This is a genomic window from Rhizobium sp. PDO1-076 (assembly GCF_000247475.1).
In the GTDB taxonomy this organism is placed as follows: Bacteria; Pseudomonadota; Alphaproteobacteria; order Rhizobiales; family Rhizobiaceae; genus Allorhizobium.
In genome coordinates this window covers 1-40817 of record NZ_AHZC01000266.1, presented here as the reverse complement: position 1 = coordinate 40817, position 40817 = coordinate 1, and the positions used below count along the sequence as shown (strand labels likewise).

Here is a 40817-nt window from a genome sequence, read left to right as displayed (position 1 = left end):
CTGCGCCACGCCGGAGGCTGGTTTCATTGCGCTGCCAAAGAGGGCGGCATGATGGTGCCAGACATCAACATTGGCATCAACATTGGCATCAACATGGCCATCAATCTGGACACCGACCTCGAAGTGCTTGCAACGAAGCTTCGCTCCAGCAGCGGCATTGCGGCAAAACACGATATCGGCGCGGTTACGGCCACTCTCGGTGTAAAGGACAAGTCCGTGCCCGTTGGTGACGATTGTGCCGCCTTGCCGGATGGTGACGGATACCTGCTGTTTGCCATCGAAGGGTTCATCAATGCCTTCGTCACAGCCGATCCCTGGTTTGCCGGGTGGTGTGGCGTCATGGTCAATATCTCCGATGTCGTGGCAATGGGCGGCAGGCCGACCGCGGTCGTCGATGCTGTCTGGGCCAAGGGTGAGGACGGCGCAACGCCGATTCTGGAGGGCATGCGGGCGGCAGCGGAAGCCTATGGCGTGCCGATCGTCGGCGGCCACACCAATATCCGAAACGATCGCAGTCAACTGTCCGTCGCCATTCTCGGGCGCGCGAAACAACTGCTCACCAGTTTCGATGCGCGGCCCGGCGACGTTCTGGTGGCGGCCGTTGATCATCGCGGCCGCTATCGCGCGCCCTTCGACAACTGGGAGGCGGCGACAACTGCGCCCCCGGCGCGGCTGCGCGGCGATCTTGAAATCCTGCCGCAGATCGCTGAGGCGGGGCTCGCTGTTGCCGCCAAGGATATCAGCCAAGGCGGCATCGTCGGCACGGCGATCATGCTGGCCGAGTGTTCCGGCGTCGGCATCGATATCGATGTGACGGCCATTCCCGTTCCCGCCGGGGTCAGTCTCGACCGCTGGCTTTCGACCTTCCCGAGTTTCGGATATCTGCTGTCTGTCGCGCCCGAGAACCTCGATGCGCTGCTTGCCCGTTTTGCAGCCCGTGATATCTGCGCCGCTGCCATTGGCATCGTACGGGCGGGCAGCGCCGTCGCGATTACGCACGGCCGTGATCGGATCGTTATTCGCGATCATCGGGAAACACCCTTGATGGGTCTTGGACCGATGGAGCATTCCGCATGATCCAGCCGCTGCGCATCGCCATGCTGACGCACTCCACCAATCCGCGCGGCGGCGTCGTGCATTCGATGCAGCTTTCCGAAGCACTGACGACGCTCGGCCACGAGGTGACCTTGCACGCGCCCGATGCGAAAGGTTCCGGATTCTTCCGCGAGCCAGCCTGCCGAACGGCTTGCTTTCCCTTAAAGGCTGCTGCTCCTGACATGACGGCGATGGTAGGGCAGCGCATAGACGACTACGTCGGGTATTTCGAACAGACGGTTACCCGCGATTTCGATATTTTCCACGCCCATGATGGCATTTCCGGAAACGCGCTGGCGACGCTGAAAGAGCGTGGCCTGATCACCGGGTTCGTCCGCACCGTCCACCATATCGATCACTTTGCCGACCCGTGCCTGATGGCGTTGCAGGACCGCTCAATCGATCGGGCCGATGCCTGCCTCGCCGTCAGCGCCCTGTGGCAGGCAGCCTTGCGCGACACCAAAGGAATCGACGCCACAGTCGTCGGCAACGGGGTCGATACGCAGTGTTTTGCGCCTTCATGGAGTGGTGACCAGACAGAACTGCGCGATCGCATCGGGCTTCACGTCGGCCCCGTCTTTCTCAGCATCGGCGGGATCGAGGCGCGCAAGAACACACTCGGGATACTCGAGGCTTTCCGGCAATTGCGTGCGGTCAAACCCGATGCGCAATTGGTCATTGCCGGTGGCGTGTCTTTGCTCGATCACCGCGATTACCAGGAGGAGTTCCAATCGCATCTGCGCACGCTGCGCGCGGATGCATCCGCCGTGCATATCATTGGCGCCGTGTCGGACGACGACATGCCCAACCTCTACCGGCTCGCCGATGCTCTTGTCTTCCCCTCGCTGAAGGAGGGGTTCGGGCTGGTCGTTTTGGAGGCAATGGCAAGCGGCGTGCCCGCCATCGTGCCATCGATCGCGCCGTTTACGGAATATCTCTCCAGCGAAGACGCCATCTGGTGCGATCCGCTGCATCCCGCCTCCATCGCCGAGGCCATGGCGCTGTCGCTCATGGCCCCTATACGCGACCGCATCATCGCCCGCGGACTCGAGGTTGCCGGCCGCTTCAGCTGGCGCCGCGTCGCGGAGGCTCATCTGTCCACCTATGTCACTTTGAAGGAGGCTGCCCATGCCTGAAATGCGTTTTGTCATCACCTGGCCCGATGGCCAGGAGGAGACCTGCTATTCACCCTCGCTGATCATCCGCGATTTCTTCACCCAGGGCGAAAGCTATCCGGTGGCAGATTTCGTCGACCGAAGCCGCAAGGCGCTGACCATCGCCAGTGACCGCGTCGAGGCAAAATACGGATTTGCCTGCTCCTCCGCCAACGACCAGCTCGCCCGTATCGAAACCGCCGCAGCCCCTTTCCTGGAACACGCGGATGCCCGCGTGCGCTGCGACACCTTCATCCTGTGAAAGGACAACCTGTGACCAAGTCCCTGAAGCCCCATTATAGTGCTGTCGTCGTTGGTGGCGGACAGGCCGGCCTCTCCGCCAGCCACTACCTCAAGCAACACGGCATCGACCACGTCGTCTTCGAAAAGAAGGCCGTCGCCCACAAATGGCAGAACGAGCGCTGGGATGCCTTCTGCCTGGTAACGCCGAACTGGCAATGCCAACTTCCCGACCATCCCTATGACGGGGCTGATCCGCACGGCTTCATGGTCAAGGACGAGATCGTCGCCTATGTCGACCGCTTCATCAAAAAGGTCGATGCGCCTGTGTTCGAAGGCACCAGCGTCACCGCGCTTGAGAAAGCCGGAGATGTGTTCAGCATCGAAACCTCTATCGGCACCGTCACGGCCGATTCGGTCATTCTCGCCACCAGCCTCTATGCCCAACCCTTCGTTCCGCGCGCCGCAGAACGGCTCCCCGATCATATCACGCAAATCCATACCGCCGATTACCGCAACCCCGCACAACTACCGCCGGGCGGCGTCATCGTCGTGGGCTCCGGCCAGTCCGGCTGCCAGATCGCCGAAGACCTGCATCTGGCCGGCCGCAAGGTGCATATGGTCACCGGCAATGCGCCGCGTTGCGCCCGCTTCTACCGCGGTCGGGACGTCGTCGACTGGCTGGCCGATATCGGGCAATATGACATCACCATCGCCCATGACGGCATGGCGAAAAAGAAGCACGACACCAACCACTATCTGACCGGTCGCGATGGCGGCCGCGATATCGACCTCAGGAAATTCGCCCTGGAGGGCATGGCTCTCTATGGCCGCATGACCGGCGTGGTCGCGGGCAAGATGCAGTTCGAGCCCAATCTCAAGGGCAATCTCGATGGCGCCGACCGTGTCTATAACGGCATCAACGCACTCATCGATCGCTATATTGCGGAAAACGGCATTGATGCACCGGAAGGCGGACCTTATGTGCCGCTCTGGCAGCCGGAAGGCGAAACGATCGAACTGGAACTCGAAGCCCAGGGCATCACCGGCGTCGTCTGGGCGACGGGCTTTACCCCGGACTGGTCCTATGTTGGGCTGCCGATCTTCGATGGCACCGGCTATCCGATCCAGCGTCGCGGGGTAACCGGTGTCGATGGCGTCTATGTGCTTGGCCTCCCCTGGCTCTGGACCTGGGGGTCCGGCCGCTTCCTCGCCGTCGGAAAGGACGCCGAATATGTGGTCGATCATCTGGCAACGCGGCTGGAGCAGACACGGCGCCCGCTGAAACAAGCGGCGAACGGGTAAGCGATGAACCTCGCTTTCCGGACGCCCGTTTCGCACGAACCATCGAGCCGCAATCTTATGGAACGCGCGCTCGACCCGCATCTTCTGGTCGGCATGCCGCACCTGACACCGCACGGCCTGTCGGAAACCTGGCTGATGAAGGAGCTTGGCCACCGGCACTGGCTGATGCTGGCGCGCGATCTTGGCATGGACAATGCCGATTTCAGAACGGCCGGCGGAGACGAGGCCTATGCCGCCATCTGCGCGACGTCGCTGACCGCTGCTCGCCTCGATCTGGTCAGGGCCAACGCCATCCTGACCATCCGGTCCGGACATTCGACGATCACGCGCACCCAGACCGCGACGAACCATGATCTATTCGTCGGGGGCCGTCGCATCGGACGGGTGGAATTGATCTCGGCCTTCGTTAACCGCGAAATCGAAGGCCGCAATCATTCCCTTGCGCGGGTGACAATTGCCAAGCCGCAGGCGCGGTCATTCGCATCCAGCAGTCTCGCCACGCACGCCGCAGACATTCGCAACGGCCGGGTTGCCACATATTGGGGGCTGCCCATGGACGCCTCAGAGCCGCTCCGATCCTACAAATTTTCTCCCAGCGTATCGCAGGAGTTCAACGGAGCAGGCCTTTTCTATTTTGCAGAATTCCAGGCTCTCGCGGATCGCGCGCTCGATTCCTGGTTTCCCAACAGAAAACCAGTGGTTCGACGGGATGTCTTCTTTCTCGGCAATATCGAACCGAATGAAAGCGTTTCCTTCGACCTCATCGGATGTTCAAACGATGAAGACATAATTCATGGCCAGATCAGGCGGCGATCCGGAGATCTGATCGCCAAGGTCTTCATTTCCTCAGAAAGTCTGTCGTCGTATCTGCCCTGACGCCCGGCTCGATGTGGTCGAAGAGCATCGCCCGCACAAAGGCCTGAGCAACCGGGCGGCATATTGCCATCCACCGACCCGGCTGCGAGATGGACCATGAAGGGTTTCACGTCAGCCCGACATCTCCAGCGTTTCGTCTAGTCGTAAGAGATTACCTGATCTTCCGTATGAAGCTGAGTTGCAGATAGTCGCCGTCAAATGCGTTTCGACTGTAGACGTCGGTCAGGTATTTGATCGAAACCGTCGTGCGCTGGTCGGGAAAGTCGACGGCCAGGATTGGTCCGAGCCGGATCGACTTGTGCCTCTGGCCATCGCCCGCCGGCACTGCGAGTGAACCGGTGTCGTCCTCGATCTGCCATTCACCTTCGTACCGGCGACACGCCATGGACGCCGCCAAATCATGGCCTCAATAAATCAAAATCAATCCGTTTTGCATGCCGGATTATAATTTTGCGACCTATTGCGCCGTCAAATCTCGTCAGGCATAGACGACGAAACCCGCAAGACTGCAGGCAAATCAAGACGGCGATGGCAGAGGGAACGCAAGCAATGGCAAATGGCGCGACGCTGGTGCTTGAAGGGTCAGACGGGCTCCGAGCCGAATTTTCCCGCTGTGGCGCGCGCCTGCTGCGCCTGGATGTTCCCGTCCGCAGTGGCGGCAGCACGCAGGTGGTGATCGGCAGCGCTCTGGACGGGTTCCAGCTTGACGGTGACACGTGGGGCGGCACGATCTGCGGCCGTTTCGCCAACCGTATCGCCGACGCCTCCTTCGAACTCGACGGTGTTCGCTACAGCCTGCCAGCCAACCACGGAACGAGTTCGTTGCACGGCGGGCCCGAGGGATTTGGCCTGCGCGACTGGAACGTCGAAGCCGCTGGTGACACGCTGATCTTTTCGCTGAATTCCGCCGACGGTGACATGGGCTATCCGGGCACGATGGATGTCCAGGCGGTCTATGGCATTTCCGGTGCGACACTGTGGCTGGAGATCACGGCCACGACTGACAAGCCAACCGTTGTCAATCTCACCCAGCACGCCTATTGGAACCTCAAGGGCGAAGGCAATGTCTTGTCTCACGAACTGGAGATCCCTGCCTCGCATTATTCCGCCGTTGATGACCGACTGATCCCGCTCGGCGCGCCTGACGACGTGACGGGCACGGTTTTCGACTTCCGCTCGATGCGCCCTATCGGCCAGATCTACGACCACAGTTTCTGCCTGGACGCCGGACGTGGCGACTTGCACCTCGGTGCCAAACTACTCGAGCCGGAAACCGGCCGCATCATGGAAGTCTGGACGACAGAGCCGGCAATCCAGCTTTATACAGCCAACCATTTTTCCGAAGCCCTGGTCGCGCCGTTCTCTAAAGTGATACTCAACGGTGCCATCGCGCTCGAGCCGCAAACCTACCCCAACGCTCCCAATGAGCCCACCTATCCCAGCGCGGTTCTGCGGCCTGGCGAAACCTATCGCCACCGGATCGAGTGGCGGTTCTCGGGCTTCTGACCTTCAACTTCCGATCCAACGTCTACGCGACATCATCCGGTGAAATGCGGGCGCTGTTCCTTGCGGCGCCCTGCCGGCAACATCGTGCGGTCGCTCCGGGATCCGACGGTGGCCGTTCGGGGTTCGATGCGAGACCCTTCGATATCAGGCCCTCGACATCCGGCGCCGCTGACTGATCGCGGCAATGTCCATCACACACATTGAAAAGCTGAAACTGATCCCTGCAGGGGGCGTGGCTTGCCGTGTCCATTTTACGCTCCGATGCGCGAGGCAGGATGCAAGGCCATGCCCGACGGTGTTCAACGCAATCGCCCCAGATCCACCGCCGTTTTGCGCCCCAGATTCTTTTTTGAAAACCATTTGACTAAATCAATTCCCGCTGTCACTCTTTCGTCATACGGAGATCTGGATATGGCATTGCGCGGTACCAATCAGGAAACAGGAAGGCCGTACAATCGACGGATCGTGCTGGAAGCGATCCGTTTGCGCGGACCCACGACACGTGGGGATATCGCCCGCAGCGTCGGCCTCACCGTGCAGACCGTATCCACCATTGTCCGGGAACTCGAAGATGAAGGGCTGATCCTGTCTGTCCAGAAGGCTCCCGAAGGTCGGGGTATCCCGCCTTCGGCCCTAACCATCAATCCGGATGGCGGACATGCGCTCGGCATTCACGTCACGCCGCTGGGGATCGAGGCGGCCGTGGTCAATCTGCGCGGCGACGTGGTCGATAGCGTGCGTCGCGAGGTCCTGAACGTGGCGCCCGGCGAAGCCTTCTCGATCATCGCCGACATGGTCACACAGCTGAAAGCCAGCCCGCATTGCGGTCGCCTGCTCGGTGCGGGAGTTGCGCTTCCCGGACCCTTCGACGTAGAATCCATGAGCTTTGTCGGTTCGACGACGATGATCGGCTGGAAGAATGTCGACATCCGGCAGCATCTGGCCGATGCGACCGGCTTGCCGGCTTTCATCGAGAACGACATGGCGGCCGCCGCACTCGGCGAACAGCTCTACGGCCTCGGCCAGCAGCTGTCGAACTACTACTATCTCTTCTTCAGCGTCGGTCTCGGCGGTGCCGTTATGCATGACGGGTCCGTCATGCGGGGAGCCTGGGGCAATGCCGGCGAAATCGGCCATATTCCCGCCGTCCCCGATGGCGAGGCATGCCCTTGCGGCAATCGTGGCTGCCTGGAGCGTTACCTGTCGCTGGATGCTTTTGAGCGCCGCGGCTTGCCGGCGGACGAATGGGTGCAGGAGATTGCACCGTTTTTCCGCAATGCCATCCGCACGATCGAAAACCTCTTCGACCCGGAGACGATCGTACTCGGCGGCCTGGCGCCCCTGCCGTTGCTCCACCAACTCACAACCCTTGTCGATGGACTGGACAATTCGATCTCCGCCCGCGCCCACCGCGCCCATCCGCGCGTCGTCCTGGCCAGCGACTGCCAGCATTCAGCGCTCCGCGGCGCGGCAGCACTCGCCGTTTTCGGCGTGCTGTCGCCGCGCTACGGCCAGATGTTTGAAACATTAGAAAAGGGGAACAACGAATGAGCGAGAAACTACTCGTCCTGGATGATATCCGCATGAATTTTGGGGCAATCGAGGCCCTCAAAGGCATCAGCTTCTCGATCGGCAAGGGAGAGGTTGTGGCCCTGCTTGGCGACAATGGCGCCGGAAAATCAACGCTGGTGAAGATCATCTCCGGCGGTCTGCGGCCGACATCGGGGCACATGCTCTTCGAGGGGGCAGACTATCAAGCCAAGACACCCGCGGAAGCCAAGGCAGCCGGTATCGAAACTGTCTACCAGGACCTGTCGCTGTGCACCAATGTCGACGTGGTCGGCAATTTTTTCATGGGCCGCGAGATCACCCGCAAGGTTGCCGGCATTCCTTTCCTCGACGAGCGTGCGATGGAAGAGATCACGACCAAGGCGCTGACCAGCGCCGGTACCCGCATTCCCTCCATGCGCACCAAGGTCGAGCATCTGTCCGGCGGCCAGCGGCAGGCGATCGAGCTCAACCGTTTCGCCCATTGGGGCGGAAAACTGCTTCTGCTTGACGAGCCGTTTGCCGCCCTCGGCGTCGAACAGACAAGGCGCGGACTGGACATGATCCGCCATGTCGCCAACCAGGGCATCGGCGTCGTCATCATCACCCACATCATGCAGCAGGCCTTCCAGGTCGCTGATCGCATCGTCGTCATCCGTCACGGCGTGGTCGCCGGCGATGTCGAGAGAGCCAAAACAAGCCCGGATGCAGTGATCGAGATGATCACAGGGCAAAGCCTCACCGGAGCCGGACCGGTGGGCAAAGAATGAAAAGGGGTCCGGCTTAAACTGGAGAGAACTATCATGAAACGAATAGTGATAAGCTTGCTGAGCGTTCTAGTGCTTGGCCTTTCAATGCTCACAACGGCCGCGGCCCAATCCAAGGGCGTCGTCTATTACCTCGTGCCGACATTGCTCGATGAATTCCAGACGGGCTCGGTCAGTGCATTGGAAATGTTCCTGAAGCAGACCGGCTACGAGATGAAGACGCTCAATGCCGACAACAAGACCGACGCTCAGCAATCGCAGATGAACGATGTCATCGCGTTGAAACCTGCGGCGATCATTCTGGCGGCTGTCGATTTCAATGCGCTGAAGCCGTCCATCGACGCAGCGCGCGCCGCTGGCGTCCCGGTGGTCGAGTTCGATCGCCAGATCACCTCGACGCCATCCGACTTCACCTCCGTCGCCGGCACGATTGAGATCGGTCACGTGGCCGCCGACCAGGCTGAGGCCATGCTGAAAGCCAAGAAAGGCGACGTGGCAGGCAAGATCCTCCAGGTTCTCGGGGACCCGGGCGATCCCTACACGCTCGATATCCAGAAGGGTTTCGAGGAGAAGATGAAGGCCTTCCCGGGCGTTACCATCATCTCGGTGCCGGCCATGCAGTGGGAAGCCAGCAATGCAGGGACGATTGTCTCCGACCAGATGCTGGCCAATCCCGATATCGACCTGATCTTCCTGCATGCCGCACATCTGTCGGTCGCAGCCGTCGCCTCGCTTGAGGCCGCCGGCAAGAAGCCGGGCGACGTGATGATGATGAGCTCCAACGGCGCACCCGTCGGCCTCGATCTGATCCGCAAGGGCTGGCTCAATGCCGAAGTCGAGCAGCCGCTCTATGCCCAAGCAGCAGCCGTTGCCATGTTCATGGACAAGATTGCCGGAAAGCAGGAAATCAAGGCCGGCGACTATGACGTGCTCGGCCTGAAAGGCGTGGTGACGATCGAAGCCTGGGGTCCGAACATCAAGATCCCGGGCGCTGCGATCACCAAGGAAAACGTCGACGACCCGGCTTTCTGGGGCAACATGAAGCCACCGACCGGCACGATCGAATCCGTCAAGTAAGACGGCTTTTCCATCCGGGGTCCACATGGACCCCGGAACCCTCGCCCTCCAATCCGGAATTGCCGTATGACTCCTCGCACCCGCAAGACTCTTGAATTCATTCTCGACAATCTCGTCTGGTTCATGCTCATCGTCGTGCTTGCGCTGTTCTCAGCCTTGATCCCGAACTATTTCCAGATCGGCATCTTCACCAACATCATCGAAGCATCGAGCGTACTCGGAGTCATGTCGATCGGTCTGGCGCTGGTGATCATCACCGGACACATGGACCTGTCGGTCGAATCCGTCGCGGCCCTGTCGGCGATGGCTGTCGGCATCCTGTTCTGCTCGGCCGGCATCGGGCTCGGTATCAAGCTTTCCCCCGAATGGCTGATGATCCCCGCCTCGCTGCTGGTCGCCTGTGCCATCGGCGCGCTGATCGGCCTCTTCAATGGCTTCCTCGTCGTCAAATTGAAGATGAGCGCCTTCATCATCACGCTCGCCTCCTTCATCTGGGTGCGCGGTCTCGTATTGGCCATTTCCGGGGGACGCTCCGCCCAGGATCTCGATCCGGCCATCCGCTGGTTTGCCATAGAGCGCTTCGCCGGGATCCCGCTCTCTGCCTGGATCGCGATCGGCTGCTTTCTGATCTTCTCCATCATGATGGGCAAGACACCGTTCGGTCGGCACCTGATCATGATCGGCGGCAATGAGACCGCAGCCTACCGCGCTGGCATTCGCGTGACCCGCAACCTGATCATTGCCTTCGTGATGGCCGGCGCCATCGCCGGTCTTGCCGGTTGGCTGCTGGCGGTTCGCACGTCCGGCGCCACGGCAAATCTCGGGATCGGGCTGCTGTTCAACGCCTTCGCGGCCGTCGTGATCGGTGGCGTCAGCCTCAAGGGCGGCGTCGGAGCTCTTCCCGGCGTCTATGCCGGCGTGCTGCTGCTCTCGTCGATCAACACGGCCATCAACCTGATGGGACTGCCGGCGAACTATACCCAGGTCATCCATGGCTTCCTGGTGCTCGCAGCCGTTCTTCTCGATACATTCAAACAAAGGCTCCGCCAGAGGCTCGCATGACAGACAGATTGAAAGACAAGGTTGCACTGGTCATCGGTGCATCCCGCGGCATCGGCAAGGCGATTGCCGTCCGCTTCAAAGAGGAAGGCGCCAAGCTCGTGCTCGCCGATTTCGACGACGAGGCAGGGCGGGCAGCGGCCGACGAAATCGGCGCCGATTTCGTACGCACCGATATCTCGAAAATGGACGATGCCGTCGCGGCGGTCGAATTAACGCTCGAACGTCACGGCCGGCTCGATGTCATCGTGCAGAACGCCGGCATCTATCCCTGGCAACTGATCGAAAACACCTCGCCCGACGACTGGGACAATGTCATGGCGGTCAATCTGCGCGGCTGTTTCAATGCTGCCCGCGCCGCGCTGACGCCAATGAAAAAGCAGGGATCGGGACGCATCCTCTTCACCTCGTCGATCACCGGCCCGCATGTCACAAGCCCCGGCCACGGTCACTACGCCGCCAGCAAGGCCGGCATCAACGGCTTTATCCGCTCGGCCGCTTTGGAATTTTCGTCCTACGGAATCACCGTCAACGGCGTCGAGCCGGGAAACATCCTGACCGAGGCGATCCAGCTGCATCGCAGCGCCGCCTTCATCAAGAACATGGAGGATGCAATTCCGCTGGCGCGCCTCGGCTCACCACGGGATGTGGCCAATGCCTTCCTGTTCCTCGCTTCCGATGACGCGAGCTATGTGACCGGCACCACGATCATCGTCGACGGTGGCCAGCTTCTGCCAGAAGGAGCAGATTTCCGCCTGTTGCCGCCCTGACAGGAACCTACCGAAGAGCGGCTCAGGACGAGCCGCGCTTTTCGGCGATGCGCGCCAGCACGAAATCGTGCTCGACATCCCAGAAATCGCCCTTGAAGTCATACGACAATGCGCGATCCGGTGCGTGGGTCCAGCGGAATTCGGCAAGCAGGCTTTCCTTCACGCCAAACACGGCATCGGAATTTATGTAGGGATCGTCCGGATCGAATATATGCGTCACTAAAGTCTCAAAGCCATCGGCCTTGATGATGTAATGCAGATGTGCCGGGCGATAGGGGTGGCGACCGAGCTGCCCCAGAAGCTGCCCGACAGGGCCGTCATCCGGAATGGGGTAAAATTTCGGTTTGACTGCCCGGAACCAGTAGCGCCCGTCGGCGTCCGTTCGAAACACGCCACGCAGGTTGAAATCAGGCTGAATGCCCTGCTGCTGGACATCGTAGAAACCCTCGTCATTGGCCTGCCACACGTCGATGACGGCATTGGCAATCGGATGTCCCGCCGTATCGAGAATCCGGCCCTGGATGAACATATCCTCGCCCTTGGCGTCGAGACATATATTGGCGCCCATTTCCAGTTCGGGTGCGCCTTCGACATGGAAGGGGCCGAGCACCGTGCTCTCCGAGGCACCTGAAGGCTTGCGGTTGTTGATCGCATCGACCAGCATCGACACACCCAGAACATCGGACAACAGGATGAACTCCTGGCGCCATTCGTTGCACATCTGGCCGGTGCGGGTCAGGAACTGGATGGCCTGCATCCATTCGTCCTGGGTCGGTTCGATCTCCTTCACCGCCTCGTGCAGCTTGCGTGTCATGACCTCCATGACCTGCTTCAGCCGCTCGTCGCTGGCCTCGCTGTTGCGGCCAGTGACGACCTCGACGGAATTTTCCTCGGTGAAGAAGCCCTTTTCATGCGCGCTCATCCTGGCCTCACTTTCCCAGAACAGTTGACAGTGCACGGCGCAGCTCCGCAGCCGGATCGGCGATCATGCTTTCCTGGCGCCACGCCACGTGATGATCGGGCCGAACCAGGAGCATGCCGCTGTCGCGGATCTCGCGGATATTGGCCCAGTCACCGGTAAAATCCTGCCATTCCTGGCGCGGACCGATCACATGGACAGCGATCTCGATGCCCAAGGCCTTGCCGAGGTCTGTGGCGGCGTCCACCCATCCCTGCCCGCCAATGCCGGTCAGCACGGTAAACCGGCCATGGCCGGCAAGATCGAGCGTCGAGATCTTCTCGCCGGTGGCGGAAAACACCCAGGCATGCGGCAACCGGGCGCCGGGCCAGCTTGTCTGCTGGAAATGCAGTTCCGGATCCTTCGTGAAAGCCGGCTCCGGTTGGCCGTCGGTAAGAACAGCATCGGAGCGATAGCGTTGGTTCATCTCGACGCCGTGGCAATCGAACTCATAGACTTTATCGGCGATCGCCTTGCGGATGGCAGCGCGCTGTTCCTCGGCGGCCGTCGTGTCGTTGCAGCGGGCATCCATGTTCTGCTGCATCTTCAACGGATCGATGGAATCGAGCAGGCCGAGTGCCTTGAAGATCGGCCCGAATTCCTCGATCGATTTATTGGCGCGGGTGACGATCTGTTTGGCGACTGGCGCGCGTTCGGCCTGATAGCTATCGAGCAGCCGCTCGCCCGCCTTGCCCTTGACGACGAAGGCCAGCTTCCAGGCGAGATTGAAGGCATCCTGGATCGAGGTGTTCGAGCCAAGTCCATTGGACGGCGGATGCCGATGGATCGCATCGCCCATGCAGAAGACGCGCCCGTTCGATAGGGTGGTGGCGTACATGTTGTTGACGGTCCAGGTCGAGACCGACTTGATGGTCATTTCCAGATCTGCAACGCCGACGAGATCGCGCACCACCTTCTTCGCATGCGCCTCATCGACCGAAGGGGCCGGTTGGTTGATGTCGTAGCCCCAGACGATCAGCCACTCGTTCCAGGGCCGGACCATGCGCACCAGTCCCATGCCGATGCCGCCGACATCGGCGCCCGGCTGCAGCACCCAGTAGAGAACCGAAGGACGATGCGCCACATAGCGAGACAGGTCTGCCTGGAACAGGATGTTCATCGAGCCGGCAACGCCCATCTTGCCCTCAAAGGTCAGTCCGGCATGTTCCGCCACCTTGGAGTTGCCGCCATCGGCACCGACGAGATATTTCGATCGGACAGTAAACTGCTTGTTCGTCAGCCGGTCGAGACACGTCGTGGTGACGCCATCGTCATCCTGCTCATGGCTCAGATACTCAGTCGACATGCGCGCCTGGGTGCCGCGTGAACATGCCGTAGTGAACAGCAGTGGCTCCATGAAAGTCTGCGGCAGGTCATTCATATGGCAGGGCGAGGACAAAAGATGTTCGGCGCGCGACAGCGGATGCGTGCCCCAGCTTTTCATCCGGCCGATTTCCTCCCCGTCGATCGCCGTGCAGAAGACATTTTCGCCCATCAGGTCCTGTTCTGTGGCACGCGTATAGCCGTCCTCCTCCACATCACGGCCGAGATCGCGCAGAACCTCCATCGTGCGCTGGTTGGTAATGTGCGCGCGGGGCGTGCTGGCCAGCCATCGGTAGCGGTTGATCACCATGTTCTCGATCCCGTAGCTCGACAGCAGTGCTGCCGTGGCCGAGCCCGCCGGTCCGGTGCCGATGATGAGTATGTCGGTGGTAATGTCAGCCATGTGGCCCTCCCTTGATACTGTGACCCAGCGGTCCGCCCTTCAACCTGCGGCGGACCGGAAATAGCTGGATGCCGGTGCGGTCGGAGAACAGGCCCCAGAGACCGCGTGGCGCGAAAAGCATGATGACGATGCCGATGAGACCCAGCATCAGCAGATACCAGGAGCCGTAATCGGCCAGGATGTTCTGCAGCAGAAAGAAGATGATGACGCCAAGGATCGGCCCCTCAATGGTACCGATGCCGCCGATCACGACGATGAAGATCACATAGGCCGTCCAGTCGACGACGGAGAAGGCGGCGTCCGGCGAAATCCGCGCCTTCTGCAGATAGATCAGCGCGCCGGCGACGCCGGTGATGAAGGCCATCGTGAGGTAGACCATGGCCTTCATCCGCCGCGCATCGACCCCGACGGCGCGCGCCGCCTGCTCATTGTCGCGCACGGCCGCAAGGCCAAGCCCCTGCTTCGAGCGCAGCAGCCTGTAGATGAAACCGATGGTGGCGATCACGAGGATCAGCGCCAGCCAGTAGGTCAGTGCGTCGCTCGCCTGTGCGGCCTTCATTCCGAACAGGTCGCGCATCATATCGACGCCCATCATGTCGCGGGTCGCCTCGCGCGGCAGCGACGTGCCTGTGCCGCCCCCGAGCGCCTTCCACTGGGCGAGAAGCAGCCGGACGACCTCGGCGACGACCCAGGTGCCGATGGCAAAATAAGGACCGTAGAGCCGGAAGGTGAAGAAGGCCGTCGGGATGGCCAGCGCCACCGAGAACAGGCCCGCGATCAGGATTGCCGGCACCGGATCAATGCCGAGCAGGCTGACGCAGCCGAACAGCGCGTAACCGCCAAAGCCGACAAAGACCTGCTGGCCCACGGAGATCAAGCCGGCATAACCGGCTAGAAGATTCCAGTTCTGCGCCAGCACGAGCATGGTCAGGATGAAGAACAGATCCTGGATGATGCCACGCGAGACGATGAACGGCGCGGCGAAGGCGATGATCAGCACCACGACTGCGACAATGACAAACAGCCGCGATGCCCGCGTGCGTGTCTCGACCGTGAATGGGGGACTTGCCATGGTCATTCGGCGGCCTCAATCGACGGCGCGCGGGAAAAGGCCGCGCGGCTTGAACAGGAGAACGACAAGGAAGGCGAGATGCCCCGACAGGATCTGCCATTCCGGATTGATGGCGGCGCCCACCGTCTGGGCGACGCCGAGAATGATGCCGCCGGCAAGCGTACCCCAGAGCGAACCGAGCCCGCCGATGATCACCGCCTCGAAGGCATAGATCAGTCGCGCCGGACCGGATGTCGGGTCGAAATTGGCACGGGTGCCGAGATAAAGTGCCGCGATCGTCACCACCACCATGGCGAGGCCCGTGGCCAGCGCAAAAATGCGCTGCGGCCGAATGCCCATCAGGCCGGCGGTCACGGGATCGTCGGATGTCGCCCGGAAGGCGCGGCCGACGGATGTCCGGTAGATCATCTGGTTGAGAGCGATGATCACGGCGACCGCCGATAAGAAGGTCATCAGCGGCATGACGCCCGCAGTGACCGGTCCCAGATTGACCGAGGCACTTTCCAGGCTGCCTGCAAATACGCGGCGGCTATCGGCGGAGAACCCTTCCAGCAGGCCGTTCTGGATGACAATCGACAGGCCGAAGGTGACCAGCAGCGGCGGAAGGATATCCTTGCCGAGTGTCCGGTTGAGCAGGAAATACTGCAGCCCCCAGCCGATGGCGAACATCAGCGGTGCGGCGACCAGCGCCGCGAGGAACGGATTGAGGCCAAGCCCCGTCACCAGCACGAGGATCAGGAAGGCAGCCAGCACGATCAGGTCACCATGGGCGAGATTGACCAGCCGCATGATGCCGAAGACGAGGCTGAGGCCGGCCGCGAAAAGCGCATAGAGACCACCGAGCAGGATGCCCTGAAGGATCGTATCAAGCCAGTTCATGATGCTCCGCTCCTGGATCGGCCCCGAAATAGGCCTTGTGGATGGCGTCGCGGGTCAGATCGGCCGAGCGACCGGACAGGGTGACGCGGCCCTCCATCATGCAGTACACGCGCTCAGCCACCTTCAATGCCTGGGCGATGTCCTGCTCGACGATGATGATCGAGGCTCCGGTTTCGCGGATGCGCGGGAACGCCGCATAGATGTCACGCACCACGACAGGCGCGAGGCCAAGGCTGATCTCGTCGCAGAGCAAAAGTTCGGGATTGGACATCAGCGCCCGGCCGATCGCCACCATCTGCTGTTGCCCGCCGGACAGCGCCGTCGAGGGATTGTTGCGCCGTTCCTTCAAGATAGGGAACAGGGAGTAGACGCTTTCAAGATTCCATGGCCCTTCGATCTTGCGGCCATACCTGCCGACCAGCAGATTTTCCTCCACGGTGAGTGATGGAAAGAGCTTTCGCCCCTCCGGCACCATGGCGATACCCCGGGCGAGAACGTCCGGAGCCGGCAAAGCCCCGACCGGCTCATTCCGATACAGGATCGATGCCGCCTGATTGGCCAGCACGCCGGCGATGGATCGCATCAGCGTCGTTTTGCCGGCACCATTGGCACCGATAATGGCAATCGTCTCTCCGACACCCACGGTGACGTCAATCCCGAACAGCGCCTGGAAATCACCATACGACGCCGTCAGACCTCTGGTTTCAAGCAGTGCCATCAGACTTCGATCCCCAGGTAGATTTCGCGGACATCCCTGGAGGCCATGATCTGCTCCGGCTTTCCGATGCCGATGACCTTGCCGAAATGCAGCACCAGCAAACGCTCGACGACGGAATTCAGCGCGTGCAGCACATGCTCGATCCAGATCACGGCCACGCCGCGCGCATGGATGGCGCGGATGGTCGCCACCAGCGACCGGCACTCGCCCTCGGTCAGCCCGCCGGCGATTTCGTCGAGCAGCAGCAGCTTCGGTTCCGTGGCCAAAGCCCGGGCCAATTCCAGCCGCTTGCGTTCCAGCAGGCTGAGACTGCCGGCCAGCATGTTCGCCTTGTCGATCAGTCCGGTGTCGACCAGGATGTCGGCGCAGCGATCCGCAACATCCGCTTCGCCGCGCCGCGAGCCGAATGCCCCGGCCACCAACAGGTTCTCGAACACGGTGAGCTTCTCGAAGGGCTGCGGGATCTGGAAAGTGCGTCCGATGCCCGCCAGGCAGCGCGCCATCGGCGGCATGCGCGTCACATCACGTCCGCGAAAGCGGATGGCCCCGCGATCCGTTGCGATATTGCCGGTGATCAGGTTGAACAACGTCGATTTGCCCGCGCCGTTCGGCCCGATGATCCCGAGCGCCTCGCCTTCGCTGACGGCAAAGCTGATCTGATCGGCGACAGTAAGCGCGCCGAACGTCTTGCAGATGCCGTCGAGTTCGAGAATTGCCAAGCCCGTCCCTCCCAGAACAGGCGGGGCCTTTCGACAGGCCCCGCGTCACGTGTCAGCCGATCACTTCCATCTTGCCGCCGACCGGAATATTCGGCGCCGTCTTGTTGTCGGTGATCACAAGATCGTAGCCGCCGCCATCCTTCAGCCGCCACTGGCCGCCAACCAAAGGGGTCTTGGCGATGTTCTTTGCCGCAAAGGGTGGCAGGCCCTTGCCGTCCCAGGCAATCGGCCCGACCAGCGTATCGAGCCTTGTGGCTGCGATCGCCTGCGCCACGATATCTCCATCCGTCGGATCGCCGGCGCGTTTCATCACATCCACGGCCAGTTCGAACAGCGCATGGGCAAAGCCGATCGGCTGCGTCCACGGCCGGCTGGTCGCCTTGGTGAAGGCATCAGCCACCTGCGCGGAGGTCTCGCCGGTCAGAGACGACTTGAACGGATGGCTGGGGGTCCACCAGACTTCGGACGAGAGATTATGCCCGGCAGTGCCGAGCGCTTCCACCGTCTGCGGGAACAGCAGCGCCTTGCCGATCGAGGCGACTTTGGGGGCAAGGCCCTGCTGCTTGGCCTGGTTCCAGAAGGTGGTGAAATCAGGCGGAATGACGACGCCGGTGATGATCTCGCATTGGCCCGACTTGAAGGCATTGATCTGCGCCGAGAAATCGTCGGTCATGTTCTGGTAGCGGCCGGGATCGGTCAGGGTATAGCCCATCTTCTCCAGCACCGGGGGAAAGCCGACAACCTTGTCGCCCCAGGCATTGCCGTCGCCATCGTTCGGGAACAGGCCACCGACTTTTTTGTTCGTCTCGACCTGTGCCCACATATTGGTGAAGACGGCGATGACGTCCTCAAGCCCCCAGAAGAAGTGATAGGCATAGTTGAACGGTTTCCACGAGGTCGGATCGCCGGGATTACCCTGCTGGCCGATGAACCAGGGCTGCCATGGTGCAACCGTGGAAATGCACGGCATTTCCTCCGCCTCGCAGGTCGTCGCCACCGGATTGGTCGTTTCCGGCGTCGAGGCGACGAGGACCAGGTTGACCTCGTCGTCGACGATCAGTTCCTTGGCCACTTCCGCCGCGCGGTTGGGGTTGGACTGGCTGTCCTTGACGACGACCTCGTAATTGAGGCCCATCGCCTTCGTCGTCGACAGGAAGCCGTCGATGACGAACTTGTCGGCCTCGCCAAAGGCCGCGAGCGGCCCTGTCTGCGGGCTGACATAGCCGAGCTTGATGGCCACGTCCTGCGCTACCGCCGGGGCGGCGAGCCCGGATGTTGCGGCAAGGGCGCCGGTGGCCGCGGTCGTTTTCAGAAAATCGCGTCTCGTAAACATGTTTCCTCCTCCCATTGTCCTCTCCTCCCAGAGATTGACGTATCTGCGTTCAGTCTAGGTCGGTCGCCTGCCCTCGTAAGCATCCTGCAGCAGGGCACGGATGGAGGAGCGATCGATCGGCCGCGGGTTCCAGTAGGGGTTCTCGGTGGCGATGCCGGCTGCGCGGTCGAGATCGGCTTCACTCAGCCCCAAATCTCTCAGGGCAATCGGCGCGCCAATCCCCTTGGCGAAATCCCAGAGCCCGCCCCCGACAGAACCGCCGAAAATCTCGGCGACTGGTGCCAGAAGGTCCGGCACGGAGACGGCATTGTAGGCCGCCGTGTGCGGCAACATGATTGCATGCGTCTCGGCATGCGGCGTATCGAAGGTTCCGCCCAGCGTGTGGCAGATCTTGTGATGCAGCGCCATGCCGACCGTGCCGAGTACGGTGCCGCAGAGCCAGGCGCCATAGAGTGCGTCGGCACGCAGGGCCATATCCGCCGGCGCATCTGCGATCTTCGGCAGGCTGGAGCGAAAGGCCCGCAGCCCTTCGACCGCCATCAGCGACGAAATCGGATTGCGGTCCTGCGCATAGAGCGCTTCGACCGCATGTGCCATGGCATTCAGACCGGAGGTGACGCTCATCGCGACCGGCAGCCCCGTCGTCAGCGCTGCGTCGTAGATCACCACTTCCGGCAATATGCTAGCGTGCCGCACCGTCGTCTTGCGCCCGCCCTCCGTCTGGCCGAGGATCGGCGTGCATTCGGAGCCGGCATAGGTGGTGGGAATGACGATCTGCGGCAGATCGGTCCGGTAGGCGATGGCCTTGCCGAGGCCCGTGGTCGATCCGCCACCAAGCGACACGACGCAATCGGCTCCCGTCTGTTTGACGGCAAGCATGGCAGCTTCCGTCACATAGATCGGCGTGTGCATGACCGCCCCGGCAAAGACACCAACGCAAAGTGGACCGAGCCGCGTGGCCAGCGCCTCCGCATCGGCCTTCTGATGGGGCGTCGACAGCACCAGCGCCTTGCGACAGCCAAGCTTCTCGACCCATTCGCCGGTAGAAGCGCTGGCGCCTTCGCGGAAAACGATATGGACCGGGCTGCCGGTGTAGAGGAAATCGCGGCTCATTCGCCCGCTCCCTTTTTCGGTCGCACCATGACGAAGGTAAATTCCAGCCGCCAGCACGGCCCGCCTTTTTCCTGTCGCTCGAACATGCGGACCAATTCCGGCTTGACGCCGAAAATTGCATCCTCGGCCAGATGCGGATCGCTGCCGTCATAGACATGTGTCGTGATCGTTTCGAAGCCTGGCGCCTTGACGATAAAATGCAAATGGGCCGGACGGCGCAACGGATAGCCGGCGCGACCGAGAAGACGACCGACCGGTCCGTCGTCCGGAACGCCGTAGCCGGAGGGCCTGATCGTGCGATAGTGGAAGCGGCCATCCGCACCGCTGCGGAAAAGGCCGCGCAGATTGAATTCCGGCTGCAGATCCGGCTGCTGGTTTTCGTAAAACCCTTGCGCATTGGCCTGCCAAGTGGTGATTTCCGCGCCCGCGACCGGCCCGCCATCAAGATCCACCACACGTGCCGAGACGTCCAGCTTTTCACCGATGCCGTCGAGAGAAATATCGCTACCGGAGGCAAGCTGCGGGACATCGGCACGGAAAAACGGGCCGCGCAGGGTGTTGGGGGTCGCCGTCTTCGGGCGACGGGAATTGATCTCCTCGACCAGGGCCGAGGCGCCCAGCAGATCGGACAGAAGCACCCATTCCTGCCGCCGCTCGTCGCTGGCATGGCCGACATCTGTCAGAAACTCGATGACCCTGCGCCAATCCGCCTGCGTCGGGCGAAGTTCGCGGATCGCGGCGTGCAGATGCGTGACGACGGTCGCCAGTACCTGCGGCAGCACGTCATCCGTCGATTGCGGCAATCGCTGCGCAAAAATCTCGGACGAGTTGGCCTCGCTGAAATTCAGCGCGATGGGACCCGGCGTCATGCGTCTCCTCCAGGGCATTGACTGGTAAAGACAAAACTAGACGATCGCAAAACAACCGTTGATGATTTTATTCCGGGTTAATATACCATATTGTTATGAAGATCGATGAACGCCATCTCGTCCAGCTTGCCGCCGTCGTGAAGACGGGCGGCGTTACCGAGGGCGCCGCTCTGCTCGGCCTGTCGCAGCCGGCCGTATCCCGCACATTGTCGATGCTGGAGGCGCGCATCGGCGAGCCGCTCTTCATCAGGGGGCGCCGGCCGCTTCAACCGACAGCGCTGGGAAGGGCCCTGGCCGACCACGGCCAGACGATGCTGTCTGCATCGCGAAAGGCCTCCGATGTCGTCGAAAGTTTTCGGGTTGGCAAAAGTGGCGTCGTCCGCGTCGGCGGCACACCCTTTTTCATGGACGCTCTGATCGCCGGCATGATTGCCGAGTTTCAGAACCTGTATCCGGACGTCCACATCGACCAGACCTACGGCTACTTTCCAGACCTGCGTTCCGCCCTCCACGCAGACCAGATCGATCTGGCGATATGCCCTATCGACATTCTCGACGAGGGATCCGGCCTCGAATTCCAACAGATCCTGCCCGGCCGCAACGTCGTTGCCTGCCGCGTGACGCATCCGCTGCTGTTGAAGCGGCGGCCGCAGCCGACACATCTGCTGGATTTCCCATGGATCGCACCACCGCCGGGCAGTCCGCTCCTGGCGGACCTGCGCAGCATGCTGCTCTCCTTCGGCGCAACCGAGATCAAGATCCGCTATTCCGGCGGCTCGCTGATGAGCGTCGTCAATTATTTGAAGTCCGCCGACGCTCTGACGATCATGCCCCACAGCGTCGTCTTCGCGTTGCGCAACGAAAAATCGATCACGGCCCTGCCCATCTCTATTCCGCATCCGGAACGCGCCCTAGGCCTGCTCAACCGCTCGGACACCTCTCGCGCACCGGCCGTCGATCACTTTGCCCGCCACATCCGCACAGGTTTCGCCAATCTCAAACATCTGATCAAGCGGCATGAGCAATCGGTTGTCTGGGGCTCGTGAACAAGACGCATGACTTTACGGAATGCCTATGCCGTTTTCCCCTTTGAAGAACGCCTCCTGAGCATTCCGAGCAGGTCATCCAGGAACGTGAATACCACCGGTATCACCAGAAGGCTCAAGAAGGTCGAGGTGATCAATCCGCCGATCACGACGATGCCCATGGGTTGGCGAAAGCTTGAGTCGCCTGAAACAAGACTGAGGGCCGCCGGCAGCATGCCACCGGCCATGGCAATCGTTGTCATGATGATCGGTCGCGCCCGCTTGTGACATGCATCGACCAGCGCGTCGTAGCGAGACATGCCGCCGCGGCGCGCCTCGATGGCGTATTCGACGAGCAGGATCGAGTTTTTGGAGACGATCCCCATCAGAAGAAGCAGACCAATCACAGCGGGCATCGAAAAGCTCGTACCCGTGAGCACGAGTGGCAGAAGGGCGCCGCCGAGTGCCAGGGGCAGAGCCATCAGGATCGTCACAGGCTGTAAGAAGTCATGGAATAGCAGCACAAGAACAGCGTATACGCAGAAGATTCCGATTGCCATTGCCGTGCCAAAACTGGTGAACAACTCGCTCTGACGCTTCAACTCGCCCTGCTCCACGAATTTCACGCCCTGGGGCAGGTTTTGATAGCTGGGCAGTTGGGCCGCCTCCGCCGTGACCTCGGACAGGCTCCTGCCATTCAGTTCGATGGTGAGCGAGACATTCCGCGACCGGTCGAGACGATCGATTTGACTTGGGCTCGAGCCCATGGAGATATCTGCAACAGCGCCGAGCGTCACGTTCCCCTCCAGGCCCTCAACGGGAATGAGAGATATCGCATCGAGGGTCTGCCTGCTGGTTGCATCGAGCATCACCCGGATCGGCACCTGCCGCTCCGGCAGATTGAGCTGGGACAACGCGGCATCATAGGCGCCGGATGTCGCGACCCGAATGGCCTCGGCGATCGCTTGGGACGTGACACCCAGAGACGCCGCTTCCGCCAGGTCCGGCTTTATGGTGACCTCAGGCGCCTGCCTGGCAGCAGACGACGTCACATTGCCGATACCGGAAAGAGTGCGCAAGTCAGCCTCCAGGCTACCGGCTGCCTGCTCCAGCAGATCGGAATCATCGCCTGCCAGGGTGAGAGTGAGCTGTGTACCATTTCCTCCGGAGCCGATTTCCATGCGTATCCCGGGCAGCGTCTCCAGCGCTTGGCGCAAGTCGTCTTCGATTTGCGATTGTTTGACATCGCGGTCGTCGATGGGCGTGAGATTGACCACGATCGTGGCGCTGTCGGTGCTCGAACTCGACGTGCTGTTCATGCCGCCGGTGGATGCTGTGCCCGTTGCCTGGAACACCGAGGTAACGTGATCCACGCCAGCGATGATCTTTGACGCCGTTTGTGCCGCAGCGTCGGTCGTTTCAATCGTCGATCCGGGAGGCGCAGTGATGGAGACCTGGGTCTGTCCATCATCCGACGCCGGGAAGAAGCCCGTGGACAGATTGCTGAGCAGCACAGCCGAGAAGGCCAGGAACCCTGCAGTTCCCAGCACCGGGATCCAGCGATGCCGAAGAGCGCCTTTGACAAGCCAAAGATAGCCACGCATCAGGCGGCCGTCCTCTTCATGCGTCTTGCCGGTTGCCTTCATCAGATATGCAGCCATCATCGGCGTGACCAGCCGCGCCACGACAAGAGAGGCAAGAACGGCGACAGATGCGGTAATCCCGAACTGCTTGAAGATGATGCCGGGAATGCCGCCCATGAAGGCCGTTGGCAAAAACACGGCGACCAGAGTGAAGGTGGTGGCGATAACTGCCAACCCGATTTCATCCGCCGCCTCCATCGCGGCCTCGAATGGGGTCTTACCCATGTTGAGATGCCGCTCGATGTTTTCGATCTCGACAATCGCATCATCGACGAGAATTCCAACGACGAGGGACAACGCCAGGAGCGTGATCGTGTTCAACGTGTAGTCAAGGAGATACATCACAAGGAACGTGGGTATAATCGACAGCGGCAAAGCAACTGCGGCCAGAAGCGTCGCACGCCAATCGCGCAGGAACAGCCAGACAACGAAGATTGCAATGATCGCCCCCTCGTAGACCATGTGCATGGACGACTCATAATTCTGCTCGGTCGGCACGATCGTGTTGTAGGCCTCTTCGATCACGACACGCGGATTGGCTGCTGCAAAAACCTGCATCGCCTCGCGGACATGGTCGGTAACGGCAATATCCGAGTATCCCTTGGAGCGCTTGATCTGGGCCGCAATGACGGGTTTGCCGTTCAGGTATGCAAGCGAGGTAAGATCGCTGTGGGTATCCGTCACTGTGCCGAGTTCGTCCAATCGAACCCAGCTGCCTTTCGGCAGAGGAATTGGCGTTGCGCTCAGCTGATCGGCGCTGTCGGCAGCCGCCAGCGTTCGGACGGACTGGCTTTCACCGCCAACGCGTCCCTTGCCGCCAGAGAGATCGGATTGCACCGCTTCGAGTTGCCCGTTGACGTCATTTGCGGTGAGGCCGAGGCCATCGAGCAGGTTTGCGTTCAGCTCTACCCGGACTTCTCTGTCGACACCGCCCAGGCGACCAACTTCGCCAACGCCATCCACGGCCATCAGCGCGCGTGACATTTCGTTGTCGATGAACCACGAGAGTTCCGCCTCATTCAAGGTGTCGGACCGCACGACATAGGTAATCAGCGGCGATGCGTTCAAAGACTGTTTCGCAACGGTTGGTGCATTCATTTCTTCCGGCAGATCGTCTTGCGCCTGATCGACCGCGCTTTTGACCTCATCCAGCGCTTCCTGCGTGTCTTTTCCGACCTCGAACGCCACGGAAATGCTCACCGAGCCGTCGGTGATTGTCGTGGTGACGGAATCCAGCTGGGTAAGGCCGGTCAGTTCGTCTTCGATCTTGCGTGCCACTTCGGTCTCGAGCTGTGCCGCCGCCGCCCCGTCGAGCGAAGCGCTGATCTCGATCGTCGGAAGATCCATATCGGGAAAGTTCTGGATGTCGAGCCGGTTGAAGGCCCATAGGCCGCAGGCGGTCAACAGAACAAAAAGCAGGATCGGCGGAACGGGATTACGGATGGACCACGAGGAGAAGTTCACTTCGCTTCCTCCATCTTGGACAGTTCGGACGCCTGTGATACCCGAACGACTGAGCCGTCTGCGAGGAATGCACCGCCTGCTGTCACCACCGTATCGGTCTGCTCCAATCCCGAAACGATCTCGACACGGTCATCCTGGCGACGGCCGGTTTCAACCCGCTTGCGCGCGACTGTCGGCTGGTCGGCGTCATTCACGATGTAAACGTAGGAAAAGCCGTCCCGCATGACGACGGCGGTCGCCGGCACCGTGAGTGCATCGGTGCGATCAAATTCAAAATAGCCACTGACCAGAATGCCCGTCTTTGGCGATGGCATGCCTGCATCCGGATGCAAGGTGACATAGACCGTCACCCGACCATTGTCCGTCGATGTCGTCGGCGCGATCAGCCTGACCTCCCCCCTCACCTCGCCGACCGGTGTTGGGATGATCGCCTTTGTGCCTTCCTCTACATTCAGCAGTAACTTGAGTGGCAACTCGGCCTGCCATTCGACCCTGTTCTGTCGGATCAACTTGAACAACTCGTCGCCTGCCGTGACGACCTTGCCCAGGGATGCCGAACGTTCGGAAATCACGCCATCATCGATCGCATAGATCTTGGTACGGTCGAATGTCAGCTGGGCGGATGCCAGGGCTGCACGCGCTGACGCGAGTTCGGCTTTCGCTTTACGCTCCGTGATCAGATATTCCGTGGTCTGCTGGTTCGACAGCGCGCCGGAGCCTGTCAGTCCACGTGCACGGTCAGCGTTCGCTGTCGCTTGCTCAAGATCGGCTTCAGCCTGTTCGACGGCCGCTTGCTGTTGTTCGAGCTCCGCTTGCGCGGTCTCGGGGGCAAACTGCACGAGCAGGTCGCCTTTCTTGACGAAAGCACCGACATCCGTGGAGACATGAATGATCCTTTGCCCGCTGACTTCGGCGGCAATGACCGCCTCATGCCATGCAGCAAGACGTCCGCTTGCCGGAATGGTCACCGGCCATACCACAGCCTCCGGTTTGGAGACGCTGACAGTCAAAGCCGCTGCCTGGGCACTATTCTGTTCGGCTTCCTGGCCTTGGGCCGTCGTGTTGAGCGCAAAACAGGATGCGCAGGCAAGCACAGTCGCGACAGGAAGGAGGGCAAATCTACGCATCAGTGTATTCCGTTGACAGAGGCAATTGCGACGGTATCCGGGGCGGACCATCCGCCTCCCAGAGACTTGTAGAGTGCGATCCAGTACCTGACCGCGTCGCGCCTGATTTCGATGAGGGTGATGGCCGAAGACTGTGCAGAACGCCGGGCTTCTTCACGGTCGAGGATACTGACCCCGCCGGACTTCCAGTTCTTGTCAATCGAGCTGAAGTAGCTCTGATAGTTGTCAGCCGCAGCCTTGGCATCGGCGATCCTCAGCAAAGCTGTATTGACCTGAATGAGCGCCGTCTCGACATCGGCGACAGCCGTCAAGACGCCGGACTTGTAACTTGCGACCGCGATGTCGTAATCCGCGACGGCACTTCTGACAGCAGCTCTTCTTGCCCCGCCGTCAAGCAGAGGGATCGAGAGTGCGGGGCCGAACGACCATGGGATCGAGCGGCCAGTTACGGTTGACTCGCTGATTGAAATCGATCCGCTCAAGCTGAGGCTGGGGTACAAATCTGCTTTTGCTGCACCGACGTCAGCGATCGTTGCGGCGACTTCGGCTTCCAGGGCATTGATGTCCGGCCTCTGTCTCAGCACCTCCGCGGGCACGGACGTTATGCGCAATGCAGATGGCTGAGGAATGCGGCTCTTTCCCTCATCCAGCAGTTTTCTGACGACGAGCTCATCGCCGCCCGTCAGCTGGACAAGCGATTTGACAATGATCTGGCACTCCCCGCGCTGAGCCGTCAGGCTGGACGAGGATGCTGCGGCACTCGCACGGGCAAGTGCCAGATCAGCCGTCGAGGTGAACCCCGAATCCGACGATTTCTCCGTCACGCGGATGGTTTCTCGTTGCGAAGCAAGTTCATCGAGGTAAAGCCATTCCAGTTGGCGGCAAGCGCGATATTGGACATAATAATCGCCGACTTCTGCCGCAACGGACACCCGGGCGTCGTGCCACGACCAGACTTGCCCCTCGGCGCGCAACGCCGCAGCCGCTGCCTCCTTCTTGGTCTTGCCGAAGAGATCAAGCTCCCAGGCGGCATCGAGAGCACCTTCCTTGCTGGTGCCGGCCGTAACCTTGTTGATATCGTCGCCCTTGTTGCCTCCGCGCGTGGCGGAGGCCGAGCCATCAAGCGACGGGAAAAGTCCGGCTCTGGCGCTATCGAGTGTGGCCCTCGCTTTGTCGATATTGGCGACCGCCTCCTGGACGGTTGGGTTCTCGCGCTCCGCAAGGCCCAACAATCCGCTCAGCGCTGGGTCGTTGAAGCTCTCCCACCAGGCCGCCAGATCGGCCGAACGACCGCCATGGGGCAATGTCGCATGCCAATAGGCGGCGACTGCAGACGTCGAAGGTTTCAGTTCGCTCAAGCTCGTGCAGCCGGTGAGCAACGCCACTGTGGCGAATATCGAAATTGAAGAAGGGACTATGCGCATGGGATCCGTGCCGCCTCGAAAGCTGTCGGCCGCACTATAGGGATCGCGATGTTAATGTCGGTCAAGAACATGTAAAGTTAGGTAAAAGTGCTGTATTTGCGGACTGAAGGCCCTAATGGTGGCTGCATCGACCTGACGGATGCGACTGATGACCAAGGTGCTTTTGATCGATGACGACATAGAGCTGACGAATTTGCTCAGCGAATACCTGACCGAAGAAGGTTTCGCCGTCGAAACGACTGTAGATGGCCGGATTGGTGTCGCGGAGGCAATGTCGTCGGCAACCGACATCATTGTGCTTGATATCATGATGCCTCGAATGAATGGCATCGAGGCCCTTCGCAAAATCCGCCAGGTGAGCGACGTGCCGGTCCTCATGCTGACCGCGCGCGGGGACGATGTCGATCGTATTTCCGGTCTCAACCTCGGCGCGGACGACTATGTTGCCAAGCCCTGTTCCCCGGGCGAACTGGCGGCGCGGATCCGGGCGATTCTGCGTCGCTCCGGTCGAGCCGAACGGGATGGCTCAGCCGAAGAACTTAAGACTGGCGCGCTGGTTCTCTTTCCATCGAACCGGAGAGCCGAGTGGCATGGTACGCCACTTGAACTGACCGGCACGGAGTTCAGCCTGCTGGAGGTGCTCGTCCGCTCTGCAGGCCAACTTGTATCCAAGCAGGAGATATCGCTTCGCGCATTTGGCAGGCCGTTGACGGCATTCGACCGGCGGATTGATGTCCACATCAGCAGTATTCGGCAAAAGCTCGGGGCACGCGCAGACGGACAGTCCTGGATACAGGCTGTCAGGGGCCGTGGTTATCAGCTTCTGGAAGGCTAACAATGCGTCGACTGTTCTGGAAGTTCTTCAGTGTCGTCTGGTTGGCCATGGCAGGGTCGATCGCGCTGTTGTTTGCCATCAGTACATTGTTTCAGTCCCCCTTCGAGGAAGAGGTCGCCAACCGCGAGCAGACCCTTGCGTTGGAAACCACAGCGCAGGTTCTGCAGTCACAAGGTTTGGATGCAGCAACAAATCTGATGGCGGCCATGCAAAGAACCGGCCGCAATATCCCGATCAGCGTCACTCCGATCGGCTTGGCTATCGACTGCGTCTCAATCGCAGCCGATGATCTCGTGCGAAATGCCGTCAGCAACGGAGATTGCTACCGCGTTCAGATTGCTGCGTCAGCGCAGAGCGCGATCTCCAGGGTATGGCCGCGAACAGTTCCCTGGCTGGCGGCGCTGCTGGCGGCGGCTGCCGCGGCATACTGGCTTGCCCGCTATTTCATCACGCCTGTCGAGCAGCTTCGCTACGGACTGCGCGCTCTGGCAAATGGTCAACTGGATGTTCGCATCGCCCATACGATCGGCAGCAAACGCGACGAAATCACGTCTCTGGCGCATGACCTGGACATTACCGCGACGCGACTGCAGGAACTGCAGGTTGCACAGCGGCAGCTATTCCATGACGTCTCCCACGAGTTGCGCTCGCCATTGTCACGGCTCCAGGCGGCCATCGGTGTTTTGCAGCAGAACCCCGCGCGCTTGACCGCGATGGTCGAACGCATGGGGCGGGAGGTCGAGCGCCTCGATGAATTGGTGGGCGAAATCCTGACGCTTGCTCGGCTGTCTGAACGCAGTTCGCCGCGATTTGAGCGACAGACCCTGGATGTTGTCGACCTCGCGCGCGAGATTGTGGAAGACGCCGGCTTTGAAGCGCAGGCCCGTGGTATCATCGTGCAATACAAAGGAGTGGATTCCTTCATCGCGTCGGTCAACGGCGAGCTGATTTACCGCGCGATCGAAAACGTCATCCGCAACGCGATCACACATACCGAAGCCGGCACTTTGGTGCTGGTCACGGCAGAGATACATGACCAGCAACTGCTGCTTTCGATCGAAGATGAAGGCTTCGGAGTTCCGGAGGCCGAGTTGGAGACCATTTTCCAACCTTTCTCTCAGAGTTTAACCGCGACCACGCGGGCGGGGTTTGGCCTCGGCCTCGCCATCACGCGCCGCGCCGCGGAATGGCATGGCGGCAGTGCAACGGCCACCAACACCGCGACCGGCGGGCTTCGTGTGGACATCACGATCCCGGGACATCCCGCCGACGAATAGTTGAAGCCGCCATTTCGATGCCGCAGGAAGACCGGCGCCCGCATCCACCGCACCCCCCATTTTCACGAGATTTCAGCACGAGCGAAACGTGACGCAGCGACAACACGCGAAGCTATGCGCGCTACAGCAATGTGCTTGTTTTCGCCTTCATAGCTTTCGGCCGCGGCGAATAAGGTCGGCCGCCTTTTCCGCGATCATCACCACCGGTGATGCTGTATTGCCAGAGACAATGCGGGGCATGATCGAAGCATCAACGATCCGAAGTCCGTCAAGGCCTGCGACCCGAAGCGAGGGATCAACGACTGCGTCGGCATCCGCGCCCATGCGGCAAGTGCCGACCGGGTGAAAGATCGTCGTCGCAATATCGCCGGCGCGCCGGATCAGGGCCTCGTCGTCCTGGTATTCGATGCCGGGCAGCATCTCCGCCGGTTGATACCGCTGCAGCGCCTGCGCCGTCATGATGCGGCGAGCCTGCCTTATTGCAGAGATCGCCACGTGCCGGTCGTGATCCGTGGACAGATAGTTCGGGCGGATTTCCGGCTGAACGGCCGCGTCACTGCCGGTGATGTGGCAGGTGCCACGGCTTGTCGGCCGCAGCTGACATACCGACATCGTGATGGCCGGAAAGGAGTGCAGCGGCTCCCCCAGCCGATTGGTCGACAAGGGCTGGACGTGATATTCTATATCCGGCGTAGTCTCCTCGGGGCCGGAGCGCGTGAACATGCCGAACTGGCTAGGCGCCATCGACATTGGCCCCGAGCGGCGCAGCAGATATTCGCCGGCGATTTTCAATTTGCCGGCCGCGCTGTTGGAGAGCTGGTTCAGCGTCAGCGTGTTTCTGACCTTGTAGACGGTGCGGATCTGCAGGTGATCCTGCAGGTTTTCGCCAACACCGGGGCGGTCAAGGGCCACCGCTATGCCAAGGTTGCGCAGCATGTCACCATTGCCGATACCTGACAGCTCGAGCAGCTTTGGCGAATTGATCGCGCCCGCAGCGAGGATCACCTCGGCAGACGCCTCAGCGGTAAACTCGCCACCGGGCGTGCGAAAGCGCGCACCGCCGACACGTTTGTCGGCAATGGTCAGCTGCTGCACCAGTGCATGTTTGATCAGACGCAGGTTTCCGCGTTTCAGCGCGCCGCGCAGAAAGCCGCGGGCTGCATTCCAGCGCATGCCCCTGTGCTGGTTGACCTCGAAGAAACCCGAACCTTCGTTGTTGCCATCGTTGAAATCGGCGCGGGGTTGAATGCCGAACTCCTGTGCACCCTTCTGCACCGCTTCCAGAATATCCCAGCGCAGACGCTGGCGGCTGACCTTCCACTCGCCGCCGGCGCCGTGCAGGTCGTTTTCCCCGCCATGATGGTCTTCCGATTTCCGGAAATATGGCAGGACATCGGACCAGCCCCAGCCGGCATTGCCGAGATCGCGCCAGCCATCGTAGTCGCTGGCCTGACCGCGCATGTAGATCATTCCGTTGATGGAGGAGCAGCCACCCAATACCTTGCCGCGCGGATAGGCGAGGCTCCGGCCGTTGAGCCCGGGCTCGGCGGCTGTCGTCATCATCCAGTCGGTGCGTGGATTGCCGATGCAATAGAGATAGCCCACCGGGATCTGAACCCAATGGTAGAGGTCCGAACCTCCGGCTTCCAACAGCAGCACACGAACCGAGGGATCTTCCGTCAGCCGCGCCGCAAGCACACAGCCCGCCGTTCCGGCTCCGATGATGATGTAGTCGTAAGTGCCCTCAAGCCGATTTGCTTGCGACATGGCATGCCCTTTCACCGTTGCACGGCAGCTGACTGTATTCGAGAGGGTAGCGGAAGGCCGGCCTCATACCTTCAATGTCGACCAGAAGTCACGCATCCGATCCGTCAATTGCCCATAGAGAGCGTAGCGACGCTCATAATGTTCACGCAGATCCGGGTCCGGCTCATGGCTCCGCTCCACACGGGTCATGGTCGACACCGCCGTCTCGAAATCCGGATGGAGGCCGACTGCCACGGCAGCCCCGATGGCGGCGCCGAGCGCACCGGTTTCGCGGGCCTCGGCAACACCGATCGGTAGACCCAGCACATCGGCCATGATCTGCGGCCAATGGGGGCTGCGCGCACCGCCGCCCGACATGACCGCGGCATCGACGGCAAGGCCCGCCGAGCGCAGGACATCGATATGTCGGCGGTGTTCGAAGCAGACGCCCTCGAACAAGGCGCGCAGCATATGCCCCTCGCCATGCCAGCCGGCCAGCCCGTAGAAGCCGCCGCGAAACTCTGCGCCGAGCCGCGAGCCAAAGATGAACGGATGAAAAAACGGATCGTCCGCCGCCGGCGACACGGAAGCGACGGCGGCGTTGCAGCGATCGAAGGCCGGCTCGCCATGGCTGCCGAGCAGCCGGTGCACATACCATTCCAGATTGGCGGCCGAGGTGGCACTGGACTCGATATTGACGTAGCGATCCCTGCCAAAGGTCGCCACCATGAAGACATCGGGGCTTTGCACCGGTGCCGCGGCAAAGACCTGGTTGATACCCCAGGTGCCGGCGATGATCGAAGCTTCCCCCGGCCGCACCACGCCAGACCCCATGGCGCTGGAGACGACGTCGAAGAAGCCGCCGATCACCGGCGTGCCCTCGGCAAGCCCCGTCAACGCTGCGGCCTCTGCCGTCACATGACCGACGATCTCGCAGGAATCGACCGGCCGGGCAAATAGCGGCAGGGCGTCCTCCAGGCCATAGAGACCAAGCAGTTCCCGATCCAGCGTACCCTCAGGCATGTTCAGAAGGCCGGCACCGCTGAGATCGGAAATATCGCTGGCCAACTGTCCGGTCAGCCGGAAGTTGACGTAATCCTTCGAGAACAACACCGAGCCAGTGGCCGCATAAGCCTCCGGTGCGTGACGCTTGACCCATGCCAGCAGGCTTGGCGTCTGGGATGGCCAGGGACGTTGCAGGCAGCGGTGCTGCAAGGCCGCGCCGGTTTGCGCATTGATCTCCTGGGCGACAAGAGCTGCGCGGCTATCGAGCGACTGGATGCCGAGCAAAGGCTCATGCTTCCGGTCCAGCAGATAGAGCCCATTGCCATGGCCGGCGCAGCCGATGCCGGCGATGGATCCTGGCTTCACGCCGGAAAGCGCCAGCAATTCACGGATTGCCTCGCAGCAATTGCGCCAGAGCTCGCCAAGGTCGCGCTCCACCTGGCCGGGAAACGGATAGGTCGATTTTCCGTCAATGGCGTGATGGGCAATCTGACGTCCCTGCCGGTCGAAGAGCACGGCCTTGATGACGGTATTGCCTGCGTCGAGGCCCAGGAGAAAGATATCATCAGCCACGATTGTATATGTCCCACGCTTCGTCGCCGCTGGCGCCCTGATGGATGATCGCCATCAGCGCCGAAACCACGGCCTTTGGATTGTCATGTTGATAGATGTTGCGGCCATAGACCATGCCGTTTGCGCCCTGGGCGATCAAGGCCGCCGATTTTGTCAGGACGGCGCGCAGATCCTCCTTGCCGCCGCCGCGCACCAGTACCGGGCAGCGCGCCGCCTCGATGACCCGGTGGAAATCCTCCGGATTGCCGGTCGGGTCGGCCTTGATGATGTCGGCACCCATTTCCGAGGCGAGGCGAACCAGGGTGACGATCTTCTCCGCATCGCCATCCACCTGATAGCCACCCCTCACATCATTGGGCAGCATGACCAGCGGCTCGATCATCAGCGGCATGCCGTATCGATGGCAATCGGCCCGCACCCGGCTGATGTTTTCCACGCATTGGCGAAACAGTTCGGGCTCGTCCGGCAGCATGAACAGGTTTACCACCACGCAGGCTGCATCCATTTCCAGCGCGCCGATCAACGGCTCGTCACGGTTCTGCAACTGCGACCACATCACACGGTGGCGCGTCGCATTGTAGGGATTTCCCATGTCGATGCGCATGACCAGTGCCGGCTTGTCACGACCGGGGCGGTTCTGCAACAGGTCGGCCTGTCCATAGGCCAACTGGATCGCGTCGGGTCCGGCATCGACCAGCCTGTCGATCACCATGTCCATGTTTTCCAGTCCGACCAGGAAGCTCGGCTCGTTGCAAACGCCGTGATCGACAGCAACATCAAGGCAGCCGCCGTTCCGAAAGAGACGGTTCAGGCGTGCTTTGTGCGAAATTCGTGTCATCTTGACCTTCCTTGCATCTGTTTTCGAGAATGTCCTTGGAGACGCCGTGGAAGACGTCCAGTTCAGTGATCAGCTGACTTTGCTCGAGGGCTGCCTGCTCCTCGCTCCAACCGAGTTCGCTTGCGGCGATCCTTGCCAGCGACACGATGATGTCGAGGCTGATCTCGCCGGTGATCGCCAAGGCCGTGCGTCGCAGGACGATGTCGCCGAGATGGCGAACCGCTTCCCGGCGGATCAACCACACGATTTCGGCCTCCGTGACCGGCAGGCTCGCCGCCAGCGGACGGTCGTCGGCTCGCGCGGCGCAGAAAGTAATGAGGTCGACGGCCTGGGAGCCATAGGTTTCGGCCAGGTGCTCGGCCCGCGCCCTGTCGATCGGAAAATCGCGCTCGAGCCTATCGGCCAGCTGACCGCTGGAGCCGGGAAAATTGCGGCCTCCGCCGATCGGCCGCGTCGACGTTCCGGTGACGCGCGGCCGTCCGAGATACGCCAGCGCCTCATCGGCCGTCTGTTCCGCAAAGGCGCGGAATGTCGTCCATTTGCCGCCTACCATGCACAGCTGCGGCGGATCGCCTTCGATGCGATGGACGAAATGGCTGCGCGAGATGCGGCCGGTAAACTCGGCATCGCTGCGCGGCAACGGGCGAATGCCACTGAAGCTGAAGACGATGTCCGAGGTCGCGATGGCGATCTTGGGAAACACGTAACGGATGGCGTCGAGAATGTAGTCGCGTTCCTCCGGCTCGCATCGCACCTTGGCGGGACGCTCCACCTTGATATCGGTGGAACCCGCCAGCACGCGACCGAGATAGGGAAACAGGATGCAGACGCGGTTGTCGGTATTTTCAAAGAAGATCATGTGGCCATTCAGGGCCTTGTGAAGCGCTGCGTTGTCGAGGATCAGATGCGAGCCCTTCGTGCCCGACACGACAGGCTGTTCCGCCGCGCGTTCCATGCCAAGCGTTCGCGCCGTCTGATCAATCCAGGCACCGGTCGCATTGACGATGATGCGCGGCCTGACCACCATGGCCTCGTCGACGCCTTCGACGCGCAGCCGGTAGCCGTCTGAGCCACGTTCCAGTTCGGCATAGTTCAGCGCGATCGCCTGCGGCGCATCCCGCCGTGTATCGGTCACCAACTCGACCGCAAGCCGCTCCGGCTGACGGATCCAGGCGTCGTAATAGGTTGCTGAGTAGCGCAAGTTCGCGGTCAGCGCCGGCCATCGCGCCAAGGTCTTGTCTCGGCCTCTGAATTCATGCCGTGGCAGCAGGCGCTTCTTGCGCGTGACGAAATCGTAGAGTGCCAGGCCGATCTTGATGGCCACGGCGCCGCGGCTGGTCGGCTTGCCGCTCGATCCGGCAAACGCGGCAGCGGCGTTGAACAGCCCGCTGAACACCGACATGATCGGGATCGTCGTCGGCAGCGCATGGACCATGTGCGGGGCAAGGGTCAGAAGGGCATCCCGTTCACGCAGGGATTCCGCCACGAGGCTGAACTCGCCATTTTCCAGATACCTCAGGCCACCATGAATCATACGGGACGGGGCAGCGCTGCAACCGGATGCGAAATCGGAGCGCTCGACCAGAAGCACGCGCAGCCCCTGAAGCGCCAGGTCGCGATAGGTGGCGATCCCGTTGATCCCTCCCCCGACAACCACGGCATCGAAATCACCGTCCTGTCGGATGCGCCTGATGGCATCGTTGCGAAATGTGGGCATAGTAATCCCATTCACCGGTTTGCTGCCGGTGTCCCAAGGTTCAAATATTGTAGGTCGAAGCTAGTGGTCGAGATCGACCAGATGCCGATCGACCGCCTCACCGATAAAGACGCGTTCGTCATCGGCGAGCGTCAGCCGCGCCGCGGCGGCATTCTCCCGCGCCTGCACCGCATCGCGCGCGCCGCAGAGCGAGAAGGTGATGCCCGGCTGATGCACCGTCCAGGCGATCACCAGTTGGGCGATGGATACATCATGTGCCTCGGCAATCGGCGCGATATCACCAACCAGATGCGCCACCTTCTGCCGGTTCGCCTGGCTGAAGCGGGGATTGCCCTGGCGCTGGTCATCGGCCGCAAAGATGCGGTCAGGGCCGACCTTGCCCGACAGCAGCCCCAACGCCAGCGAAGAGTAGCTGAGGACCGAGACATTGTTGGCTTTCGCAATCGGCAACAGCGTCTTTTCGATATCGCGGCGAACCATGGAATATTCCTCCTGGATCGCATCGATCTCACCGCTTCCGATATAGGCCTTCAGATCTTCCGGGGAGACGTTGCTGGCGCCGATCGAGCGGATCTTGCCCTGCTCCTTCAGGCGGATCAGGGTCTCCATCGTATCGGCAATCGGCGTGGTCGGATCCTGCCAATGGGTGATGTAGTGGTCGATGTAATCGGTGCCGAGCCGCTTCAGGCTTTGCTCGACCTCGTGCGCGATGGAGTCCGCCCCGAGATAGCGGTGGACGGGTTTGCCGTCCTGGTCGAAGAAATATTCGCCCTTGGTCGTGTGCCAGACAAGACCGCATTTGGTCGCCAGCACCACCGCGTCGCGCCTGCCCCTGATGGCCTTGCCGACGATGGTTTCCGACAGGCCCATGCCATAGGCCGGTGCGGTATCGATCAGCGATATGCCTTCATCGATGGATGCCTGGATCGCGGCGATCGACTGCTGCTCGTCGGTGCCGCCCCACATCCAGCCGCCGATCGCCCAGGTTCCCAGCCCGACCACGGATGCCTCGATGCCGCTGGTCCCGATGGACCTCTTCTTAACCGCGTTGCTAGTCATGGTCCCCCACTCCGATATTGGCAATGATATGTCTGGCGACCGCCTCGTCGACGACGAGCGAGGTCAGGTAGCGCCCGGCAAGCGCTGCCGCGACGGGGCCGGCTTTATAGTCCCCCGCAGCAACGCCGATGGTGTTTCGGCAATTGACGAACTGTCCCGGCGCAAGGGCCACAACCCGGGAGTTCAGGTCGATATCGGCCAATGATCCGTCGGCGCTGATCAGATGCGCCAGGAACTCTCCCGATATGCCGGCATCGACCAGTGCCTTGCCGCCGCGTGCCGGGTCCGGCAACAGATCGTAATACCCCGAGCCCGGCGCCTCGACCGAGCCGATTCCGACCAGGGCAACCGTCGCGCTCCGCGCAAGATCAAAGACCTCCCGGATCGATGCCATGTTCATCAGCAGGTCGCGCTGCTCGGCGTCTTCGGCAAACAGCGGTGCGTGCACCAGTGATGCACTACCGCCAAGCTTTTCGGCCAGTTGCGTCGCTAGATGATTGACGTCGGTATAGTGCTTGCCCTGGACCCCGCCTGTTACCGGCACAACCCGGACATCGAAACGGCGCTCTGCCTCGAGATTTTCGACCACGGCGCTCACCGCCTTGCCGCCGGTAATGGCGATGATGTCTCCATCGCGCAGAGTTTCCAGCAGGTGGCCTGCCGCAACCCGGCCAACCATCTGCAGCGTCGTTTCGGGATTGTCCGATACGGTCGGCGTCACCACGGAATGCCGCAGAGAAAAACCGCTGACCAGATCGTTCTCCAAATCGACAAGCCGCTGGTAGGGGCTCGATATGGCAATCTTGACCATGCCGGCCTTGCGCCCCGTCGCGATCAGCCGGTTGACCTTCGAATGGGAGAGATTGAGCCGCTCGGCAATTTCCGACTGCTTCAAACCTTCGATGAAATGCAGCACGAGCACCGAATACATCTGCCGCTGCTGGTCGAAGTCTTCCCTGATATCCGCCATAGTCGAAATCTCTCGTTTCCCTGAACAGTTCTCAGCGGCGGCGCTTGACGAGGTAGTGGTCGAACAGCACCGCCCCCAGCAATATGCTGCCGCGAATGATGTCCTGCCAATAGACTGACACATTGAGCAAGGCGAGCGAACTCGACACCATGGACAACAGCACTGCACCAAGGATGGCGCCGAGAATGGTTCCCGATCCGCCCGAGAGGCTGGCGCCGCCGATGACGGCCGCCGCAATCACGTTGAGTTCCATGCCTATGCCAAAGCTCGGCTGGGCAGAGCCAAAACGCGCCATGTAGATCACACCGGCCACGCCGCAAAGCGTCGAGCAGAGCGTCGTCGTTGCGAAAATCACCCGGCCGACCCGGATGCCGGAATAGGCCGCCGCCTTCGGATTGCTGCCGGTGTAGAACACCTTGCGAAAGGCGGCCGTGCGGCGCAGCAGCAGGTCGAACGTCACGACAACAACCACGAAGATGATGATGACGAGCGGAATGTTCTGGATCGTGCCCTGGCCGATGAACTTGAATTCCGGCGGCAGCGAATAGAGGCCGAGCGGCCGTCCGCCCGTTGCCAGCAGGCAGACGCCGCGGGCAATCACCATCACGGCGAGCGAGACGATGAAATGATGCAGCCCGACGACAGTGGTCAGGAAGCCCATGGCCATGCCGATGGCCGTCGTCAGGGCGATCGCCATCGCCGCGGCGGCCCAGGGATCCACCCCGTTGAGAAACAGCCAACCGCCGGCGACCATGGCCAGCGCCGTGACGGAACCGACTGAGAGGTCGATGCCGCCGGAGATCAGCAGGATGGTCATGCCGACCACCACGATGCCTTCCACCGCAAACGCCATGGCCATGGCCCTGATGTTCTCCACCGTCAGGAAATATGGCGATATCAGCGACATCACGCAAAACAGCGTCACGATGATGAGGATCAGACCCGTTTCCCGCGCCCTGATCATAGTGTCGAGCCAGCCGATCCGGCGGATCGCTCGCATATTGCCGGACTGTTGTTCCTGTGTTGCTAACATGCCCCTCACTCCCTCAGCCATGTGCCGCTGCCGGACCGATATCGATCGACGCCAGATGCATGATTTTTTCCTCCGTCATGTCGTCGCCGCGCACCTCTCCCGCGATGCGCCCCTCCCGCACCACGAGAATGCGGTCACTGATGCCGATCAGTTCCGGCAATTCCGACGAGATGACGACAATGCCGACGCCTTCGCGCACGAGCGCGCGCAACTGGCGATGGATTTCCGCCTTGGCGCCGACATCGACGCCGCGCGTCGGCTCATCCAAAAATATTACCCTGGGATTGACCGACAGCATCTTTGCCAGCGCCACCTTCTGCTGGTTGCCGCCGCTGAGCGACGAGACCGGATCGTCGACACTGTTGGCCCGCAACTGCAGTCGCTGGCCGAGTTCCCGTGCCCGCGCCTGTTCGCGCCGTCTTTCGATCAGCCCCATGCCGTTGGAAATCAGGTCGATGTCGAGCGCCGAGACATTCGCGGCAATCGACATGTCGAGAAACAGGCCGTCGCTCTTGCGGTCCTCCGACAGGTAGACGATCCCCTCACGGATGCTGTCGCGATAGTCGTGCAGCTGCAGAACGCGGCCGTTGAGCGCAATCTCGCCGCTGGCCCGGCCCTCCAGCCGGCAGATGCCGCGGACGATCTCGCTGCGGCCCGCACCGATCAGCCCGGCAAGGCCGAGGATCTCGCCCTCGTGCAGATCGAAGCCGACGTCGAAAATCCGCCTGCTTTCGCTAAGGCCGCGCACCGACAGGATCACCCTGCCGGAGCGTTCCTCCTCGGCCTGCTTGGCCGGATAAAGATTGCTCAACACCCGCCCGACCATGCTGTTGATCACCTCTTCCTGGGTGATCTCGGCAACATCGGCGGTGCGCACATGGCAACCGTCGCGCATGATGGTGATGCGATCGCAATGCTCGAAGATCTCGGCCATGCGATGCGAGATGTAGATGATGGCGATACCCTTGTCGGCCAGCCGATGCATGATACGAAACAGGATCTTTGCCTCGGTTTCCGTCAGCGCGGCCGTGGGCTCGTCCAGGATCAGAATGCGGCAATCGAGCGTCAGCGCCTTGGCGATCTCGACGATCTGCTGCTGGGAAATCGACAGGCTGCCAGCCTTCACCGTAGGGTCGATGTCGCTCAATTCGCGGAGCACCGCCGCCGCCCGGTGATTGATATCGGCATAGCGCATGAACCATGCCGGGCTGGAATTGGTCTCCGACATATACATGTTCTCGGCGACGGAAATTTCCGGGCAGAGCGCGATCTCCTGATGCACGAAGCCGATGCCCAGCTTGTGGGCCTCGTTCGGAGACGCGATACGCACCTTGCGGCCATCGAGCCTGATCTCGCCGGAATCGGGCTGCAGGATGCCGTCGATGATGTGCATCAAGGTGGATTTACCAGCGCCGTTTTCCCCGACGAGCGCATGGATCTCACCTATTCTCAATTGCAGACGGGCTCCGCGAAGCGCGTGGACCGGCCCGAAGGATTTGTGCACGTCCTCGATATCAAGAATAACCTCACCCATCACGCCCTCCGCCCTCGCAGTGCCATCGATATTTTTCGTCCCGGCAACAATATTGCCTGCCGGGACGATTGCCGCGAAATCAGCGGTTTTTCATGTATTCATTGAGGTCGAAGGCATCTGCATTGGCCTTGGTGATGACCGCAAAGCCATTGTCCATCGACGGGACCTGAAGCGGATTGAAACCCGACAGCTTGTAGTCGTTGAACGGATCCAGCAGATCGGGATGGGCACCAAGGAAGGTGTTGACGAAACCCATGAAGCCCTGAACGCCCTGGTTTGGGTTGATGGCCATGTGGATATTGCCTGCCTTGATGTGATCGAGCGTGGTGGGCGTGATGTCCGCGTGGATGATCAGCACATTCTTCTTGGCTTCCAGAACCGCCGTCACCGCGCCTTCGGCCGAGCCGGCCTCCGGGATCCACAAGGCCCCGAGGTTCGGATTGGCCTGAAGCATGGCCGAGACCGCCTGATAAGCTGCATTGGCATCCTGGTTCGTCGCCTGGCGCGCAACCAGCTTCATCTCGGGATAGGTGCTGCCCATATAGTCGACGAGGGCCGTGACGCGCAGGTCGTGATTGCTCTGGCCTGGGTTCTCCAGCACGGCGAACTCGCCCTTGGCGCCGAGTTGTTTGACGATTTCCTCGGATGCAAATTTGGCCTCGGCCACGTTGTCCGAGGTGATGTAGGCGGTCCGCTTCGACTTGGGCGAGTCCGCGGCAAAGGTCGTGATCGAGACGCCCGATTCGATGGCCTTGTTGATCGG

Annotated in this window: 36 protein-coding genes; 14 read left to right on the top strand and 22 right to left on the bottom strand. The window is 61.3% G+C overall.

Translation table 11 applies throughout. The features are described from left to right. Positions 1-93: 93 nt before the first annotated feature. From PDO_RS14770 to PDO_RS14750, 5 genes are read left to right on the top strand one after another with little or no spacing between them, the layout of a single operon-like run. Positions 94-1077 carry a sll0787 family AIR synthase-like protein gene (locus tag PDO_RS14770; RefSeq protein ID WP_037074296.1) on the top strand — a complete coding sequence of 328 codons (984 nt, stop codon included), beginning with the start codon at positions 94-96 and terminating at the stop codon, positions 1075-1077. Beyond that, positions 1074-2231 carry an MSMEG_0565 family glycosyltransferase gene (locus tag PDO_RS14765; protein WP_007603206.1) on the top strand — a complete coding sequence of 386 codons (1158 nt, stop codon included), beginning with the start codon at positions 1074-1076 and terminating at the stop codon, positions 2229-2231. The genes PDO_RS14770 and PDO_RS14765 overlap by 4 nt, the downstream gene beginning before the upstream one ends. Then, positions 2224-2511, top strand: a complete 288-nt coding sequence (locus PDO_RS14760) for an MSMEG_0570 family nitrogen starvation response protein (RefSeq protein WP_007603204.1) — start codon at positions 2224-2226, stop codon at positions 2509-2511. Before PDO_RS14765 ends, PDO_RS14760 begins: the two co-directional genes overlap by 8 nt. Before the next feature lie 11 nt (positions 2512-2522). Beyond that, positions 2523-3794: an MSMEG_0569 family flavin-dependent oxidoreductase gene (locus PDO_RS14755; protein ID WP_007603202.1), complete on the top strand. Its 1272-nt coding sequence runs from the start codon at positions 2523-2525 to the stop codon at positions 3792-3794. A gap of 3 nt (positions 3795-3797) precedes the next feature. Beyond that, complete coding sequence (locus PDO_RS14750; RefSeq protein WP_052023461.1) at positions 3798-4670, top strand: Pnap_2097 family protein; 873 nt, start codon at positions 3798-3800, stop codon at positions 4668-4670. Positions 4671-4821: 151 nt separating this feature from the next. Here PDO_RS14750 and PDO_RS14745 read toward each other — a convergent pair whose 3' ends face one another. Continuing rightward, complete coding sequence (locus PDO_RS14745; protein ID WP_007603198.1) at positions 4822-5055, bottom strand: transporter; 234 nt, start codon at positions 5053-5055, stop codon at positions 4822-4824. A 164-nt stretch (positions 5056-5219) separates the two neighbouring features. On the opposite strand from PDO_RS14745, the gene PDO_RS14740 reads away from it, so the two are divergent. The 6 genes from PDO_RS14740 to PDO_RS14715 all read left to right on the top strand — a co-directional run bounded on the left by PDO_RS14740 (position 5220) and on the right by PDO_RS14715 (position 11397). Next, complete coding sequence (locus PDO_RS14740) at positions 5220-6176, top strand: aldose epimerase family protein (RefSeq protein WP_007603197.1); 957 nt, start codon at positions 5220-5222, stop codon at positions 6174-6176. 411 nt (positions 6177-6587) lie between these two features. After that, entirely contained in the window at positions 6588-7727 is a 1140-nt protein-coding gene (locus PDO_RS14735) for an ROK family transcriptional regulator (RefSeq protein ID WP_007603195.1), read from the top strand. After that, the gene (locus PDO_RS14730) at positions 7724-8494 is read left to right on the top strand and encodes an ATP-binding cassette domain-containing protein (protein ID WP_007603193.1); all 771 of its coding nucleotides are present in this window, start codon (positions 7724-7726) and stop codon (positions 8492-8494) included. Before PDO_RS14735 ends, PDO_RS14730 begins: the two co-directional genes overlap by 4 nt. Positions 8495-8527: 33 nt before the next feature. Beyond that, positions 8528-9568, top strand: coding sequence for a sugar ABC transporter substrate-binding protein (locus PDO_RS14725; protein ID WP_007603191.1), 1041 nt, complete (start codon positions 8528-8530; stop codon positions 9566-9568). 66 nt (positions 9569-9634) lie between these two features. Then, positions 9635-10630, top strand: coding sequence for an ABC transporter permease (locus tag PDO_RS14720; RefSeq protein WP_007603188.1), 996 nt, complete (start codon positions 9635-9637; stop codon positions 10628-10630). Further along, positions 10627-11397 carry an SDR family NAD(P)-dependent oxidoreductase gene (locus tag PDO_RS14715; protein WP_007603186.1) on the top strand — a complete coding sequence of 257 codons (771 nt, stop codon included), beginning with the start codon at positions 10627-10629 and terminating at the stop codon, positions 11395-11397. The genes PDO_RS14720 and PDO_RS14715 overlap by 4 nt, the downstream gene beginning before the upstream one ends. Positions 11398-11419: 22 nt before the next feature. Here PDO_RS14715 and PDO_RS14710 read toward each other — a convergent pair whose 3' ends face one another. Genes PDO_RS14710 through PDO_RS14670 form a run of 9 tightly spaced genes read right to left on the bottom strand, consistent with a single transcriptional unit; the run spans position 11420 to position 20784 of the window. After that, positions 11420-12319: an intradiol ring-cleavage dioxygenase gene (locus PDO_RS14710; RefSeq protein ID WP_007603184.1), complete on the bottom strand. Its 900-nt coding sequence runs from the start codon at positions 12317-12319 to the stop codon at positions 11420-11422. Positions 12320-12326: 7 nt separating this feature from the next. Then, positions 12327-14081, bottom strand: a complete 1755-nt coding sequence (locus tag PDO_RS14705) for an FAD-dependent oxidoreductase (RefSeq protein WP_007603182.1) — start codon at positions 14079-14081, stop codon at positions 12327-12329. After that, the gene (locus tag PDO_RS14700; protein ID WP_007603180.1) at positions 14074-15159 is read right to left on the bottom strand and encodes a branched-chain amino acid ABC transporter permease; all 1086 of its coding nucleotides are present in this window, start codon (positions 15157-15159) and stop codon (positions 14074-14076) included. Before PDO_RS14700 ends, PDO_RS14705 begins: the two co-directional genes overlap by 8 nt. 9 nt (positions 15160-15168) lie before the next feature. Continuing rightward, a complete protein-coding gene (locus PDO_RS14695) occupies positions 15169-16032 on the bottom strand; it encodes a branched-chain amino acid ABC transporter permease (protein WP_007603177.1) in 864 nt (287 codons plus the stop codon). After that, positions 16019-16750 carry an ABC transporter ATP-binding protein gene (locus tag PDO_RS14690; protein WP_007603176.1) on the bottom strand — a complete coding sequence of 244 codons (732 nt, stop codon included), beginning with the start codon at positions 16748-16750 and terminating at the stop codon, positions 16019-16021. The genes PDO_RS14695 and PDO_RS14690 overlap by 14 nt, the downstream gene beginning before the upstream one ends. After that, positions 16750-17469: an ABC transporter ATP-binding protein gene (locus PDO_RS14685; protein WP_007603174.1), complete on the bottom strand. Its 720-nt coding sequence runs from the start codon at positions 17467-17469 to the stop codon at positions 16750-16752. Before PDO_RS14685 ends, PDO_RS14690 begins: the two co-directional genes overlap by 1 nt. Before the next feature lie 52 nt (positions 17470-17521). Next, a complete protein-coding gene (locus PDO_RS14680; protein WP_007603172.1) occupies positions 17522-18802 on the bottom strand; it encodes an ABC transporter substrate-binding protein in 1281 nt (426 codons plus the stop codon). Between the two features lie 54 nt (positions 18803-18856). Beyond that, entirely contained in the window at positions 18857-19915 is a 1059-nt protein-coding gene (locus tag PDO_RS14675; RefSeq protein ID WP_007603170.1) for a maleylacetate reductase, read from the bottom strand. Next, entirely contained in the window at positions 19912-20784 is an 873-nt protein-coding gene (locus PDO_RS14670) for a dioxygenase family protein (protein WP_007603169.1), read from the bottom strand. The genes PDO_RS14675 and PDO_RS14670 overlap by 4 nt, the downstream gene beginning before the upstream one ends. A 95-nt stretch (positions 20785-20879) precedes the next feature. Between PDO_RS14670 and PDO_RS14665 the strand changes: the two genes are divergently transcribed. After that, entirely contained in the window at positions 20880-21830 is a 951-nt protein-coding gene (locus tag PDO_RS14665; RefSeq protein WP_007603167.1) for a LysR family transcriptional regulator, read from the top strand. Between the two features lie 26 nt (positions 21831-21856). On the opposite strand, the gene PDO_RS14660 is transcribed toward PDO_RS14665, so the two are convergent. Genes PDO_RS14660 through PDO_RS14650 form a run of 3 tightly spaced genes read right to left on the bottom strand, consistent with a single transcriptional unit; the run spans position 21857 to position 27467 of the window. Next, on the bottom strand, positions 21857-24916 hold the full coding sequence (locus PDO_RS14660; protein ID WP_007603165.1) for an efflux RND transporter permease subunit: 3060 nt from the start codon (positions 24914-24916) through the stop codon (positions 21857-21859). After that, positions 24913-26043, bottom strand: coding sequence for an efflux RND transporter periplasmic adaptor subunit (locus tag PDO_RS14655; RefSeq protein WP_007603163.1), 1131 nt, complete (start codon positions 26041-26043; stop codon positions 24913-24915). Before PDO_RS14655 ends, PDO_RS14660 begins: the two co-directional genes overlap by 4 nt. Beyond that, positions 26043-27467: an efflux transporter outer membrane subunit gene (locus PDO_RS14650; RefSeq protein WP_007603161.1), complete on the bottom strand. Its 1425-nt coding sequence runs from the start codon at positions 27465-27467 to the stop codon at positions 26043-26045. The genes PDO_RS14655 and PDO_RS14650 overlap by 1 nt, the downstream gene beginning before the upstream one ends. Positions 27468-27615: 148 nt before the next feature. Between PDO_RS14650 and PDO_RS14645 the strand changes: the two genes are divergently transcribed. Beyond that, complete coding sequence (locus PDO_RS14645; protein WP_007603159.1) at positions 27616-28302, top strand: response regulator transcription factor; 687 nt, start codon at positions 27616-27618, stop codon at positions 28300-28302. 2 nt (positions 28303-28304) lie between these two features. Continuing rightward, positions 28305-29579: a HAMP domain-containing sensor histidine kinase gene (locus PDO_RS14640; protein WP_007603157.1), complete on the top strand. Its 1275-nt coding sequence runs from the start codon at positions 28305-28307 to the stop codon at positions 29577-29579. A 147-nt stretch (positions 29580-29726) separates the two neighbouring features. Here PDO_RS14640 and PDO_RS14635 read toward each other — a convergent pair whose 3' ends face one another. The 9 genes from PDO_RS14635 to PDO_RS14595 form a co-directional block, all read right to left on the bottom strand. Then, positions 29727-31346: a GMC family oxidoreductase gene (locus PDO_RS14635; RefSeq protein ID WP_007603153.1), complete on the bottom strand. Its 1620-nt coding sequence runs from the start codon at positions 31344-31346 to the stop codon at positions 29727-29729. Positions 31347-31409: 63 nt separating this feature from the next. Continuing rightward, complete coding sequence (locus PDO_RS14630) at positions 31410-32903, bottom strand: FGGY-family carbohydrate kinase (RefSeq protein ID WP_007603151.1); 1494 nt, start codon at positions 32901-32903, stop codon at positions 31410-31412. Next, entirely contained in the window at positions 32896-33741 is an 846-nt protein-coding gene (locus PDO_RS14625) for a class I fructose-bisphosphate aldolase (RefSeq protein WP_007603149.1), read from the bottom strand. Before PDO_RS14625 ends, PDO_RS14630 begins: the two co-directional genes overlap by 8 nt. Beyond that, positions 33680-35458, bottom strand: coding sequence for a glycerol-3-phosphate dehydrogenase/oxidase (locus PDO_RS14620; protein ID WP_007603138.1), 1779 nt, complete (start codon positions 35456-35458; stop codon positions 33680-33682). The genes PDO_RS14625 and PDO_RS14620 overlap by 62 nt, the downstream gene beginning before the upstream one ends. A gap of 60 nt (positions 35459-35518) precedes the next feature. Then, complete coding sequence (locus tag PDO_RS14615) at positions 35519-36517, bottom strand: aldo/keto reductase (protein ID WP_007603135.1); 999 nt, start codon at positions 36515-36517, stop codon at positions 35519-35521. Next, a complete protein-coding gene (locus PDO_RS14610) occupies positions 36510-37487 on the bottom strand; it encodes a sugar-binding transcriptional regulator (RefSeq protein ID WP_007603133.1) in 978 nt (325 codons plus the stop codon). Before PDO_RS14610 ends, PDO_RS14615 begins: the two co-directional genes overlap by 8 nt. Before the next feature lie 31 nt (positions 37488-37518). Then, positions 37519-38520 (bottom strand): ABC transporter permease, encoded by a 1002-nt coding sequence (locus tag PDO_RS14605; protein ID WP_007603131.1) that lies wholly within the window; start codon positions 38518-38520, stop codon positions 37519-37521. Positions 38521-38533: 13 nt separating this feature from the next. Next, positions 38534-40054: a sugar ABC transporter ATP-binding protein gene (locus PDO_RS14600; protein ID WP_007603128.1), complete on the bottom strand. Its 1521-nt coding sequence runs from the start codon at positions 40052-40054 to the stop codon at positions 38534-38536. 79 nt (positions 40055-40133) lie between these two features. Next, on the bottom strand, positions 40134-40817 hold a 684-nt coding region (locus PDO_RS14595; RefSeq protein WP_007603126.1), incomplete at its 5' end, for a substrate-binding domain-containing protein.

Excerpts from the sequence above, each read along its gene's own strand:
- PDO_RS14675 (WP_007603170.1), bottom strand. The coding sequence starts at position 19,915 with ATGAGCCGCGATTTCCTCTACACCGGCAGCCCGGTCCATATCGTTTTC.
- PDO_RS14665 (WP_007603167.1), top strand. The coding sequence starts at position 20,880 with ATGAAGATCGATGAACGCCATCTCGTCCAGCTTGCCGCCGTCGTGAAG.
- PDO_RS14625 (WP_007603149.1), bottom strand. The coding sequence starts at position 33,741 with ATGACACGAATTTCGCACAAAGCACGCCTGAACCGTCTCTTTCGGAAC.
- PDO_RS14695 (WP_007603177.1), bottom strand. The coding sequence starts at position 16,032 with ATGAACTGGCTTGATACGATCCTTCAGGGCATCCTGCTCGGTGGTCTC.
- PDO_RS14765 (WP_007603206.1), top strand. The coding sequence starts at position 1,074 with ATGATCCAGCCGCTGCGCATCGCCATGCTGACGCACTCCACCAATCCG.
- PDO_RS14700 (WP_007603180.1), bottom strand. The coding sequence starts at position 15,159 with ATGACCATGGCAAGTCCCCCATTCACGGTCGAGACACGCACGCGGGCA.
- PDO_RS14680 (WP_007603172.1), bottom strand. The coding sequence starts at position 18,802 with ATGTTTACGAGACGCGATTTTCTGAAAACGACCGCGGCCACCGGCGCC.
- PDO_RS14645 (WP_007603159.1), top strand. The coding sequence starts at position 27,616 with ATGACCAAGGTGCTTTTGATCGATGACGACATAGAGCTGACGAATTTG.
- PDO_RS14720 (WP_007603188.1), top strand. The coding sequence starts at position 9,635 with ATGACTCCTCGCACCCGCAAGACTCTTGAATTCATTCTCGACAATCTC.
- PDO_RS14600 (WP_007603128.1), bottom strand. The coding sequence starts at position 40,054 with ATGGGTGAGGTTATTCTTGATATCGAGGACGTGCACAAATCCTTCGGG.
- PDO_RS14745 (WP_007603198.1), bottom strand. The coding sequence starts at position 5,055 with ATGGCGTGTCGCCGGTACGAAGGTGAATGGCAGATCGAGGACGACACC.
- PDO_RS14605 (WP_007603131.1), bottom strand. The coding sequence starts at position 38,520 with ATGTTAGCAACACAGGAACAACAGTCCGGCAATATGCGAGCGATCCGC.
- PDO_RS14620 (WP_007603138.1), bottom strand. The coding sequence starts at position 35,458 with ATGCCCACATTTCGCAACGATGCCATCAGGCGCATCCGACAGGACGGT.
- PDO_RS14750 (WP_052023461.1), top strand. The coding sequence starts at position 3,798 with ATGAACCTCGCTTTCCGGACGCCCGTTTCGCACGAACCATCGAGCCGC.
- PDO_RS14730 (WP_007603193.1), top strand. The coding sequence starts at position 7,724 with ATGAGCGAGAAACTACTCGTCCTGGATGATATCCGCATGAATTTTGGG.
- PDO_RS14715 (WP_007603186.1), top strand. The coding sequence starts at position 10,627 with ATGACAGACAGATTGAAAGACAAGGTTGCACTGGTCATCGGTGCATCC.
- PDO_RS14610 (WP_007603133.1), bottom strand. The coding sequence starts at position 37,487 with ATGGCGGATATCAGGGAAGACTTCGACCAGCAGCGGCAGATGTATTCG.
- PDO_RS14760 (WP_007603204.1), top strand. The coding sequence starts at position 2,224 with ATGCCTGAAATGCGTTTTGTCATCACCTGGCCCGATGGCCAGGAGGAG.
- PDO_RS14705 (WP_007603182.1), bottom strand. The coding sequence starts at position 14,081 with ATGGCTGACATTACCACCGACATACTCATCATCGGCACCGGACCGGCG.
- PDO_RS14635 (WP_007603153.1), bottom strand. The coding sequence starts at position 31,346 with ATGTCGCAAGCAAATCGGCTTGAGGGCACTTACGACTACATCATCATC.
- PDO_RS14710 (WP_007603184.1), bottom strand. The coding sequence starts at position 12,319 with ATGAGCGCGCATGAAAAGGGCTTCTTCACCGAGGAAAATTCCGTCGAG.
- PDO_RS14670 (WP_007603169.1), bottom strand. The coding sequence starts at position 20,784 with ATGACGCCGGGTCCCATCGCGCTGAATTTCAGCGAGGCCAACTCGTCC.
- PDO_RS14615 (WP_007603135.1), bottom strand. The coding sequence starts at position 36,517 with ATGACTAGCAACGCGGTTAAGAAGAGGTCCATCGGGACCAGCGGCATC.
- PDO_RS14725 (WP_007603191.1), top strand. The coding sequence starts at position 8,528 with ATGAAACGAATAGTGATAAGCTTGCTGAGCGTTCTAGTGCTTGGCCTT.
- PDO_RS14650 (WP_007603161.1), bottom strand. The coding sequence starts at position 27,467 with ATGCGCATAGTCCCTTCTTCAATTTCGATATTCGCCACAGTGGCGTTG.
- PDO_RS14770 (WP_037074296.1), top strand. The coding sequence starts at position 94 with ATGGCCATCAATCTGGACACCGACCTCGAAGTGCTTGCAACGAAGCTT.
- PDO_RS14690 (WP_007603176.1), bottom strand. The coding sequence starts at position 16,750 with ATGGCACTGCTTGAAACCAGAGGTCTGACGGCGTCGTATGGTGATTTC.
- PDO_RS14740 (WP_007603197.1), top strand. The coding sequence starts at position 5,220 with ATGGCAAATGGCGCGACGCTGGTGCTTGAAGGGTCAGACGGGCTCCGA.
- PDO_RS14655 (WP_007603163.1), bottom strand. The coding sequence starts at position 26,043 with ATGCGTAGATTTGCCCTCCTTCCTGTCGCGACTGTGCTTGCCTGCGCA.
- PDO_RS14735 (WP_007603195.1), top strand. The coding sequence starts at position 6,588 with ATGGCATTGCGCGGTACCAATCAGGAAACAGGAAGGCCGTACAATCGA.
- PDO_RS14640 (WP_007603157.1), top strand. The coding sequence starts at position 28,305 with ATGCGTCGACTGTTCTGGAAGTTCTTCAGTGTCGTCTGGTTGGCCATG.